The sequence below is a fragment of the Betaproteobacteria bacterium genome (assembly GCA_016194905.1).
Taxonomy (GTDB): Bacteria; Pseudomonadota; Gammaproteobacteria; order Burkholderiales; family JACQAP01; genus JACQAP01.
The window spans coordinates 114,989-170,608 of the sequence record JACQAP010000029.1 but is presented as its reverse complement, the minus strand read 5'-3'; the positions used below and the strand labels follow the sequence as shown (position 1 = coordinate 170,608).

Below are 55,620 nucleotides of genomic sequence, written 5' to 3'. Positions count from 1 at the left end.
CCACAACGGCATCGCACCGGCGTAGTGCTCGATCAGAATACCGATAAAACGCTCCATTGACCCCAGAATCGCCCGGTGCAGCATAACCGGTAGCCGCCGACTGTTGTCCTCAGCGATATATTCGGCCCCGAGCCGGTCCGGCAGCGCGAAATCCAGTTGCAACGTCCCGCATTGCCAGACGCGGCCGATCGAATCCTTCAGCGAAAACTCGATTTTCGGGCCGTAAAACGCGCCTTCACTCGGATTTAGGTCCCATTTAAGACCTTTTGCGTCAAGCGCGGCCTTCAGTGCATCCTCCGCCCTGTCCCAAGTTTCCTCCGCTCCGATGCGCTTGATGGGACGCGTGGATAGCTTGATCAGGATCTCGGTGAATCCAAAGTCGGCATAGACTTTCTGCAGCAGTTCGATGAACGCCGACGCTTCGCCCTGCACCTGGCCTTCGGTGCAGAAAATATGGGCGTCGTCCTGGGTGAAGCCGCGCACCCGCATGATTCCATGCAAGGCCCCGGAGGGCTCATTCCGATGGCAGGCGCCAAACTCCGCCAGGCGCAACGGCAGATCTCGATAGCTCTTCAGGCCCTGGTTGAAAATCTGCACATGGCCAGGACAGTTCATCGGTTTGACCGCGTAGTCGCGCTTTTCCGATTCGGTGGTGAACATCAGTTCACGGTAGTTTTCCCAGTGCCCCGAGCGCTCCCACAGGGAGCGGTCCATGATTTGCGGGGTACGCACTTCCTGGTAGCCGTGATGGGAAAGCGTCCGGCGCATGTACTGCTCGACTTGCTGCCAGATCGCCCAGCCTTTCGGATGCCAGAACACCATCCCAGGCGCCTCCTCCTGGGTATGGAACAGGTCGAGCTGCTTGCCGAGCTTGCGATGATCGCGCTTTTCCGCCTCTTCCAGGCGGAACAGGTAAGCGTCGAGATCTTCCCGCTTCGCCCACGCAGTACCATAGATCCGCTGCAGCATTTCGTTCTTCGAATCGCCGCGCCAATAGGCCCCCGCGACCTTCAGCAGTTTGAATACCTTGAGCTTGCCAGTGGAAGGCACATGCGGGCCACGGCACAGGTCAGTGAAGTTATCCTGGGTGTATAGCGAAATGGATTCGTTGCCGGGAATCGCGCCGATGATCTGCGCCTTGTAGTTCTCACCCTGGCCCTTGAAGAATTCCACTGCCTTGTTGCGATCCCAGACTTGGCGCTCGACCTTGATATCGCGTTTGGCGATTTCCGCCATGCGCTTTTCGATTGCGGCAAGGTCCTCGGGTGTGAACGGGCGTTTGTAGGAAAAATCGTAGTAGAACCCGTCCTCGATCACCGGGCCGATGGTGACTTGGGCGTCCGGATAGAGCTCCTTGACGGCATGCGCCAGCAGGTGCGCGGTTGAATGCCGCAGGATATCGACGCCTTCGGCATCCTTTTCGGTCACCACCGCCAAGTCGGCGTCATGATCGATCACAAAAGAGGTATCGACCAGCTTGCCGTCGACTCGTCCGGCTAGCGCGGCACGCGCCAATCCTGCACCAATCGACGCGGCGACTTCCGCGACGGTAACCGGCTTGTCGAACGCTCTAAGCGATCCGTCAGGCAATCGAATGGATGGCATTTTTCGAAGATCCAAAATAAAAAAGTGCGGAGAACCGCACTTTTTTGCTACCAGACTGAAAAGGGGTTCAGAAGCGATGCATTGAATCCGGCATGCAAGTTCGGAAACCCATTTCTATCCTTGGGGAAGCTGGTAGGCGCGATTGGACTCGAACCAACGACCCCCACCATGTCAAGGTGATGCTCTAACCAGCTGAGCTACGCGCCTGTCGGAAGGCGGATTCTAAACGAAACACCGCAGGCGTTCAAACATCACTTCCTGCGCGCCGACTCCACCCCGGAAATATCCCGCACCGAAGCCAAAAGGCGTGTCAGTTGCGGCAATCCCTCGACTTCCAGCGTAAACGCCATCTTCGCATTCAGGTCCTGACTGTAAGACGTGCTGGAGGCGACCCGCACTTTTTCGCGTGTGAAGATGTCGAGGATGTCCCGCATCAGCGCGGGATGGCCGCCCGCGATGATTTCTATATCGACCGGAAACTTCGACACGCCAGTCTTTCCCCAATCGGCGGCGATTAATCTTTCCTGCGGCAAGCGCGCGACGTTGCGGCAGTCCGCGCGATGCACCGTAACGCCGCGACCGCGGGTGACGAAACCGACGATCCTGTCGGGCGGCGCCGGTTTGCAGCAACGTGCCAGCACGGTGAGGAGCTTGTCCACGCCGACTATCAGAATACCGCTCGGTGCGGCGTTGGAGCGCGAGTGTGCTGGGTGTACAGGCAACTTGTCTTCCGGAATCTCCTCACCCAGTACCGCCGATTGCAACCGCCGAGGCGTAACTTCCCCGCGGCCAAGCGCGGCGAACAGCTCATTCACGTCACCAAACTCCAACCGCAAAGCCAGCTCTTCAAGGTTCTGTCCGGTCTTGCCGAGCCGTTGCAGATCCTTGTCGAGCGCTGCACGCCCGTGGGCTATGGCTTCATCGAGCTGCTGACTGTTGAACCACTGCCGCACTTTTGCGCGTGCGCGGTTGCTCTTGATATAGCCCAGGGCGGGATTCAGCCAGTCCCGCGAAGGTCCGCCTTCCTTGGCCGCAATAATTTCCACTCGCTGTCCATTGGACAGCGCGTAGGTCAGCGGCACGATCTGGCCATTGACCTTTGCGCCACGGCAGTGATGGCCAAGCTCCGAGTGCAGGTGATAGGCAAAATCGACGGGCGTAGAGCCGCGCGGCAGATCGACCACCCGCCCCTGCGGCGTTACTACGTAGACCATGTCCTGGAACAGGTCGGTCTTGAAGTATTCCGCCAGTTCGCTCGCGTCGGCCAGTTCGTTTTTCCATTCGAGCACGTTGCGCAGCCAGGAAATCTTGTCGTCCAGGCCCGGATCGCCCTTGACCGCCTCCTTGTATCGCCAGTGCGCGGCCACGCCGAGTTCGGCGTGCTGGTGCATCTCGTGAGTACGCACCTGGACCTCCAGCACCCTGCTATCCGGTCCGACGACCGCGGTGTGCAGCGAGCGATAGTCGTTGGCTTTCGGCCGCGCGATATAGTCGTCGAATTCACGCGGAATCGGCGTCCACAGGTTGTGCACGATGCCGAGCACCGCATAGCAGTCCTTGACGTCCTCGACCATCACACGCACTGCACGTACATCGAAGAGACCGTCCAGCCCCACTCCTTTCCCCTGCATCTTTCGCCAGATGCTGTAAATGTGCTTCGGCCGACCGCTTACCGCTGCTTCGATGCCGGCCGCCTCGAGTTCAATGCGCAGAACGCGGATGGCCTCGCCGATGTAGGTTTCGCGATCCTTGCGTTTCTCGTCCAACTGGCGGGCCAGATTTTTGTAGGTTTCGGGCTCTAGGCAGCGGAATGCCAGGTCTTCCAGTTCCCACTTCAGCTGCCAGACACCGAGCCGGTTGGCCAGCGGCGAAAACAGCTCCAGCGTTTCCCGCGCGGCGTCTTCGCGTGCATCGGCATCTTCTTTCGATGCCAGTTCGCGCAGCCATTGCACCTGGTCGGCGAGCTTGATCAGCACCACGCGCACATCCTGCGCCATCGCCAGCAGCATCTTGCGCAGCGCTTCGAGCTGCGATGCGCGATCGTTCGTTTTCGCGCCGGCGACATTCTTGCTGCGCAGAGCCTGGATCTGCGCCATGCTCGCCACTCCATCCACGAGCGAAACCACTGCAGGACCGAAAGCTGCATGCAGTGCGTCGCGCTCACTACGTGTCGCGATCGGCGCGCCGAGCAGCAGCATCGCGGCAATCGCCTCGCCGCCCACGCGCAGGCTGCCGAGAATTCCCGATGCGGCGCGAGCATGATCTATCCACGGTTGCCCGGCGCGGTGTTTGCGGCCCGGATAATATTGCCAAGCCCAGGCATCTGCGCGGATGACGAGGTCGCGCTCGGCTTGCGGCAGCCGCGCGGTCAGCGCCTCCAGCCACTGGTCTGAAGTGATATCCCGATTGATGTCGGTGAGTTTGACCATCTCGTATCAGGGCGGTATCAACGACCAGCCCAGTATTTTCTGTTGACTTCCCGCCATCCCTGTACCTCGATGCCGGCCGGATTCATGCCGATAAGCAACGCGCCGGAGAAATCGGTGCGCAGCGTTCGGCTGCCGGCTTGGCGATAGCGCGCGTTGACCGCCGGGTGCGGGTGTCCGAACCGGTTGCGATATCCAACCGAGAAAACCGTGAGACTGGGCGCGACCGCCTGCACGAATTCGGGTGTCGAGGACGTACGGCTGCCGTGATGGGGCGCAATCAATACGTCGGCTCGCAGATTTCCGGAAAATTGCAGCATCCGGAATTCCGACCGTTTCTCGATATCGCCGGGTAGCAAGATACTGCCGTAAGGGGAAACGACCCTCAAAACGCAACTGCGATCATTGTCCTTCGCACCGGAATCATTATAGTCGGCAGGCTGCGGATGCAGAAACTCGAAGGACACGCCATCCCACTGCCAGCCCTCTCCCGTGCCGCAGAGCCGGCTGCTCGTTGCCGCCATCCTGATCGCGTGATCCTGCGGTAACGATGATGCGAGCCACGCGACGGGCATTGCCTGCAAAACCGACAAGGCACCGCCGCTGTGGTCACTGTCGTCATGGCTGACGATCATTCCATCCAGCCTGCCCACACCTGCGGCGCGCAGATAAGGCACGACGATGCGACCACCGGCATCGATCTGTTCCGTGAAGGCCGGACCGGTGTCATAGAGCAGCGCATGCTCGCGCGTTCGCACCACCACCGCCAGCCCCTGCCCGACATCGAGCACCGTTACTCGCAATTCGCCCGGTGCAAGCTTTGCCGGCAACCACAAGAACAACGGCAATATCATCGCCGCCCCCACCCAGCGGGCGGGAAAACCTTTGGGCAACAGCATCCAGAGAGCACCTGCAATGCCGATCGGCACGGCCCATGCGGGCGGCGCGTGCTGCTGCCACACGGCATCCGGCAAATCACTGAGTGCCTGAAGTAAGAGCATGCAGAACGCCATGATCAGATGCGCGGCATGGGCGATCCAATCCAGTGGAAGTACTGAGGCTGCCAGCGCAAGCGGCACGACGATCAGACTGACCAGCGGAATCGCAAAGGCGTTGGCAAGTGGAGACACCAGTGATACCTGCTGGAACATGGTGAGCAGAAACGGCACAAATGCCAGCGTGACCGCCCATTGGGTTTGCGCCCATGCGCGAAACCAGCCGGGACTGCCGATTCGCGACCCTCCCGCAAGCACGATAACCGCGACCGCACCAAAGGAGAGCCAGAAGCCGGGAGAAATCACCGCCATTGGATCGAGTACCACGACTAGCGCTGCAGCCGCCGCGAGAACGGCCGCGGGCCTCGCCGCCCAGCCTGACCAAAGCGCAACCGCGACGACTGCCAGCATGTAGACCGTTCGTTGTGCGGGTACGGCAAATCCCGACAATGCGGCGTAGGCCAACGCGACGACCAGGCCGCAGACGGTGGCTGCCCGGATTGCCGGAAGGTTCAGGACCAGCGTTTCGGATCTACGCCACATTCGGAGAACCAACAGCAATACCAAGCTTGCAACCATCGTGATATGCAGGCCGGAGATACTCATCAGGTGGTTGACGCCGGTGCGTGTGAACACCCGCCACTGATCAGGCGGAATGGCTTGCTGGTCACCGATCGCAAGCGCCACGATCACGCCTGCATAGGGCCTGTCTCCCAGCGCATCGAGCAGGTGCTTGCGGGCCGCCTCGCGCGATCTTTCCAGCAGATAACCGGGACGCCAGACCAGCGACCCGATCAGATGCGGCGCCGGCTGCCCCCGGATGTATCCGACCGCGCGGATGCCACGTTCCAGCATCCACGCTTCGAAGTCGAATCCATCGGGATTGGCGTTTCCGTGGGGTCTATGCAGACGTACCATCAGGCGCCAGCGCTGGCCGGCATGCAGATCGGGCGGCGACTCGCCGTCATTCGCATACCACATCAGGGAAATTCGGGAAGGAATCCGCGCATTCAGCGTGTAAGCGCGTTCCACATCGAACAGAAACCGCACGCCGCGATCGTTCGGCTGTACCATTTCCGCGACGACGCCCGAGATCTCGACGTCGCGCCCTTCCCAGATTTCGGGAAGGTCGTCTGCGAGTTTCCAATGACCGACGGCAGCCGCCCAGAAAAAGCCTGCAGCCGCAAAGGCGACGATGGCAACCGCACGCGAGAGCGCTCTGATGGCAGCGCCAGACTGACGCGCGAGAACGATCCATAACACGGCCAACGGAACCAATGCCGTCGCGCCGGTCAAATCCGGCAGGACGGCCTGCTGCTGGAGCAGCCAGGCTCCCGCAACCAGGGCTAACAGATAAAGGCTCGTCACGATCTACCGAGAGTAATATTCGTCACACCCATGCCGCGCAAGCTTTTCCGCAAATACCTGCCGACTCACCAGAGCATCCGCGAGAATCGTTACCTTCGTTTCTTCGGCGCAGCCCTGCAACACCACGATCTCTGGCATCTTCACCGCAGATCGGTCGCTGGCGGGGTGGCGATCGGCATGTTCTGCGGACTGGTGCCCGGACCGCTGCAAATGCTGTCCGCCGCCCTGTGTGCCATCGTATTCCGCGTAAATCTGCCGGTGGCCGCGATCGTGACCTGGTATACCAATCCGGTCACGATTCTTCCGCTGTACTACGTCGCGTACAAGCTGGGGTTGTTCGTCACCGGTTCCCATTCCGCCGCGCCCCCGCAACTTGATTTGCAACTTTTCGATCTGCCGATCATGGAGTGGATTCCCGCGGTAGCGCATTGGTTTGCATCGATGGGCAAACCCTTTGCGGCGGGCCTGGTTCTGCTCGCGCTGATTCTTGCGGTCGCCGGCTATCTGCTGGTGATCGCCGCCTGGCGCGTGCACGTCGTGCTGTCGTGGCGCAAACGCCGGCGTTCGCGCGCGCCGCCCACGCAGAGGTAAGCGGCAATGCGCGCGCAATTGCGCAGCCGGATTGGCGTATACTCGGAGCGCCTCAATTCTCCCCACGCTTGACGTTCCGGCTCGGCAGCTGACCGCAATCCTGTTGAATCATGACGCCATCGTACTGGAACGACGCCACTCGCGAACTAACGGGCCGCGACCCCGTGCTGAGGGTGCTCATCCGCAACTACGAAGGCCCTTACCTGCAAAACCGCAGCGACGCCTTCACGACGCTCGCGCGCTCGATCGTAGGCCAGCAGATTTCAGTATCGGCAGCAGAGAGCGTCTGGCAGAAGCTGCTCGAATCGGTCGGCGCGCTCGGCCCCGCCGCCATCGTGCGCATGGATCCGTCGAAGCTGCGCGCCTGCGGCCTTTCCAGCAAGAAATCGACTTACCTGATCGACCTGGCCGAACATTTTCTGGACGGGTCGCTCGACACGACCGGTTGGAACGATCACGACGACGAGCAATTGATTGCCGAACTCACGCGCGTCAAAGGCGTCGGCCGCTGGACCGCCGAAATGTTTCTGATTTTTTTCATGATGAGGCCCGACATCCTGCCGGTGGACGACATCGGCTTGCAGCGTGCAATGAGCCTGCATTACAACAGCGGCAAACCACTGTCCAAGCTCAAGATCCGGCAGATTGCCGGCGAGTGGCAGCCGTGGCGAACAGTGGCTACCTGGTACCTGTGGCGATCGCTCGATCCGATCCCGGTCGAATACTAAATAGGGGACTCAGGGCGCAGAACTTAGGACTCAGATGAAAACAATGACAGCAGTTTGCTTGAACCCGAGTCCTAAGGCCCGCGTACCCCTCAAGGGGGTATTGAAGTGAATCCCGAGTCCTGCATTAGCTTTCCATCCTCCAAGCGCAGCGTGCGCTGCATCCGTGCCGCGATCGTCGGATCGTGGGTCACCACGACGAAGCTTGTGGAAAGCTCGCGATTGAGTTCAAGCATGAGGTCGAGCACGCCCTCGGCGGTATGGCGATCGAGGTTTCCGGTCGGTTCGTCCGCGAGCACGCATGCCGGTTCGGTCACCAGCGCCCGCGCCAATGCCGCACGCTGACGTTCGCCGCCTGACAGTTCGCCCGGCGTATGGCTCGCTCGCCCGCTCAATCCTACCCGCTCAAGCACACGGCGCGCTCGCTGAGTAGCCCCATCAGCCGTCATACGCCGGATCAACAGCGGCATCGCAACGTTTTCCAGCGCGGTGAACTCCGGCAGCAGATGATGGAATTGGTACACAAAGCCCAGACCGTGGTTGCGCCACCGGCCTTTTTCCTTTTCACCGAGTTCGTTCAGCCGGCGTCCCATGAGCAGGATCTCGCCGGACGAAGCAGCCTCGAGCCCCCCCAGCAGGTGCAGCAGAGTGCTCTTGCCCGAACCTGATGCGCCGACGATGGCCACCGTTTCGCCGCGCCGCACTTCGATGTCGACGCCGGTCAGCACCGGGACGGCGTAGTCGCCCTGCCGGAATATCTTCTGCAGATTGCGGCAGGAAACTACGACGTTCGTGCTCATCTCATTCATATCTCAGCGCTTCGGCCGGATTCACGCGGGCGGCTCGCAGGCTCGGATAGAGAGTGGCCGCAAGACTCAGGGCAAAGGAAGTCAACGCGATGACAGTGACGTCCTGCAGATGAAGATCAGACGGAAGGTCGCTGATGTAGTACACATCCTTTGCCAGGAACTGCACACCGATCAGGCGCTCGATGGCCGGTACCACCACATCCACGTTCAATGCAATCAGCACGCCACCAAATACGCCGACAAGCGTGCCGATCACACCGATCAAGGCGCCCTGGATAATGAAAATCCTCATGATCTCGCCGGGCGCCGCACCCAGGGTGCGCAGAATAGCGATGTCGGCACGTTTGTCGGTTACCGCCATGACCAGCGTCGAAACGATGTTGAACGCCGCGACAGCCACGATCAGCAACAGGATGATGAACATCACCCGCTTCTCGATCTGCACCGCCCGGAAAAAATTCGCATGACTGCGGGTCCAGTCGGCGACGTAGACATCCGCGTCAAGCGTATATGTAAGTTCCCGCGCGACGCGCGGCGCTGCAAACAGATCCTTCAGCTTCAGGCGCACGCCCGAAACCTTGTCTTCCATGCGATAGAGTTTCTGGGCGTCCTCGAGATGAATCAGCGCCAGCCCGGCATCGTATTCGTACATGCCGACTTCGAAGATGCCGACAACGTCGAATTGCTTGAGCCGCGGCATGATCCCGGCCGGCGTCACCTGTCCCTGCGGCGCGATTACCACGATCTTGTCGCCGACGCGCGCGCCGATGCTCAGCGCCAGTTCGCTGCCCAGCACGATGCCGAACTTGCCGGGTTGCAGCGCGCCCAGGCTGCCGGATTTCATATGCATCCCGATATCGGCGACCTTGTCCTCGTCCACGGGCACTATGCCGCGCACGATGCTGCCTTGAACCGTCTGGCGGTTGGAGATCAGCCCTTGTGCCATGACGTAAGGCGCCGCCGCGACCACTTCCTTGTTCCTGGCGGTCTGCGCCGCCACTCGCTGCCAGTCCATGAGGCCGCCCGCCATGCCGGTAATCTGCACATGCGAAGCCACTCCAAGAATGCGTGCGCGCAGCTCTTTCTGGAAGCCGTTCATGACCGAAAGCACCACGATCAGCGCGGCGACGCCCAAGGCTATGCCGAGCATCGAAGTGATGGAAATAAAGGAGATGAAATGATTGCGCCGCTTGGCGCGCGTATAGCGCAGCCCGACAAACAATTCATACGGCGTCAGCATGGATGGATGATTTACGGCGTGGGTTTTCCGGCAGCGACGCGCAGTCTGCCATATTCCGCCACGGATAAGTAAGCTGGCTGAGTACGAATGCAATGTTCCGCAGGGGTTTCCACAGGTGGCGGGAAACCCGCATGCTAAACTCACAGCCGATTTTCGCCCCGACTCCGTGCATACCGTTACCCTGTTCATCCCCGCCCTGTTCTGGCCTCACGCCAGCGCGGACCACGATTCGCCGATTGTTCCTGCGCTACAGACTTTGATCGGTCGCAGCGACGTCAGCGAATCCGGTTGCAACGACGAACAGGCCTGGCTGTGCCAGCAATTCGGGGTGCCGCGGCAGGCCGACTGGCCGACTGCGCCGATAGCATTGTTTGGTGCCGGCATGCCTCCGGGAGAGGACTTCTGGCTGAGCGCCGATCCGGTGCATCTTCAGGTGAATCGCAACCAGCTGATTCTGCTGGCCCCTGAATCGCTGTCGATCACCGACGCCGAGGCGGTTTCGCTCTGCGCAGCGCTCAATCGGCACTTTGCCGCCGATGGCTTGAACTTTCTGGCTCCTCAGCCGCATCGCTGGTACCTGAAGACGGCGCGACCATCGCGTATCCACACCAGCAGCCTGTCGCGGGCAGTCGGCCACGATGTCGACCGCATGTTGCCGGAAGGCGAAGATCGGCTGGCCTGGCACCGGATATTCAACGAAGTCCAGATGCTGCTGCACGCGCATCCGGTCAACGAGGAACGCGAACAGCGTGCCGCCCTGCCGATCAACAGCCTCTGGTTCTCCGGCGGCGGGACGCTCCCAGGAGCCCGTACATCCTTCCAAGCCGTGATGGGCAGCAGCGTGCTAGCGCGTGGATTGTCGAAACTGGCGAGTATCCCGTTTACTGCAACCGAACAAGGCATCGATGCGATCGCCGCGGATGATGTTCTGATCGAACTGCGCGACGCGGCAACGGCGTCGATGCACCTCGATCCCGCTGCCTGGAAGGAAGCACTCGAAAATCTGGAGCAGCGCTGGTTCGCGCCGCTGGCAGAGCAGCTGAAAAAAGGACGTATTCGCCACCTTGTCATTGCAACCGTCGGCGACGGCCGCAGCCACCGGTGGACCGTGAGCCGTATGAACCTGTGGCGTTGGTGGAGACCCGCGGGTTCGCTCAGTACCCCACTGCATCGACCGTGATGAATCCCACCCGCATCGTCGAGCGCGAGGTGCCGCCGGCAGCCCTTGAAAAACTGCACGCGAGCGGCCTGCACCCCGTTTTGGCAAAAATCTACGCCGCCCGCGGCGTACTCGAAGCGACGCAGCTCGACACTTCACTAACCCGATTGCTGTCGTCCGACCATCTGCTCAATTGCGGGGCGATGGCGAATTTGCTGGCCGACGCGATCACCGCCGAAAAACGCCTTCTCATCGTTGCCGACTACGACGCAGATGGCGCCACGGCCTGCGCAATCGGCATGCTGGGTCTGCGGAGTTTCGGCGCGAAAGTCGAATATCTGGTGCCGAATCGTTTCGAATACGGCTACGGCCTCACACCGGAAATCGTGAAACTGGCGGCCGGCCGGAAACCGGATTTTCTGATCACGGTGGACAACGGTATCGCCAGCGTGGAAGGCGTCGAGGAGGCCGCCAGGCTCGGCATCCAGGTGCTGATCACCGATCATCATCTTCCAGGTGCGCAACTGCCGGCCGCGGCCTGCATCGTCAATCCCAATCAGCACGGCTGCGCCTTTCGGAGCAAACACCTGGCCGGGGTCGGCGTGATGTTCTATGTGCTCGTCGCCTTGCGCGCCGAATTGCGCCGGCGCGACTGGTTCAGCCAGCGCAAGGAGCCCAACCTTGCGGAATTGCTTGACCTGGTCGCGCTCGGCACCGTCGCCGACGTGGTGCGCCTCGACGACAACAATCGCATCCTGGTTGACCAGGGATTGCGGCGCATCCGTGCCGGTCGCGGGCGAGCCGGCATTGATGCGCTGTTCCGCGTCGTCGGACGCGACCCATCGCGCGTATCCACCTATGATCTTGGCTTCGTGGTCGGACCGAGGCTGAACGCGGCCGGGCGGCTCACCGACATGTCCGTCGGCATTGAGTGCCTGTTGACGCAGAACCCGATCCGGGCCGCGGAACTGGCGAAACAACTCGATTCGCTCAACCGCGAACGCCGCGACATCGAGGCCGGCATGCAGGAAACAGCATTGGCACTGATGGACAAGATCGACGTTGCGGACACCTTCAGCCTGAGCCTTTATGACGAGTCCTGGCATCAGGGCGTCATCGGCATTCTCGCCGCGCGCCTGCGCGAGCGCTTTCACCGCCCCGCCATCGCTTTTGCGCCCGCCGACGGCGGCGAGGCGAAGGGTTCGGGCCGGTCCATTCCCGGACTGCATTTGCGCGACGCGCTGGACCTTGTTACCAAGCGGCATCCCGGCCTGATTCTGCGCTTCGGCGGCCATGCGGCGGCCGCCGGACTGACCATACGAAGCAGCGATGTAGCCGCGTTCGCGGCAGCCTTCGAGGAAGTCGTGCGCGATCTGGTCGGTCCTGTCGATCTGGAACGCCTGATCGAGACCGACGGCAGCCTGGTCGCTGCAGACATCAACCTGGGTTTCGCCGAGGCGCTGGAGAGCGGGATCTGGGGACAGGGATTTATGGCGCCGGCGTTTTGCGACGTGTATGAAATCGCCGATCAGCGCGTCGTCGGCGGCCGGCACCTGAAGCTGCGGCTGCGTGCGTCGGATTCGGCGCGAACTTTCGACGGCATCCTGTTCGGACACGATGACCCGCTGCCACCGCGCATCCGCGCGGTTTACCGCGTTCAGGTCAACGAGTTCAACGCCACGCGATCGGTGCAGTTGCTCGTCCAGCATTGGCAGCCCGCCGTCTGAGTTTGGTCACGGAAGACGCGGTCTGCCGCGCGACATCGGTTAGAATGGTGCGCTTTCAGGATCGGAATTCACATGGAAGCGGAACGACTCAACGCCCTCGCCAACCAGCTCGACAACCTCGATTCCCGCACCAAAGAGCTGCGGAGGTATCTTTGACTTCGAAGGCAAACGCAACCGCCTGATCGAAGTCGTCCAGCTCGCCGAAGATCCCGCGATCTGGAACGATGCCAAGCGGGCCCAGGACCTGGGCCGTGAACGCAAGCAACTGGAATCCGTCGTCGCCACGCTGGAAAAGCTCGATCAGGGGTTGCGCGATGCGCGCGACCTGTTTGCGATGGCGCGCGCCGAGAATGACGATGCCGCGCTGAACGCGATTGGTGAAGACATTGCCGACCTGGAAAAAATCGTGGCGGGGATGGAATTCCGCCGCATGTTCTCCAACCCGATGGACCCGAACAACTGCTTCCTCGACATCCAGTCCGGTTCCGGCGGAACCGAAGCACAGGACTGGGCGTCGATGCTCGAACGCATGTACCTGAAGTTCTGCGACCGCCGCGGTTTCCAGGTTGAGGTACTCGAAGAATCCCCCGGTGATGTGGCAGGGCTCAAGAGTGCGGCGCTCAAGGTCACCGGCGACTACGCTTTCGGGACACTGCGCACCGAAAGCGGCGTGCACCGGCTGGTGCGCAAATCGCCTTTCGATTCGAACGCAAGACGCCACACCTCATTCGCCAGCGTATTTGTCTATCCCGAGGTCGACGATACGATCGAGATCGCCATCAATCCCGCGGACCTGCGCGTCGATACCTTCCGCGCCAGCGGCGCTGGCGGGCAACATATCAACAAAACGGACTCTGCGATCCGTATCACGCACATGCCGAGCGGCATCGTCGTGCAGTGCCAGAGCGACCGTTCCCAGCACCGCAATCGCGCGGAAGCCATGGCCATGCTCAAGGCCCGTCTTTATGAGCTGGAGATGCGCAAGCGCAACGAAGAAAAACAGGCCATGGAAGATTCCAAGACCGACATCGCCTGGGGACACCAGATCCGCTCTTACGTGCTCGACCAGTCGCGCATCAAGGATCTGCGCACCAACGTGGAAAAAGGCGACACCCAGTCCGTCCTCGACGGCGACCTCGACGATTTCATCAATGCCTCCCTCAAACAGGGCGTGTGACCATGGCTGACGACAACGGAAAAAAACCTCCGACAGAATCACCTGACGAGAATCAGATCATCGCGGAGCGGCGGGCCAAGCTGCGTGAACTGCGTGCCCTCGGCAACGCATTTCCGAGCGACTTCCGCCGTACCCACCTTGCCGCCGATCTGCATCGGGACTACGACGCAAAGTCCAACGAGGAACTCGAGCCGGCCGCGATCAGAGTTGCGGTCGCCGGCCGCATGATGCTCAAGCGCGTGATGGGCAAGGCCAGTTTTGCGGCCCTGCAGGACATATCCGGCCGCATCCAGCTTTACATAAGCGACGACGTGACCGGAGAAGGCACGCACACCGCCTTCAAGCATTGGGACCTGGGCGACATCCTCGGCGCCGAGGGCACGCTGTTCAAGACCAGGACGGGCGAGCTTTCGGTCAAAGTCACCGGCCTGCGCCTGCTCTCGAAGTCCCTGCGCCCATTGCCTGAGAAATTCCACGGACTCGCCGACCAGGAACAGAAATACCGTCAGCGTTATCTGGACCTGATCACCAATCCTGAATCGCAACGGGTATTCAAGGCGCGCTCCGGAATCATCCAGGCCATCCGCGAGTTTTTTGTCGAGCGCGGTTACCTCGAAGTTGAAACGCCAATGATGCAACCGATACCCGGCGGCGCGGCGGCGCGGCCCTTCGTGACGCATCACAACGCGCTCGACATGCAGCTTTACTTGCGCATCGCGCCCGAGCTTTATCTGAAACGTCTGGTGGTAGGCGGGATCGAAAAGGTGTTCGAGATCAACCGCAATTTCCGCAATGAAGGCATGTCGACCCGGCACAATCCAGAGTTCACCATGCTGGAATTCTACGAGGCGTATCAAGATTACCATTACCTGATGAATCTCACCGAAGAACTGCTGCGTGGGCTTGCCCAAAAGGTGAACGGCGGTACGACGCTGAACTACCAGGGTGAAACCATCGATCTGGGCAAACCTTTCGACCGTCTGACCATGGCCGAGGCCATCGCCAAGTACAACCCCGGGTATTCGTTGCAAGAGCTGTCGAAGATCGAAACCCTGCGCGGCGCGCTGGAGAATTTCAAGGTCGAGGTCTTCCCCACCGACGGGTTTGGCCTTCTGCAACTCAAGCTGTTCGAGCAAACCACCGAGGACAAACTGATCCAGCCGACTTTTATCGTCGCCCATCCGACCGACGTTTCGCCGCTGGCGCGCAGCAACGACAAGAATCCGGCGGTGACCGACCGCTTCGAACTGTTCATCACCGGCCGCGAACTGGCCAATGGTTTCTCGGAGTTGAACGATCCGGAAGACCAGGCTGCGCGGTTCCAGCAGCAGGTGGAGGCCAAGGAAGCCGGGGACGAGGAAGCGATGTACTACGACGCCGATTATGTCCGGGCGCTGGAATACGGGTTACCCCCCACGGCGGGCGAAGGCATCGGGATCGACCGTCTGGTCATGCTGTTCACCGACAGCCCCAGCATCCGCGACGTGATCCTGTTTCCGCAAATGCGCCCTGAATAGATAAGATCAACACCCAACGCAAAAGCGCAAAGGACGCGAAGAGCGCAAAGGAAAACAAGTGACAAGGGAGAAAACAGAAACTGCGGTACTTTCGCTCACGGTAACTATAGGCACCGGCCGTAAGCGAACATCAATCCCACCGTTTTTTGAATTCCCTTTCTTCGCATTTCTTTGCGTCCTTCGCGCCTTTGCGTTGAGATTTTCACGCCTTAGCTGACGAGCTATGACCGAACCCCATCCCCCCATCCTCTGGCAGCCGTCCAGGGAACGCATCGCCCGCTCCAACATCAGCGCGTTCATCAAGCTGGTCAACAAGCGCTGGCAGGCCGGTGTCGCCGATTCAAGTGCATTGTATGAATGGTCGGTAAGCCAGCCTGAGCAGTTCTGGACCTCAGTATGGGATTTTTGCGGCGTGATCGCCGAGAGCCGTGGCGAACGCGTGCTGCTCGATGGCGACAAGATGCCGGGCGCGCAATGGTTCCCCGACGCGAAGCTGAATCTCGCGGAGAACCTGCTGCGCCGGCGTGACGATGAGACAGCCATGGTGTTCTGGGGTGAGGACAAGGTCCGCCGCCGCATGAGCTTCGCGGAAGTTTACGACGCCGTATCCCGCACGGCGCAGGCCATGTCAGCGGCCGGCGTCAAGCAAGACGATCGCATTGCGGCCTTCATGCCGAACATGCCCGAGACCATCATCTTCATGCTTGCGGCAGCCAGCCTCGGTGCAATCTGGTCGTCCTGCTCACCTGATTTCGGCGTACAAGGCGTACTCGACCGCTTCGGCCAAATCGAACCGGTGATGCTGTTCGCGGTAGAGGGTTATCACTACAACGGCAAGGTAATCGACACCTTGCCGCGCATTGCGCAAATCGCGAAGAATCTGCCGTCGTTGAAGCGTACCGTGATTGTTTCCTATACGCGCGAGCGTCCCGACATCTCCACGATTCAGAAGGCCGTGCATCTGGGCGATTTCGTCGGCCGCCATGTCGGCGGGACCATCGAGTTCAAGCGGCTGCCGTTCAACCACCCGCTCACTATCCTGTATTCCTCCGGCACCACCGGCGTGCCGAAGTGCATCGTGCACGGTGCCGGCGGCACGCTGCTGCAACACCTCAAGGAGCACCAACTCCATACCGACCTGAAACGCGGCGACCGCCTGTTCTACTTCACCACCTGCGGCTGGATGATGTGGAACTGGCTGGCTTCAGGCCTCGCGACTGGCGCAACATTGTTGCTGTACGACGGTTCGCCGTTCTACCCCGGTCCGCGCGTGCTGTTCGATTTTGCCGACGAAGAGCGCATGACCGTGTTCGGGACGTCGGCCAGATACATCGACGCGCTGAACAAGGCCGGCGCCAGGCCGGTCGAAACCCATGCACTGTCTTCGTTGAAAACCCTGACTTCGACCGGTTCGCCGCTGGTTCCGGAGAGCTTCGACTACGTCTACCGCGCGATCAAGAAGGATTTGTTGCTGTCTTCCATCTCGGGCGGCACGGACATCGTTTCCTGCTTCGTGCTCGGCAATCCGGCCCTGCCCGTGTACCGCGGCGAAATCCAGTGCCGCGGTTTCGGTTTGGACGTTCGGGTTTTCGACGACGACGGCAAGCCGGTTGTCGGCGTCAAAGGCGAGCTCGTCTGCACATCGCCGTTTCCGTCCATGCCGATCTATTTCTGGAACGACGCCAGTGGAGCCAAGTATCACGCAGCCTATTTCGATCGCTTCCCCGGTGTCTGGTGCCACGGTGACTACATGGAGCTCACGTCCCGCGGCACCGCCGTCATATACGGACGCTCGGACGCTACCCTCAACCCGGGCGGCGTGCGCATCGGAACTGCGGAGATCTATCGCCAGGTCGAGTGCCTCGAGGAAGTCGTGGAAAGCCTGGTGATCGGCCAGGACTGGGACAACGACGTCCGCGTGGTGCTGTTCGTGCGGTTGCGCAAAGGGCTGGGGCTCGACGACAGCCTGTCCAGGAAGATCAAGGATCAGATTCGCAGCAATACCACAACACGTCACGTGCCCGCCAAGATCGTTCAGGTGGCCGACATCCCGCGCACCAAGAGCGGCAAGATCGTCGAACTGGCGGTACGCAACGTGGTGCATGGCAATCCGGTCAGGAACATCGAAGCGCTCGCCAATCCGGAAGCGCTGGAGCACTTCAAGGACATCGCCGAACTGCAGACCTGAGCGTGGACGGCGTCGGCCTGCCTGTCACTTTCCCTTTTCCCCTTTCGTCCTTATACCCCGCCCCGGTACTTGACGATACCCCTACCGGGTACTAGAGTGGAAACATGGATCCAGTTACTCCGGTCACCGTGAACCTGGCGATCGACGGCATGACCTGTGCCGCCTGCGCCAGCCGCATCGAAAAAGCATTGGCCAGGCTGCCGGGCGTCGATGCCGCGGTGAACCTCGCAACCGAACGCGCCCGCGTCCGCTTTGCGCCGGACATCACCGATATCCCCACGCTGATGGAAACCGTGCACAAGGCCGGCTATGGCGCGCGCGAATTGGCCGTTACATCGCGCGAGGCCGAGAAATCCCGTCGTATCGAAAATTACCGGCGGGAGTTGCAATGGTTCTGGTTTTCGGCGGCCCTGACGCTGCCGCTGCTGCTGCAGATGGGCGCCATGTTCGCGGGCTCCCATGAGGATTATTTGCCACGCTGGTGGCAATGGCTGCTCGCCACCCCTGTGCAATTCTGGATCGGCAGACGCTTCTACCTGGGCTCCTGGAACGCTCTGCGCGGCGGCGCTGCAAACATGGATGTCCTGGTCGCGCTCGGCACCAGCATGGCCTACCTGTATAGCACAGTAGTGACCATGTTCGGTCTGCATCACCATCACGTCTACTTCGAAGCCAGCGCGGCCATCATCACCCTTGTCCTCATGGGCAAACTGCTGGAAGCGCGGGCCAAGAGCAGAACATCCGGCGCCATCGAAAAACTTCTCCAGTTACAACCGAAGCAGGTGAGAATCGAACGCAACGGTCAGATCCCGGATGTGGATCTGGCCTCGGTCGTGGCTGGCGACATTGTCATCGTGCGCCCCGGCGAGCGCATCGCCGTCGACGGCGACGTCGTCGACGGCGCATCCAGCGTCGACGAGAGCATGCTGACCGGTGAGAGTATGCCGCTCGCCAAGCGCGTCGGCGATCGGGTCTACGCGGCGACGCAGAATCAAAGTGGTGTTCTGAAAATTCGCGCCACCGGCGTCGGCTCAAGCACCCAACTTGCAGATATCGTCCGGCTGGTCGAGGAAGCCCAGGGTAGCAAGGCGCCGATACAGCGGCTTGCCGACCGCATTTCCGGGATCTTTGTCCCCGTCGTTCTGGCAACCAGTCTGGTTACCCTGCTCGGATGGTGGATGGCAGCGGGAGATTTCACGCAAGCGCTGGTCAACGCGGTGGCGGTGCTGGTGATCGCCTGCCCGTGCGCATTAGGCCTGGCAACGCCGACCGCCATCGCGGTCGGGACGGGCCGGGGCGCGCAGTCGGGAATTCTGGTGCGCAGTGCGGACGCGCTCGAACGCGCGGAAAAGATCGGCGTGCTGGTCGTGGACAAGACCGGAACGCTTACACTTGGTCAGCCCGTCGTTACCCAAATCCTCCCTGCGGCGGGATGCGATGAAGCCGAAGTGCTGCGGCTTGCCGCCTCTCTGGAGCAGCATTCCGAGCATCCACTGGCACTGGCCGTGCTGGCGCGCAGTCGGGACGCCGGCATTGCCCTGCTGAGCGTAACCGAATTCGAAGCGACGCCCGGATCGGGTGTGCGCGCACAAATCGGCGGACGGCGGTTTTTGCTCGGTTCCCCGCGCTTTGTGGCAGATCAAGCCATCGCCCTCGATGAAGACGCCGTGCATCGCCTCGCGGGCTCCGGGGCAACCGTAATAGCGCTGGCAGATGAGCAACGTATGTTGGGGATGATCAGCATCGCCGACGAAGTTTATCCGGGCTCCGCTGCAGCCATCGCACAACTGAAGGCGTTGGGTATCGAAGTCATCATGCTGACCGGCGACAACATGGCCACCGCAGCCGCCGTTGCTGCGACATTGGACATCGACCGGTTTCGCGCGGAGGTATTGCCCGGCGACAAAGCGGCGGAAGTCGGCCGGCTCAAGCAAACCGGACGCGTCGTGGCAATGGCCGGAGACGGCATCAACGACGCACTGGCGCTGGCGGCGGCCGACGTCAGTTTTGCCATCGGTGCGGGATCGGACATCGCAATCGAATCGGCAGACGTCACACTGATGCGAAACGACATGATGAGCATCGTCGATGCGATCCGCCTGTCCCGGGCGACGCTCGGGAAAATCCGCCAGAATCTGTTTTTCGCATTTTTTTACAACGTTTTGGGCATTCCACTCGCCGCGCTCGGCATGCTCAACCCGGTGATCGCCGGCGCGGCCATGGCGCTGTCTTCGGTGTCGGTGGTCGCCAACTCGCTACTGTTGAAGAAATGGAAATCCCTCAAATCGTGAATAAGGAAAAACCATGGAAACGACCGTGCTGAAAGTCGACGGCATGAGCTGCGGTGGCTGTGTACGCAGCGTGACGAATGTGCTGAAGGCGCTGCCCGGCGTGGCAGACGCGGAGGTATCGCTGGAAAAAGCAGAGGCGAAAGTGACTTTCGACCCTGCACGGGCAAATCCGGCCGCACTTCGAAAAGCCATCGAGGATGCCGGCTATGAAGCGCACTAAGGAGCACGCTACTCATGCCGTGCACCGCGCCGACAAGCCGAAGTTGCTCAAGCGGCTGAACCGGGTGGAAGGACAAGTGCGCGGCATCGCCAGGATGATCGAGGAGGATCGTTACTGCGTCGACGTGCTCACGCAGGTTGCCGCAGTCCGATCGGCGCTGGATGCCATGGCACTGCAAATGCTGCGCGACCACACGCACGGCTGCGTGCAAGGCGCAATCCGTTCCGGCCGGGGCGAAGCCGCCATCGACGAACTGCTGGTTGTCGTGGAAAAATTCGCTCGTTAGGGCAATGCCGCCGAGCGCAAGAAAGTCGAGCGCCTGAAGTACGAGTTCGTTTCCACGGTCAGTCACGAACTGCAAAACCGCCTTCAGGGGATTACCAGAACTTCCACCAACTGCCGCGCTCCCCAAGCTTCACTTTCGTATTGGGGAAATTGGCTGCCAATGTGCGATTGGCATCATCCCGCAATTCCTTCAGCCCCATCTGATCGTAGGCTCTCACCAGCACGGAAAGGGCGCGTTCAATGGCGGGTGCGCGGGGATAGTTGGTCAGGGCGAACTGGGCGCGGTTCACCGCTGCGACGTATGCCCCCCTGCGCAGATAATATTCGGCAACATTCACCTCGGCTGAGGCCAGCGCGTTGACCAGGTAATTCATGCGCGCGTGCGCATCGGGAGCATAGCGGCTCTGCGGAAAGCGCGTGACCAGTTCACGGAACGCATCGAACGCGTCCTGGGCCGCTCGTGGATCCCGTTCGGTCATGTCCTTGACGGTCAGGTAACCCAGTATCCCCAAGTCGTCGTTGAAATTGATCCGGCCCTTCAGGTAATAGGCGTAGTCGACGTTCGGATGGTCCGGATGCATCTTGATAAAGCGGTCGCAGGCCGCCAGCGCCTGGGCATTTTCGTTATCTTTCCAGTAGGCGTAAGCGCTCTCGATCTGCGCCATCTGCGCATAACGGCCATAGGGATAGCGCGACTCCAGCTTTTCGTAGTAGCCGATCGCCTTCTGATAGTTCTTGCTCTCGAGTTCTTCGCGCGCAGCGCTGTATAGGCGCTCCGGGCCCCAGTCCTTGGTTTCATCGAAGTTGGTGGCGCACCCTGCGACCAGCAGGAGTGCGAGAATCGCTAAACTACGTCTCATGTCGGAATCCACAAAAAGTTTGCCGGATTATATAGAAATCCCCTCGTCAGACCGGGATCGTCGTCTCGCCGTTCCCGCCGATTGCGCCGGATTGCGGCTCGATCAGGCCCTGGCCCGTCTGCTTCCCGAGTATTCGCGCAACCGCTTGCAGGAATGGATGCGCAGTGGACACATCACCGTGAACGGGGGCTCGGCATCGGCCAAGGCCAAGGTGTGGGGCGGCGAGACGGTCGTCGTTGCGCCCCAGGCCCTGCCCTCCACCACCCAACATGCCCCGGAAGAGATTCCGCTGGCTGTGGTATTCGAGGACACGGACCTCCTCGTGATCGACAAGCCGGCCGGCCTGGTGGTCCACCCCGGCAGCGGAAACTGGAGCGGCACCCTCCTCAATGCACTCTTGCGCCACACGCCGGCGCTGGCCGGTGTGCCGAGAGCAGGCATCGTGCATCGTCTCGACAAGGATACCAGCGGGCTTCTCGTCGTCGCCAAGACCATTCCGGCCCAGGTCGATCTGGTGCGCCAATTGCAAGCGCGCTCGGTGACACGCGACTACGTTGCCGTCGTGCACGGGCTCGTGGTATGCGATGGCGTGGTGGAAGCGCCCATAGGCCGCCATCCGGCGCGCCGTACCCGTATGGCGGTCATCGCCAGGGGAAAACCGGCCAAGACACATTATTTTCCGATGGAGAATGGCGCAGGCTGGACGCGATTGCGCTGTCGGCTGGAAACCGGGCGAACGCATCAGATTCGGGTGCATCTGAGTTCAATCGGCCATCCCCTGATCGGCGATCCGGTGTACGGCATCAGTCAACGCAAGAGCGCGTTGCCGGCGGCGGCGCTGGAGTTCCCCAGGCAGGCCTTGCACGCGGCCAGACTGGCGTTGATTCATCCGGTTACCGGGGAAGAGCTGTCATGGGAGTCGGTGCTGCCAGCCGATATTTCCGGCCTCATCGATCTGTTGAAAAATGCCCACCCGGCCTGAAGACTGGATCATTCCCGACTGGCCGGTGCCGGAACGCGTTCATGCGCTGATCACCAGTCGCAACGGCGGGAGCAGCACCGGGCCTTACGCGAGCATGAACCTCGGCTTTCGCGTGGACGACGATCGCCACGCCGTCGAGGCCAACCGCCGGTTGCTGAAGCACTTCCTGCCCACCGAGCCGAGATGGCTGGAGCAGGTACACGGTACAACCGTCGTCAAGGCGGAAACGGTCACCCATCCCGTACTGGCGGATGCGTCGGTTACGAAAAACCCGGGCTGTGTCAGCGTGGTCATGGTCGCGGATTGCCTGCCGATCCTGTTTGCGGACCGCACCGGAAGTGTCGTCGCGGCGGCCCATGCGGGCTGGCGCGGCCTTGCCGCCGGCGTCATCGAAAACACCGTACACGCGTTCGACGCGCCCCCACAGAACCTGTTCGCTTACCTTGGCCCGGCCATCGGGCCCGCCGCGTTCGAAGTCGGCAACGAGGTGCGCGATGCATTTATTGCAGCCGACCAGGCAGCGGGCCTCGCATTTCGCTCCCATAGACCGGGCAAATGGCTCGCCGATCTGTTTGTGCTTGCACGGCAGCGGCTCGCCAGATCTGGCGTGCGGAACGTGTACGGCGGCGGACTCTGCACGTATTCCGACCCGGCGCGCTTCTTCTCCCACCGGCGCGACAGGGTGTCGGGCAGGATGGCCGCGCTTATCTGGATCGAGGACTGATCGGCGCACTTGACAGGCCCGCTATACTGCATAGTTGGCCTCACATACCCAGTCCGCATGTCCACTCTTGCCTGGATCATCGTCTCCACGGTCGTCGGCGCGTTGCTGAGCGTAGTCAGCGCCGCTGCGCTCGCCCTGCGGGCCTCCGCAAACCAGGTGCCGATGCTGATCAGCTATGCCATCGGCGCGCTGTTGGGCGCGGTTTTCCTGGAGATCCTGCCGCACGCCTTCGAACAAACGGGCAGCGCGCACAGCCTCGCTGCCGTGATCTTGGGCGGCATCCTGTTTTTCTTCGTGCTGGAAAAACTGGTGCTCTGGCGGCATTGCCATGCGGAGCAATGCGAAGCCCACGATCACCACGCCGATCCGAACGATCACGGCCGCAGCGGCATGATGATCATGGTGGGCGACACCATTCACAATTTCGTCGATGGCATCCTGATCGCGGCGGCCTTCATCGCCGATACCGGATTGGGCATCGTGACGGCGCTGGCGATCATCGCCCACGAGATACCTCAGGAAGTCGGCGATTTCGTGATCCTGCTGCACTCCGGCTTCAGCAAGGCCAAAGCGTTTGCGTTCAACCTGATTTCGAGCGGTGCTACGCTGGTCGGCGGACTGCTCGCCTATTTTGCCTTGCGCTCGTTGCAGGGGTGGGTGCCGACGCTGCTGGGGTTGGCGGCCGCGAGCATGCTCTATGTCTCCGTGGCCGACCTGATTCCCGGCCTGCACCGGCGCCCGGAGCTGCGCGCCACTCTGGAGCAGGTCGTATTGATCTCGCTGGGAATCGGTTCAATCGTGCTGGTCCGGTTTTTCGTCGGCGGCGTGGCCTGAGGCGGCCCTGCGTCGGCGCTGGGGCGTGCCCAGTATCCAAAGGAACAGTCCGAGCGGGAGAATGCCGTAGCAAAGCAAGGTCATTGCACCTGACATGAAATCCGGCTCGGTCACCGCCATCATGATGACGATGTAGAGCCATCCAATCGCTACGATGTACATGGGGTGCCGGCTTGACTCGCGGGGATCGGCAGTCAAGAATTCTAACTGCTTCGCCATCCGGCGCGCCTGCGCTTCCAGCGGCCCAATGACTCCCCCCCCGACCAACTCCACCGGTGCCGTCTTGCAGGAAATCAGCCGCGCCAGTGCAGGCATCGTCGAAAAATTCCTGCGCCAGCTCCCTTCCGCCGGCACCGGTGACGTGGCGGCCCTCATGCGGGTTTTCGCGACCGCCGACGGCCGGCAGCTCGAAAAACTGCGCTCGCTCGAAGAGACGTTCTATCGGGATCATTTTGCATTGTGGGGGCAACTGAGCGCACCGAGCGAGGACGGAGCGACCGCTGCCGCACAAAGCGACAGCCGTTTCGAAGCGCCCGAGTGGCGGTTGCCCTTCTTCCAATACATGCAGCAGGCGTATCTGCTAAACGCACGTTTCCTGCTGAACCTTGGTGATCTGGCAGAACTGGAGCCGCACGCCAAACGGCGGCTGCAATTCCAGCTGCGCCAACTGGCCGACGCAATGTCGCCGAATAACTATGCGGCAACCAATCCCGAAGTCATCAAACTGGCGGCCGAAACCAGCGGCGAGAGCCTGGCGCAAGGCATGAAACTGCTCGCGGGCGATGTCGCCCGCGGACGTATTTCGATGACGGACGAGCAGGCTTTCGAAGTCGGCCGCAACCTCGCCATCACGCCCGGTTCGGTGGTCTTCGAGAACGAAGTGATGCAGTTGATCCAGTACGCTCCGGCAACCGCGAAAGTCTATGAATACCCGTTGCTGATTGTGCCGCCGTTCATCAACAAGTACTACATCCTCGACCTGCAGCCGGAAAACTCCTTCGTTCGCTTCTGTGTCGAACAGAGTTTCAGCACTTTCATCGTTTCCTGGCGAAACATCCCTCCTGAACTGGGACAACTGGGATGGGACGATTACATCCAGAAAGGCGTGTTCGCGCCGTTCGAGGCAATCAAGGCGATCAGCGGCGCCGACAAGGTCAATGCGCTTGGCTTCTGCGTGGGCGGCACCCTGCTCTCATGCGCGCTCGCGGCGATGGCCGCGAGAAATGACAACCTCGTTTCCTCGTTGACGCTGCTGGCGACCATGCTGGATTTTTCCGAAACCGGAGACATCAGCGTTTACATCGATCGCGATTTTGTCGAACGCAGCGAGCAGGATTTTCGGGAACCGGGCTTGATGCCGGGAAGCAGGCTCGCAAGCACATTCGCGACGCTGCGCGCCAACGATCTGGTCTGGCATTTCGTCATCAACAACTATCTCAAGGGCAGACAACCGCGGGCCTTCGACCTGCTCTACTGGAATGCGGACGGCAGCAATCTGCCGGGACGGCTCTACGCCTACTATCTGCGTAACATGTACTTTGAGAATAGTCTGAGAATTCCCGGTAGACTCGAAGCGGGCGGTGTGCCGCTGGACCTCGGCGCAATCACCGCCCCCGCCTACATTGTCGCAACGCGAGAAGATCACATCGTTCCGTGGAAATCCGCCTATGCGAGCGTCGGACTGCTGGGTGGGCGCACCGAATTCGTGCTCGGTGCAAGCGGTCATGTGGCGGGTATCGTGAACCCCGCTTCGAAAAACCGCCGCCACTTCTGGCTCAATCCATCTGCTAATGCAGATGCAGACGCATGGCTCGCTGACGCAACGCAGCAAGCCGGCAGTTGGTGGAAGCATTGGGCGGCTTGGTTGAGCAGCCGATCGGGAATACAGGGACCTGCGGCGGCGGATCCTGGAAATCAGCAATACCCGGTACTCGAAGTGGCGCCGGGTCGGTATGTGAAAGAGAAGTCGGCGTAGCAATAACCGGCAGGGCCATAAAAACGACATCGAGGAGGAAGGCGATCATGGCAAAAAGAATCGTTCTGGTAACCGGGGGCATGGGCGGTCTGGGTGAATCCATCTGCACGAAGATGGCCGACCAGGGTTATGTGGTCGTCACCACGTATTCGCCGGGAAATAAAACGGCTGGCGAGTGGCTGGCCGGAATGAAGAAGCGCGGATATGATTTTCGCGGCTATGCGGCAGACGTATCCGACTTCGACTCATGCACAGCCTGCGTGCAAAAGGTGCGGTCCGAGGTCGGCGCGGTCGACGTACTGGTCAACAACGCCGGCATCACACGCGACATGACGTTCAAGAAAATGACCAAGGCCGACTGGGATGCCGTCATCCGGGCCAATCTCGACAGCGTCTTCAACATGACCAAGCAAGTGCTCGATGGCATGGTCGAGCGCGTGTGGGGCCGCGTCATCAATGTGTCGTCGGTTAATGGCCAGAAAGGCGCCTTCGGCCAGACCAACTATTCAGCCGCCAAGGCCGGCATGCACGGATTCACCAAGGCACTGGCTTACGAAGTGGCGCGCAAAGGCGTAACGGTCAACACAATCTCGCCAGGCTACATCGGAACCAAGATGGTGACCGCCATTCCACAGGACATCCTGGACACGAAAATTCTGCCGCAGATCCCACTGAATCGACTGGGCCTGCCTGCGGAAGTGGCCGGGCTGATTATTTACCTGGCCTCGGATGAAGCCGCATTCGTCACGGGCGCCAATATTTCAATCAACGGCGGCCAGCACATGTCGTGAAAGGCAGGGCCGAGGGCCGAGGAGCGGGGGACGAACGTCCAGGACTTGTTTCAAATCCAGCTTTTTCTTGTCCCTTACCCCCACTTCCCGGTCCTCGCCGTGCCGTTTCATGTCATCCGACTGACCTTTTGTGCACTGAATCAGGGCAAAAAAAACCCCGGCGAGATACCGCCGGGGTTGAACCTTTACCAAAGGAAGACCTTTAGATAAAGGGGGAGGAGCCTTGCAATCGTTACTTCGCGGTACTCTTCACGGCCTTTGCCGTCGCCGCTGCGGCCGCCCGCACATTGGCATCCGCGTATCCGGCCGTCTGTCTGACAGCCTTCGAAATTCCTTCAATAACCGTCTTGGCATTCGCCATCGCCGCTTTCGCGGCGGCTGCCGTGGCTTCCGGCTGCGGGATCGAAGAGGATTTCAACACTTCATCGACCCATTCCAAGACTTCCTGATTGGTACTAAGCAATGTCTGTTCCAGGAGATCACCCAATTCGCTGGAGGCCTGTCTGCCGATTTCGTAAACATTTCTGGAGTAACCCGACAATTTGTCCGCCCCGGCTCGGAATTGTCCGGTCCATGCGGACAAGCCCGCCATATCGGTCGCCTTGGGAAGCGCATGGATGTTTACCATACCTTCCTGGAGTAACAACCTGGTCGCCTCGAGATTCAGCTTGATCAGCATTTCCCAAGCGTTAAACCCGATCTGAAACGCCCGGATCGCCGTCTCAGCCTGTTTCTTGTTCAACGCGACAAATTTTTCGGCGGCTTGACTCATATCGTAACCTCATATTCTGTATACATTAAACAATCCTGTATCGATTGATTCTCAAGCAACATGCTGCGTTGCAGCAGATCAATAGTAGGCATCGCAAAAATTCGTGTCAAATATTTCTTTCGCAATGCATAAACTTTAGGAAAACCTAATTTTCATATGGTTATAATGCCGTTCTAGCGCGCTGCCGCAGACTTATCCCCAAGCTCACCATCGACGAATGCAGGGTAACTTTCCGGACTGCACAAAAAATGACTGAAGAATTCCGCCTGATAAAGAAATATCCGAATCGCCGTCTGTACGACACGGCAACGAGCAGCTACATCACGCTCGCCGACGTGAAGCAACTCGTACTCGATCAGGTGATTTTCAAAGTGGTCGATGCGAAGAGCGAGGAAGACCTCACCCGCAGCATCCTTCTGCAAATCATTCTCGAGGAAGAAAGTGCGGGAGCGCCAATGTTCTCGTCGGACATGCTTTCGCAGATCATCCGTTTCTATGGCAACGCGATGCAGGGAATGATGGGCAGCTATCTGGACAAGAATATCCAGACCTTCGTCGAAATTCAACGCCGGCTGCAGGAACAAAGCGTGCCGAAGTTCGGCGACAATCCCATGCTGAACGCCGAGGCATGGAGCCAGTTCGTAAAAATGCAGGGGCCGACGATCCAGGGCCTGATGTCGAGCTATCTCGAGCAGAGCGCCAACACCTTCCTCGACATGCAGCAACAGCTTCAGAAGCAGGCGCGCTCGATTTTCGGCAATTTCCCGTTCGGAACCAATTTCGCGGGCGCAGCCGGCGAGGGCAAGTCGGACGCGCCGTCTTCCGATTCTGAAGCATTCAAGCAGCCGCAGAAAAAAACCGCCTCCTGAAAACGGACAGCAGAATTCGCGCGGCGCGGAGCTTTAGTTTCCGCGCCGTTTTTCATCCGATCACCGCATGCCTGCCACCAAAGCAATGTCCCGCAACAAACAAGCCGCGCAGCCGAAAGTCGGGTTCGTTTCGCTCGGCTGTCCGAAGGCTCTCGTGGATTCGGAGCGCATTCTCACGCAGCTTCGCGCCGAGGGCTATCTCATCTCCGGCAGCTATCAGGATGCGGATCTGGTCGTGGTCAATACCTGCGGCTTCATCGACGCAGCGGTGGAAGAATCGCTCGATGCTATCGGCGAAGCGCTCGCCGAGAACGGCAAGGTTATCGTCACCGGCTGTCTCGGTGCCAAGGGCGACATGGTCAGGCAGGCGCACCCGCAAGTTCTCGCTGTCACGGGACCGCAAGCCACCGACCAGGTCATGCGCGCCGTGCACGATCACCTGCCGAAGCCGCACGATCCTTTTTCGGATCTTGTGCCGCCGCAAGGCATCAAGCTCACGCCCAAACACTTTGCCTATCTGAAGATCTCCGAAGGGTGCAACCATCGCTGCACGTTCTGCATCATTCCTTCCATGCGCGGCGACCTCGTCAGCCGTCCGGTCGGCGAGGTAATGCAGGAAGCCGAGAACCTGGTCAAGGCCGGCGTCAGGGAATTGCTGGTGATCTCTCAGGACACCAGCGCCTACGGTGTGGACATCAAGTATCGCACCGGCTTCTGGGGTGGCAGGCCGTTGAAAACCCGCATGACCGAACTGACGCAGGCTCTCGGCGAACTCGGCGTATGGGTGCGCTTGCACTACGTCTACCCTTACCCGCACGTCGACGAGATCCTGCCGCTGATGGCCGAAGGCAAAGTCCTGCCTTATCTCGACGTTCCGTTCCAACACGCCAGCCCGCGCATTCTCAAATTGATGAAACGCCCTGCGAACGCGGAGAACAATTTGGAGCGCATTCGCGCCTGGCGCGAAATCTGTCCCGATCTCACCATCCGCAGTACGTTTATCGCCGGCTTCCCGGGGGAAAGCGAGGCGGAATTCTCCGCGTTGCTGGAATTTCTCGAAGAAGCGCAACTCGATCGCGTGGGTTGTTTCGCCTATTCTCCGGTGGAAGGCGCATCGGCCAATGCCTTGCCCGATGCACTGCCGGACGAAGTCAGGGAAGAACGCCGCGCTCGCTTCATGGCCGTGCAGGAAAAAATCAGCGCCCAGCGACTGAAACGCAGAGTGGGCATGACGCTTACAGTGCTGGTGGACGAAGCCACCGGGAATCAGGCCGTCGGCCGCTCCAGCGCTGATGCACCGGAAATCGATGGCGTCGTGCATATCAGCAAGGCGAAGAATGCCAATGCCGGCGATTTCGTCCAAGTGCGCATTACCCGCTCGGATGCGCACGACCTCCACGGCGACCTGGTTTCCTGATCGATGCTGGAGCGGCTGAAGACCTGGGCGGCCGCCCTCAAGCGCGAAGCGCTCGTCCTCTGGTTCGGCTCGCGAGATCCGCGCACGCCGTGGTATGCAAAATGGCTGGCGGCATTCATCGTCGCCTACGCACTCTCGCCGATCGACCTGATTCCCGATTTCATCCCGATCGTCGGTTACCTCGACGAAATCATCCTGCTGCCGGGCGCGATCTGGCTGGTATTGAAGCTGTTGCCCCGGGAAGTGCTGCTGGATTCCCGCGCCAGAGCGCAGGCCTGGCTGGAAGCGCATCGACCGAAGCCGCGCAACTGGATTGCCGCCGCGGCAATCGTGCTGCTGTGGATCCTGGCTTTGTGGGCGCTGTGGGCATGGCTGATTCATCCACGCCTTTCGCTTACCTGAAGACGAGTCAGGCCGCCGCGCCGGCAATCCGCCGGTAGAACTCCAGGACTTCGACCGCATCGCGCGTGCGGCGCATCGGCGGCAGGCTGCGCCAGATGCGCTTGCCGTAATGTTTGGTGATCAGCCGCGGATCGCAGATCATGAGCACGCCGCGATCGTTCTCGTCGCGGATCAGGCGGCCGGCGCCCTGCTTGAGCGTGATCACCGCCTGCGGCAACTGATACTCCATGAACGCATTGCGGCCCTCCGCGTTGATCGTTTCGATGCGTGCCGCCAGTACCGGGTCGTCCGGCGGCGCGAATGGCAGGCGGTCGATGATCACCAGCGACAACGCTTCGCCGCGCACGTCAACACCCTCCCAGAACGACTGGCTGCCCAGCAGCACTGCATTGCCCAGCTTGCGGAAGCGTTCCAGCAGCTCCGTGCGCGATCCCTCTCCCTGCATGAGCAACGGATAATCCATGCCCATCTTCTTCATCCCGGTTTCCATCAACTCGCGCGCTTCACGCATGGCTCTCAAGCTGGTGAACAGAAAGAAGGTGCGGCCTTCGGCCGCTTCGATCACAGGTAGCGCGGCATCGACGGCTTTGCGCGTATAACCCTCCGAGTTCGGCTCCGGCAGCCCCTCGGGGACGTAGAGCACAGCCTGATTCGCGTAATCGAACGGGCTTTCCCAGAACGCGGTGGCGGCGTCCGCCAATCCCATCTCGCGCTGATAGTGCGAGAAATTGCCTTGCACCGACAGCGTTGCCGAAGTGAAAATCCAGGCGCGCGGATTGCCGCTGATCTGGCGGTGGAAAATATCCGCAATCGACAGCGGCGTCGCATTCAGGTGAACCGAGCCGCCGAAGATCTCGATCCAGCGCACCCACGCCCTGTCCTCCTCTTCCTCCCAGCGCGCGAGCGCGTTGACGAGTTCCATCCCCCGTGTCCAGCAGTTGTGCAATCCCTCCGAGCGATCGGCCTGCGACTCCAGCAACGCCGTCAGATCGGTCAATCGTGTCAAGGCCACATCGAACGCAGCCATGAAAGCCGAATTATCCTGCATTGCGGAGTAAGGCTGCCGGCCGGATTCTTCGCGGAATTGCAGCCGCAGATCGCGCGCCGATTTTTCCAGCGCGGCCGACGCCTCCGGCAACGCGGCATTGTCTTTCGCGGAGATCGCCGTCTCGATGCGAGTGTCGCGAGCCAGTTCGATGAGCTGGCTGCTGGACACACTCTCGCCGAAGAACAGGCTGGCGGTTTCGGGCAACTGGTGGGCCTCATCGAAGATCACCGCATTGCATGCCGGCAGCAGTTCCGCCACACCCTCGTCGCGCAACACGACGTCGGCGAAGAACAGGTGATGGTTGACCACCACCACATCCGCCTCCATCGCCTGTTTACGCGCTTCCATGACAAAGCAGTCCTTGTAATTCGGACAATCGCCGCCCAGGCAATTCTCGCGGGTCGACGTCACCTGCGGCCACACGGTCGCGTCCTCCGGCACTTCGGCCAGCCCGCTGCGATCGCCGGTCCTGCTGGTCTTTGCGTAGGACTCGATGCGCGCCAGATAGACCACGTCGTCGCGGTTCAGGAAGCGGCCGTCGTTCTTGGCGCGTTCCAGGTGGTAATGGCAGACGTAATTGGCGCGGCCTTTGAGCAGCGCCACGGTAACCGGGACCTGCAGTGCATTGCGCACCATCGGAATATCACGATTGTAGAGCTGGTCCTGCAGCGTCTTCGTGCCGGTGGAGACGATCACCTTGCCACCCTTGGACAGGGCCGGAACCAGGTAGGCGAAGGTCTTTCCGGTTCCAGTGCCGGCCTCGGCGATGAGCAATCCGTTACTCTCGATTGCCTGCGCGACCGCCCGTGCCATTTCCACTTGCTGCGGACGCAGACGGTAGCCGGGAATCGCGTTGGCGAGCGGGCCGGAATCGGCGAAGAACTGCTGCAGGTCTGTACTCAAGATAACGTACATCTTAACGCGAGCCACGCATCCGGTGGTCGGGGTGAAGGACGGACTGCTGTCACCGCGCAAAGCGATGAAAGTGACATACTTGCAGCAGACCCGTTTGATCGCCCAGTTGTCGACGATACCGCGTGAATAGGCAAACAAGATCAGTTTCAGCAGTACTTCAAGCCGCTAGGCCGGCGCGCCGGTCGCGTCATTGCAGAACCGCTCGTCCAAACCGGACAGATCCAGTTCGTGATCGAGCAGATGATTCAACGCGTACTCGAACGTGACGTCGAATCCGCCACGCTTCAGCTCTCGCACCACGAGCAGGGCTCGCAGCGGCTTCCCCATGACCTACGGCTTCCCCGTAACCGGCGCAGTCTCGTTCAGAATGAGCCAGTACAAGCCGAGCTGCCGCACCGCCTCGATGAATTGGACGAAGTCGACGGGCTTTCGCACGTAGCTGCTGGCTCCGAGGCTGTAGCTACGGATGAGATCCTGCTCCTCGACCGAGGAGGTCAAGACGACGACGGGAAGAAGCTTCGTGAACTCGTCGGAGCGCAGGGCCTTGAGAACCTCGAGGCCGTCGACCTTCGGAAGCTTGAGGTCGAGAAGGATGATCTGCGGCATGGCCGTCCGGTCCCGGTTCGCGTGAGCGCCTCGAGCGAACAGGTAGTCGAGCGCCTCAACGCCATCACGTGCCACGACGATCGGGTTCATGACGTTGCTTTTCTTGAGCGCGCGAAGCGTCAGTGCCTCGTCCTTCGGATTGTCCTCTACCAGCAAGATGACCCTATCGTTGCTCATGCCACGCGATCCTTTTCGTAAAGGGTGAAGAAGAAAGTTGCTCCACGGTTGATTTCTCCTTGAGCCCAGACTTGGCCTCCGTGTCGGCTGACGACGCGTTGTACCGTCGCCAGCCCCACGCCGGTCCCCTCGAACTCGGTGGCAGCGTGGAGGCGCTGGAACACGCCGAAGAGTTTGTTCACGAAAGCCATGTCGAAGCCCGCGCCGTTATCGCGCACGAAGTACACGCGATGACCGTCGTTCGAGGTGGCGCCGAACTCGATGCGTGCCTCATCGCGCCTCCCGGTGAATTTCCAGGCGTTCCCGAAAAGATTGTCGAGCACCACCGTGAGCAGCCGAGGATCGCCTTCGCCCCCCCAGCCCTTCCTGAATCACAACGTCCACACGGCGATCGGGCTGGCTCCTCTGGAGGCGCGTGATCGCTGCTCGAGCGAGTGCACTCAGGTCTACCCCCTCGCGGTGCAACTCGCTGCGTGTGACCCGTGAGAGGGCGAGCAAGTCATCGATGAGTTGCGCCATTTGCTGGGCGGACTCACGGATGAAGGAGAAATACTTCTTGCCGTCCGCGTCGAGCTTGTCGGCATAGTCCTCGAGCAGAGCCTGGCTAAAGCCGTCGATGCTTCGGAGAGGGGCGCGAAGGTCGTGAGCAACCGAGTAGCTGAAGGACTCGAGTTCGCGGGTTGCCGCTTCCGCCGCGTCCTTCGCGCGGGCCAGGGCTTCCTGAGTGCGCTTGGTCTCGGTGACGTCGCGCGCGATCGCGTACATGGTGCCCGAGGTATCCGGGGCGCTGCTCCACGAGAGCCAACGGTACGAGCCGTCCTTGCAGCGATAGCGATTCTCGAAGTGGATCGTGGGCACATTCTTGGCGAGCTTTTCGACTTCGGCCAGCGTCGCTGCCGTGTCGTCAGGATGGACGAAATCCAAGAACGGTCGGGAGAGCAACTCCTCGCTGCTGTAGCCTAGAGCGTCGAACGCGGGGCTGACGCGCCTGAAGTACCCGTCCACGCCCGCGATGCACATCATGTCGAGCGAGAGCGTGAAAAAGCGTTCGAACACTTCGCGTTGGCGCGCAAGCTCAACGTGCGTCCGAACGCGGGCGAGAAGCTCGCGCGCGGCGAATGGCTTGACGAGGTAGTCGTCGGCGCCCGCCTCCAACCCTTCGATAGTCGACTCTTCGCCCGCCCGCGCGGACAAGAGGATGACGGGGACGTCGCGCAGGGTCGGATCAGCGCGCAACCCTCGCAAGAGGCCGAAACCGTCGAGGCGCGGCATCATCACGTCGCTAAGGACGAGAGCGGGCTTACGGAGGCGCGCCGCCTCCAGGGCGGCGAGCCCATCGACGGCCGTCTCCACTGCATAGTGCTCACCCAAGAGGTTGACGATGTAGTCGCGCAGGTCCGCGTTGTCGTCGACCACGAGGATGCGCACGTCCGCCCGCGCGGCGCTCGGGGTTAGTGTCGCTGCAGAAAGCCAGACTGCGTCGAGCTTTGAACCACTGGACCAGCGCAGCGCCTCTTCGACGAAGGGCATCGCGCCCTTCGCGGTCCACGCGGTGGATCGCTTCGCGACGATACGCTCAGGCGGCAGGTGGGCAAACCCTCGTGGGATTGAAACAGTGAACGTCGTGCCCTCGCTGGGCCTGCTCGCAACCTGAACGGTGCCTCCGTGGAGCCGCACCATATCGTGCACGAGCGCGAGCCCGATCCCCGACCCCTCGTGCGTGCGCGACCTGGCCCCGTGAACCCGGTGGAACCGCTCGAAGAGGTGGGGCAGTTCCTTTTCTGGGATGCCCGTGCCGGTATCCCGAACCTTGAACTCGGCGTGATCGCCGCACCAACGAACCGAAACGCCGATCGAGCCCTCGAACGTGAACTTGAGCGCGTTCGACAACAGGTTGAGCACGATCTTCTCCCACATGTCCTGGTCGACGTGGATTGGCTCCGGCAGCGATTCGCAGGCGACCTCGAACGTCAGGCCGGTGCCCTCGATGGCCGAACGGAAGGCGCTGGCAAGGTAAGTGGTCATCGCGGCGAGATCGCTAGGCTCGTAAGACGCCTGCACACGGCCGGACTCGATGCGCGAGAAATCGAGGAGCGAGTTGACCAGCTTCATCAGCCGAAACGTGTTTCTACGGACCATCTGCAGAGGCTCGCCGGAGAGCGCTTGCTCGGGTGAGGACAGTGCATCCTCCGTCGGGCCGAGTATGAGCGTCAGAGGCGTCCGAAATTCGTGGCTGACGTTGGAGAAGAACGCAGTCTTGGCTCGGTCGAGCTGGGCCATTGCTTCGACCCGCTTCTTCTCGTCTTCGTAGGCTCGCGCCACGCCGATAACGGTTGCAAGCTGTGCGGCGACAAGATCCACGAAATCTCGATAGTGAGTATCAAAAGTAAGACGCGGACTGATTCCTGAAATCAGAACTCCGACCACGCTGTGCTGATCCGCAGAGGCAATGGGAGAGGCGACGGCGAGGTTCGCAGCTTCCGGCCAGGGCCCACCAGGCAAGGAACCGAGACGCGAAATCAGGCCTTCAATCGCGATGGGCTCTCGTTGGCTGATGACCCGAGAGATTTCCGGGATGATTCCGCCGCCACTGGTTCCGAGGCCGATCTCAGGAGGAAATGCCGCGTGACCTTCGGGTAATCCGGTTGATCCTGAAAGAACCAGCCTATGTGGCTCGAGCGCATCGACGAGATAGATCAGGCAGAAAGGAAGATCACCCGTGTTCTGACCCAACACGTCGGTGGCAAGCTCGATGGCATCTTCCAGTGTTCTTGCATGGACCGTCTGCTTGGAAAGCTCGTGTAGGGCGCGCGCCCGCCGCTCGCCCAGCACCGTATCTGTCACGTCCGTGACAATTTGCAGGATTCCGGCAATCGCGTCCTGGTCATCACGAAGCGGGCTGAAGGAAAAGGTGAAGTACGATTCTTCCGTGAATCCGCGTCGGGTCAGAGGGATGAGCGCCTTGCTGACTTCAACCCGCTCTGCGTTTCTCAGGACCCTTTGCATCCAAGGATCAATGGTTGAATAGGCTTCCGGCCAACATTCGCGGAACGTCGCGCCCAGATACTGCTGATGGCGCGGCCCCATGATGACTGAATAGCCATCGTTGTAGATTTGAGTTTGATCCGTTCCCCAGAAGATAATGGCGGGAGTCGGCAGTTCCTGGATCGTGCTCAGATAGTTTCGCAGGCTCCGCGGCCAAGAATTGATCGGACCCAGAGAAGTTGCACTCCAGTCCTTGCCACGAATGAGCTGGCCGGTCTCTCCCCCAGCCGAAAACTCATGAAAGGAAACGCCGGGAACGTTGTCCTCGCCCCGCTCCGACGGCTCGTTGCGCTCGCTCATTCGCTTCCTCCCACGCGACAATAAACGACGCCTCGGCGTCCCTGCTCCGCTTCAGACAGGGCCTCAGAACTGCGGCTCATCAGGCAAATGGCTTGCGTCACATTCCTCCTCGCCTAAAGCGCATTAGGTCCGATATGCGATCGCTATAGAACTGTTGCATGAGAACTGTTGCATGGCAACAAACCTCTGGATACCGCGAACTGACTGGTGAGATTTTCCCTTAACTGATGCGAAAGAACGCTGGATGTTCTTCAAAGACAAGAGGCCAGGACGTAGCACTCTTGGGAGATTTCCCGATGGACTCGTCCCATTTCGCAGGTTCGCGGCTCGCAAAATAGAAATTTACCTGAGATATTGCTCTTGTCATATGCGAGCTGCAAGATCGTGGCATCGAGAATTTGTGGCAGTCGATGCCAGGACGGCCCGCTACAGGACGATAGAAACAATCCTAAGTTTCTCCCCGTCGTTGTCTCTGAGCAACTCTTACCGGACAGCTTCGAGCATGCCCTGAATTGCCTGCTCGATCATGAATTGGATCTGTCCCGTTTGGATGAGCGGTTCTGCAACGATGTCATGGCCGTCGGGCTCCGGGCTCCTGCAGAATTGCATTGGTCTTCACCCGCTGCGCGCTTCGCGTGTGCAAATCTCCTCAGGCCTGCTGGGGCTGCTGTTCCACGCCTCGGGCGTGGAGCGCCCGGTGCGTAACGAGATCTACAAGGATCGGCCTGCGGAACGCTGCTACGACGCGCTCGACTGGATCGTTTCGGCACCCGACTGCGTGCGCGGTTTTCGCTGATCGGCGCCGCGCGAGTTGTGTGTCGAGGCCGCTACTCCAACTGCTGTTGCATGCGCGCCGCTGGCGATGGAGGCAGCGGCGCCACGCTGCGGCGGTACTCGCCCGGCGAAGCCCCGGTCAATTTCTTGAACGCCCGATGGAATGCGCTCGGCTCGGCAAAGCCGAGTCCGAGCGCGATATCCATGACGCTTCGCTCGGAGTGACTCAAGTAGGTGATGGCTACGTCGCGGCGCAGCTGATCCTTGATGGACTGGTACGACTCTCCTTCTTCGTGGAGTCTGCGCCGCAAGGTGGCAGAGGTCGTACGCAACTCGCGCGCCAGGATTTCAAAGTCCGGCAGCTCGTGAGGCAGCGTCTGACGCAAACGTCGACGGATCCTGGCGGTCAGGCTGTTGGTGTTCTTGTATTTCACCAGGATGTTCTCCGGAATGATGCGCAGAAACTCTTTCACGCTCTGCTCATCCTGTATGACGAGCTGATCCAGATATCCGGTGTCGAATGTGATTGACGTATTCGGCTGACCGAAGCTCAGATTCGTGCTGTACATGATCCGGTATTCTGCACTCTGCGCCGGCTCCGGATACGCGAACTCTGCCAGGAGAAATCGAAGCCGACTTCCAACCGAACACGATCGTCGACTTTTGTACCGGACGCATTGCGAACGTCACCGTGCAGGTATAAATCGAATCAACTGGCAGGTTTACTCATGGGCGGGCGCCCGTATCGCGTGCGCTCTGGCCATTTTTTTCGCCTACTGCGGCGCGCGTGGGATTATTGGTCAAAGACCAAGAGAGCGTTAACTCGTGGTTTGAATTCCGGATACGCGGCCAGGACGCCCGCGTCTGACGAAAGGAATAGAGCAGTCAGCCGCCGTTCATCATGTCGGTGAAACTGCGCAGCTCCCTGGCGACACTTGCGCTGGCCTTCTCTTCCATGGCGCTGTAGCGGCGCAGCACTTCCTTGCCGAACTCGGTCACGGCGGCGCCACCGCCCGCCTTGCCGCCGGTCAGGGTGACCACCACCGGTGATTTGAAAGCCTGATTCATGGTGTCCACCAGCAGCCACGCGCGGCGATACGACATTTCCATCTGCCGCGCGGCGGCCGAGATCGATCCGGTCTCGTTGATCGCCCGCAACAGGTCGGCCTTGCCCGGCCCCATCGCGATCGCCTTGCGGAACATGATGCGGATCTGCGGCCTGAGGTCCTGCTTCGACGACTTCCTGGAGGGAGGAGTCTTTGCCATGCGTGGGGCCTTCAGGACCAGCGATCGGCGGCGGCATCATCCGCCGTGCGTGCATCAACCCAGCGCCCACCTTCCGGTGTGTTTTCTTTCTTCCAGAACGGGGCGCGCGTCTTGAGGTAATCCATCAGGAATTCGCAAGCCTGGAAGGCCTCGCCGCGATGCGCGCTCCCCACCACCACCAGCACGATCTGGTCGGTGGGCTTGAGCGTGCCGACGCGATGCACGACCAGGGCATCATAGATATCCCAGCGCGCCTTCGCCTCCCCGACAATTTTTTCCAGCGCCTTTTCGGTCATGCCGGGATAGTGTTCGAGCGTCATCTCGTCGACGTCCGCACCTTCGTTCAGGTCGCGTACCACGCCGACGAAACTCGCAATGGCACCGATCTTCGGATTGCCGTGCCGCATGGCGGCCATTTCCGCGCCAACGTCGAAATCCCCGAACTGTACGCGTACCGTCACACTAGCCTCCGGTGACCGGCGGAAAGAAAGCCACTTCGTCGCCGTTGCCGACCGGCGTATCGGCTGCGGCCATATCCTGATTGACGGCAATACGGACCGGTTTGCCCGGTGCCAGTTCGCGTTCCCACGCCTCTCCGCGGCTGCGCAGCCAGGCCGTCAGGCCCGCGACATCCTGCACATTGCCAGGCAATTCGACCTGCTCGCGCTCGCGGCCGAAAACCTCGCGCAGCCGGGCGAAATAAAGCACTTCTACGGTGGCGATCCGGGAATCGTTGGGTGTCATGGCCTCAATTATCGCCGACTTGCAGGGTCAATGCAGCCATCGTATTTACGCCAGCTCCAGGTGCTTGAGCATGAACCGGGTAATCCCAGTGTGGTCTTCCAGGCCGAAAGTCGGCAGCGCAGTGGGGATTCTGGCGTCGGTCGCCAGCGCTACGATATGGGTATCGTCGGGGAACAGCAGTGGCGTGGCGGCGGCCAGCCGGTGGATCTCGATTTTGGGAATGGCCTGCTTCTTGAAACCTTCCACGAGGACCAGATCGCACGGCGTAAGCCGCTCGAGTAACGCCGGCAACTCGGGTTCGGATTCGTTCCTCAACTCATGCATCAGCGCCCAGCGCACGCCCGAACTTACCAAGACTTCCGTCGCCCCGGCTTGCCGGTGGCGGTACGAATCCTTCCCCGGCCGGTCGACGTCGAAAGCATGGTGAGCGTGCTTGATCACCGAAACCTTCAACCCGCGCGCGACCAGCAGTGGAACGAGGTTCTCGATCAACGTGGTCTTGCCACTTCCCGAGTACGCTGCGAAGCCGAAGATTTTCAAGAGATGCGCAACTTCTTGTGGATACGCGATGGGATTTAAATGGTTATTCTGTCGTCAGAAGGAATTATAGAGACCGGAGACCACCCATGCGCATTAGCGCTGTAAAGGCCTTCCTTGGTTCGCTGACGGCAGCAATGCTGGCGGCCACGCCCGCGCTTGCCCATCACGGCTGGAGCGGATACGACAACAGCAAGCCGGTCACGCTGGCCTGATGTTCGCTTCCGATCTCGTCTGCGACGTAAACGCGCACCCTGTTGGTCCAAAGCTCTACCCCGCCCTCATCCAGCGATGCAATGCTGTTGCCATTGCAGCGCCGATGAATTGCGCCGCAATGAATGCCGGCGCATCCGCAGGGCGAATGCCGGAGAAGGTGTCTGTCAACGAGCGCGCAAGGGTCACCGCCGGGTTGGCGAATGACGTCGATGCGGTAAACCAGTAAGCCGCCGTGATATAAGCGGCAACCGCCGCGGGAATCGCCTCCGGTTTCCAACGCGCGCAATTCAGTATCGCGGTAATCAGCCCGAAGGTGGCCACGGCTTCGCTGAACACCTGCGACGGTCCGCTGCGCATATGCTGAGAAGCAAAAAAAGCCGGCAACCCGAACATCCAATGTGCAACCACGACGCCGGCGAGCGCAGCCACAATCTGAATCAGTACATACGGACCAACCTGCCGCCACGGCAACTTGCCGAGCCAAGCCTCGGCGAGCGTCACCACCGGATTGAAATGCGCGCCGGAGATGCTGCCCATGGCCGAAATCAGTGCGTACAAGACTGCCCCGGTCGCCAGCGCGTTGGCCAGCAGCGCCATGCCGGCATTGCCTCCCGATAACCGTTCGCCCATGATTCCCGAGCCGACGACCGTAGCGAGCAGCAGCGCGGTCCCGACAAACTCCGCCGCCAGCTTCCTGGACAGGGCGGGCATCAGGACTTCCCGATATCTTCCAGGTTCTTTTTCAGGGACAGCCGATCGAGTTTATCGATAGGCAGGCTGACGAAGGTACGAATGCGATGGGACAACTGCGCATAAGCAAGCGCGAAGATCCGTTGTTTCTCGGCATTCGTTCCGCTGTGCTTCGCCGGATCGTCCACGCCCCAGTGCGCCGTCATCGGATGTCCCGGCCAGATCGGGCAGATTTCCCCGGCGGCATCGGAACAAACCGTGAACACGAAGTCCATTGCGGGCGCTCCCGGCCGGGCAAGCTCATCCCAGGACTTGCTGCGATAACCCTCGGTCGCCAGTCCGGCCTTCGCGATCTGCTCCAGCGCGAAGGGATTGATCTTTCCGGCGGGATGGCTGCCGGCGCTGAACGCGCGGAAGCAGCCCTGGCCAACACTGTTCAGGATCGCCTCTGCCATCACACTGCGCGCCGAGTTTCCCGTGCATAGGAACAATACGTTGTAGACCCTGGGCCGCATGGTTTCATCCGTCCAGTTTCGGAACGCAGCAAGCCGCGGCCTTGACCGGGATGCGGCTCAAGCTGGTTCGCGTGTCCTCGCCGAAGACGGGAATATGGGATAGCGTATGAAAGGTCTCCCAAGCGACCCCTTGCGGATCCTGGACCCAATGCTTGTTGGACGCGGCGTAACAACAAGCCGCATTCGCCTGCTCGACAACCGGACGGTCGGCTTCGGACAGCCGATTCCGCATTTCAAGCAGTTCCTCGTCGCTCTCGACCTGAATCCCCAGGTGATTTACGCCGGAAGCGTCTCCGCGTCTCGAGATGGCGAAGTTGACGCGCGGATCGTCAAGCATCCATTTGGCGTAGTCGTCTTTTGTGACGGCGGGCTGGGCACCGAACAGCGAACTATAGAAGCGGATGCTGTTCTCGAGGTCGGCGACCGCAACGTGAACATGAAAGCGTTTCATGCTGTTTTTCTCCTTGGAGTTTTGATCGGGGCGGGACCGACGCCGCACTCTTTTCCACTGCAGCAATTTTCGGTCAGGTAGCCGACGAGGTCGTTCATGGCGGAATAGTTGGCCGAGTAGTAAATGAATCGGCCGGACTGCCTTGCAGTGACCAGACCCGCCTGGCTCAGCTCCTTCACATGGAAGGAAAACGTCGCGTTGGGCAGGTCGAGCTTTTCGGCAATGGCACTGGCCGATAAACCCTCCGGCCCCTGCTGGACAAGTAACCTGTAGATCCCGATCCGGGTCTCCTGGGCGAGTGCCGCCAGCGCTTTGATGGCTTCATTGGTTTTCATATTTCCAGTATTATGGAAACATAAAAGGACTGTCAAGCCCCTCGTCGTTGCGAGTTCCAGGCTATTTATCGGTGGCAGGAGCTGGCGATCACGCCAAATGAAGCGACAACAACCGCAGTAGTGGCCCTGAAACCTCTGGCGGCCGCCTCGCCAGCGTTATTCACAATCGAATATAATGCTCTCCGAGGCGCAACGGCAGCGCCCGAGTCGACAAGAAAAGCCGTAAATGCTCGAAATGCCACGATGACGAAACCGCATACCACTGCGATAGCTTGGAACAAAGCCGGGCCGGACGAACCGCTGCTCGCGGATACGCGCGGGCGGCCTTTGCGCGACCTGCGAATCTCCGTAACGGACCGCTGCAACTTCCGCTGCACCTACTGCATGCCGAAGGAAGTGTACGGCCGCGACTTCCAGTTCCTCGAGCGTTCGCAGTTGCTGAGCTTCGACGAAATCCACCGGCTGGTGAAAGTATTTCGTGGTCACGGCATCGAGAAAGTTCGTATCACCGGCGGCGAACCGCTCGTGCGCCGGCAACTGGAGAAGCTGATCGCGATGCTCGCGCAGGAACCCGGCCTGGACCTGACATTGACCACCAACGGTTCGCTCCTGAAACAGAAAGCGCAGGCACTGAAGGACGCGGGGTTGAACCGCGTGACGGTCAGCCTGGACTCTCTCGACGACGCCGTATTCCGGGCGATGAACGACGTCGATTTCCCGGTGGCCAAGGTGCTCGAAGGAATCGAGGAAGCCGATCGGGTGGGCCTGAAACCGCTCAAGGTCAACATGGTGGTGAAACGCGGCACCAACGATCAAAGCGTCGTTGACATGGCGCGCTTCTTCAAGGGCAGCGGCCACATCCTGCGTTTCATCGAATTCATGGACGTCGGCCACACCAATGGCTGGAAAATGGAACACGTGGTGCCATCGCGCGAACTGGCATCGCGCATCAACGCCGAGCTTCCGATCGAGCCCGTCGATCCGAACTACGTCGGCGAAGTTGCCGAGCGTTGGCGCTACAGGGATGGGTCCGGCGAAGTCGGTTTCATCTCCTCGGTGACGCAGGCGTTCTGCAAGGACTGTACGCGTGCGCGCCTGTCCGCGGAGGGTTCGCTGTATACCTGTCTGTTTGCCACCGAAGGAACCGATCTGCGCGACCTCATCCGCGGCGATGCCAGCGACGAAGAACTCTCTGCAGCCATTGCCAGGGTCTGGCGCGCACGCACCGACCGCTATTCCGAAATACGCACGGCCGATACGGTGAAACTGCGCAAAGTGGAAATGTCTTACATCGGGGGTTGATACCGCTCCGCGCCGTGACTGGTGATTGGTAACTGGTGATGAGTCCGGAATAAAAGAAATGCGAAGCTCGAATCCCCCCCATCCCAAACACTTACATTTGAGCTCAAGACCTTGAAAAAAGCCGACCTCGAAAAAAGCAAAGGCAAGAAAATCGACCGGCAGATGAACCAGTCCGCCACGCCCGGCCGTTTCAGCCAAGGCGCGGCCGTCGTGGTGGATCGGCGCGAGCAGCGCAAACGCGATCAGGCTCTCGGCCTGGTGCCGTTCGCGATCAAGCTGGACGGCGATCTGGTAAAACAACTTCATGCGCTGGTGCAGGAACGCGAGACCAGCCTGAACGAACTGGTGGCCGAACTGCTGAAGCGAGGCCTGAAAGCCAAGTAACAGATCAAATTCCTGCCCTCTGTGGCTAAACCTGTTTTTGACTTTTCCCTGTAACTGCCATGTCTTCCGCCACGACACTTTACGATCTGACCACGACTTCCGACTACGACCCGAATTCCATGCCGGTCGAAAAAGCGCGCGAACACATTCGCGCTTTTCTTTCGCCCGTCACCGCGGTCGAGCGTCTGAACATTCGTGCCGCGCTCGGGCGCGTGCTGGCGGAAGACGTGATTTCGCCTGTGAACGTGCCCCAGCATGACAACTCGGCCATGGACGGTTTCGCGGTGCGTTTTGCCGATCTGAAAGCCGATGGAGAAACCACGCTCAAGATCATCGGCGCGTCCTTCGCCGGCAAACCATTCGAAGGCACGGCTGGCCCCGGACAGGCTGTCCGCATCATGACGGGCGCAGTGATCCCTTTCGGTGCCGACACGGTGATCCAGCAGGAACGCGCCAAAGCCTCCGGCGAACAAGTTGCCGTGATACCTGTGCCGAAGAAAGGAACGAACACCCGCAGCGCGGGAGAAGACCTGCGCGCAGGCGAAGCCGCGCTGAAACGCGGCCAGCCGGTGCGGCCCGCCGAGATCGGCATGATGGCTTCGCTCGGCATCGGCGAAGTCGCGGTATATCGCAAGCTGCGCGTGGCGTTCTTTTCAACCGGCGACGAACTGGTTGCTGTCGGAACGCCGCTCGGGCCCGGCCAGATCTACGACAGCAACCGCTACACCCTCTACGGCCTGCTGCTACGGCTGGGTTGCGAAGTGCTGGACATGGGCGTGATCCGCGACACCCCTGAGGACGTCGAGCGCGCGTTCAAGGAAGCGGCTCGGGCAGCCGATGTGGTGATCACGAGCGGCGGCGTCTCCGTCGGAGAAGCGGACTACGTCAAGCAGATCCTCGATCGCCTCGGCGAAGTGCTGTTCTGGAAGATTGCGATGAAACCCGGCCGGCCGCTGGCTTACGGCAAGATCGGCAACGCGCATTTCTTCGGCCTGCCGGGCAATCCGGTCGCGGTCATGGTGACGTTCTATCAGTTCGTGCGCGACGCCCTGCTCCATTTGCAGGGACAGACCCGGGTCACACCGCTGCCGACCCAGAAAGTCGTCTGCACCTCGCCGATCAAGAAGGCACCCGGCCGCACCGAGTTCCAGCGCGGCATCCTGTCGCGCGACGCGAACGGTCAGTGGAGCGTGCGCAGCACCGGCGACCAGGGTTCCGGAATTCTCTCGTCGATGAGCCAGGCCAATTGCTTCATCATCCTGCCCACCGATCAGGGCAACGTCGCGGCCGGCACCACCGTGGACGTGCAATTGCTCGAAGGGCTGATCTGATCGTTTTCCGTCGGGCTTGGCTCACCTGACGTTGATTTCGACTCGCCGGTTCTTCGGTTCCGCCACTCCGTCGGCAGTAAGCACCAGCGGCTCCCGCTTGCCCCGCCCAGCCACCGTGATGCTGTCTTCCGGAATACCACGCCGGACCAGTTCAGCACGCACGCGTTCGGCGCGCTGCAGCGACAGTTTGTCGTTGTATTGTCCTGCACCGACCGCATCGGTGTGACCGATGACCAGGATTTCCGGCGCGGGCCGCATCGCCAAGTCGGCGAAAATCTTCTCGATCTCCTCGTCGGACTCAAGCGTCAGCTCGTCTTTGCCTTCGAGAAAATACAGCAGGAATTTGGCGGGCTCACCCGGGAACGCGGCCAGCACATCCGCGAAATCCTGCTTCGCAAGCTCCGCATCGTAAGTCGACTCCGTCACCATGCCCGGGCCCTCGACCAGTGCGGTCGCATAGGCCTTGTTGAGTAGAACGACGACACCATCCGTGCGCACGACCACGCCACCGATCGAACCGTCTTTCTTCGGCAGGATGGTGACCTGGTCGCGTGCCGTCTTTCTCTGAGACGGAGGTGGCGGTGACGGCGGTGGCGGTTCCGGCGCAATCACCTTTCGCGGCTCGGGCGGTGGCAGTGGGGCATCGCTGTACTGCACCGCCTCCCGCTCGGGTTCGGGCTGGGGCGGAGATGGCCATAGCCAGGAACATCCGGACATCAGAACCACCAGCGCTGCCCCGAGACTGCAGCGCAGCAAATGCCACGCACCGGAACTGCGAAGTCTGGCGTACAAAAAACAGACCGTTATGGAATGCCACGGGTTCATGGCTTCCCTCCTCATTGTTATCGTCGGTTTTTATCGCCGCGTGATATTGATTATAGTTACGCCGCACGCACGCTTCGTGCAGTTGTCAGAGATAACACAACACCCGGCGCCCGGCAAATTCAGCATTCCGAACGGGCCCGGCCAGGAGAACGTGGAGATTCTGGAGGAGCATCGAATTATGGGACATATCGACAAACCTGATACGCAGTGGCAAAGCGATCTGACGCCGGAGCAATACCAGGTGTTGCGCGAAGAGGGCACCGAACGGCGTTTCACCAGCCCGCTGAATACCGAATATCGCAAAGGCGCGTTCGTCTGCGCAGGTTGCGGGCAACCATTGTTCAAATCCGAAATGAAGTACGACAGCAAGACCGGATGGCCGAGTTTTTTCACCGCCATTCCCGGTGCGCTGGAAACCAAGGTGGATCGCAAGCTGTTTACGGAACGCACCGAGTATCACTGCGCGCAATGCGGCGGTCACCAAGGCCATGTGTTCGAGGACGGACCTGATCCGACCGGGTTGCGCTATTGCAACAACGGCGTCGCCCTGAAATTCATGCCGGAATAGGAATAGCACCGCCGCCCGGCGTGGCATGCCTCCCTCACGACTGAAGATCATCGTGCTCGGCAGAACCTTGCGCGGCTGGACCACCGTGCGATCGCCTTCGACAAAAAACGTCTTGACCGGAAACGTGCGCACTTCCTTGTTCGAAAATGACTCTGACGGCTACGTATTCACCCGGCCACGAAAGCAGACTTTGTCATTGGCATCCAACCCGATGACCATCCAGGATCCGATTCCCACTTTCCACAAGAGAAAGTACACCGCGCCGGTTTTCTTTATTTCCTCGCAATCCCGGTAGGGCGCTGCGCCTTCGCGGCAAAACGGCAGCGTCTTGTCTTCTTTACGGGGCGGAGTTCCAACCATCGCGATAGCTTCGGCCCGTGACATCCCGATGTTCACCTGGCTGAACATATCTCTGGGCCATAAGAACAGCCATGCAAGACCTGCCACGCTGATCGCCAGAATGGCCGTTTCAATGCGTCCCCAGCCCCGCTGCATGGCTCCGCGCTTCTGGTTGGCCATGTTACTCATCCACTCTCGCAATCGAACATCTCACGCCATACTGTCAAAGCCGGCGATAACCCGTCGGTCTGCGCCAACTGCCTGAGCGCCACTCGGCGCGCAAGTCGCTGCGCGCGGGAATAGGACGACACATCTCGCGCCGGCTCGGCAGCGCGCACCGCGGCGAAGGTATCCGACTTGGCTTTGCTGCACGCCGGGTCGCCGTGTACGGCGAGCAAAGACTGAAACGTCTCGTGTCCGCTCGCATCGAAAGGTACCCGCTTTCCATGTCCGTCGTGAATCGCACTTGCCGGAAAAATCTCCACGCTCGGCACCACGCCCTCGGGCAGCGGCACATTCGCCGAATGCGTACGCCGGTGCCTGAGCAGATCCGGCAATACATGAGTGTGAGGTCCGTCGGGCGTTCTGCCGTCGGACTTCGGAATCGGCGTGCGCACCTCGACACGTCCCAACCGGGACATGAATACTCGCGCCGGACTCATGGCGGGAATCTCGCGCAGCAATTCCGTCGCCAGCACCGGCCGACCGCCGCGCGCAGGGTACGCAGTATCGCGGCATCCGAGGTGCGCACGCAGATGTCGCAATGCGACGCGCCGATGCCGAGATCGAACAGGACCGCTTCGCGATCTTCTTCCTGCAACGCCCCGGCATCGGGGCCGAGTTCAGTCACCGTCGTGCGCCCGCTCATCGCGCCGGCGGTCGCGGGAAGGCACAGCTCGATACCGTGCATCCATCCGTCTCCCGCCGAAGGCCGCTCCCACGCGATCGTCCGGACTGCGGGATCGAATTGCAATCGGATGCCTCCTCGCGCCGTCACCGCACCGTGGGTGGACAACGCAACCGGCTCGTCGGCATCGCGGTGAAACTCCGCGATCGCGCCGAATGTGCCGATGGCCCAACTCGTCCGCGGATCGGTGAGATGGCGGCTGATGAGATCGACGGGACTCACTGGTGGATTCACTTCAGGACCTAAGCCGCTGCGGCGCTCAACCTCCGGTGCGAACTGTGTCATATAGAATAGTTCCATAAGCATCCTGGGTACCCGACAAAGATACCTCGATAAACTAAAGAAATGGCAGATTGTTGCGAAAACAAAGCGTGCGCGATGGAAACCCTCGGGAAGCGGCAAGGCACGACCCTCAGGACGGTGCTTGCCATCAATGCGGTGATGTTTGCCGTGGAACTGGCCGCCGGCGTTATTTCGGGGTCTGCCGCCTTGCTGTCGGATTCGCTCGACAATCTCGGCGATGCACTCACTTACGGATTGAGCCTGTATGCCGTGTCGGGGGGCGCACGAACAAAAGCCAGGGTTGCGCTTTTCAAAGGCGCTTTGATCTTCATCGCAGGGATCAGCGTAAGGACGCCTCATTGGCCCGCGGTCTTGCAGACTAAGAAGTGTTGATGCCAGATCCCGCCGCAACCGTATCTAGGCGACGCTCAAATCGAAAACAATCACCGCCTTCAACTGAAAAATAAGGAACTTTGGCGCCACTTTCGGGTTCGGAGGATTGGAACAACTAAATGTTGTGGCATATACTGAGAATATGAATCGCTGGAGATCCATTCTGTCTGTGCTGATCGCGCTGTGGCTCCCGTTGCAGGGCTACGCTGCGGTTGCGATGCCGTTCTGCCAGCACAGCATGACAGTGGCGTCGGCCCATCCTGGGCATGCCGATCATTCCCAGCATCATCATGACGTTCATTCGGATATAACTCGCGGCGATGCTCAAAGTAGTACTCCCTACTCCGGTGATGCCCACACTCCGCAAATCGCCGCAATGGGCGAGGCGAGCGGCCTGGCTTGCAACGACTGCGGCGCATGTCATCTGGCATGCGCGCCTGCAATCGTCGCGCTTGTGTCCATGCCCCTGTTGACCATAGACTCTGTTCCTGAATCGGCTCTCGCCGATTCCCCGCACTTCTTCTATCCCGAACAACCCCAGCGTCCTCCTCGGTCCGCGCTTCTCTGAGCGCGGCTTGAAACTTTGACCGACCGGCACGTCTGCCGGAGCGGTTCTTTCCTCCCGCGATAAACACTGGCCGTTTCCGTACAGCCCTGACGCGACACTCCGTGTCACGGCATCCGATCCCCCTTGTCGGGAACGGAGCGCCGGACCGCGAACAGATTGAGGATTTCGATAAAGCCGAGGATTTCTATGAAACCCAGGTCACGCAAACCATTCGGCGTGCTGGCAGCGACCCTGCTACTGCCAGCCTGCGCCACGGTGTCCACGCCCGGCTATCCAAGACAGCACCCGGCTAACCCCGACGCAATCCAAGTCCCCGCGCCGACTGCATCGAGCGCGCTAGACAGCTATCGACCGGCGCCAGCCAGGAAAGACCTGTCCGGGCAGCCTTCCGCACCCGCAGACCCCTCCAGCCACGCCCGACATGGCAGTTCCGCGCAAGAGCCTGCCGATGAGTCCAAGGAGGACAACGATGACCAGCACTGAATTCAGACTGGTGCCCTGCATCAGGACGGTCATCGCCTTCGTGCTCGGTGCATTCGTGCTCGGCGGTTGCGCGACGGTACAGCGCGAGGCTCGCTTCCCGGAAGTGCAAAGCGCGGTTGCGGACCATCTCGGCCAGAAGGTCGAGTGGAATCGCGACGGCAAGGGCGATGAGCGGGCGCAAAAAGCCTTGCGCACGTTGCTGCGGCGGGAACTCTCCGCCGAAGCTGCGGTGCAAGTCGCTCTGCTCAACAATCGCAGGCTGCAGGCGAAATTCGAAAATCTGGGTGTTGCCCAGGCGGACCTGGTCGAAGCCGGTTTGTTGGACAACCCGATGCTCGGCGTTGGTGCACTAATCCAGGACGCCGGCACAGAGATCGACCTGGACATCGTGCAAAACTTCCTGGGTATTTTCACGCTGTCGGCACGCAAGAAGATCGGACGGGCGGCGGCCGAACGCGTGACGCTGGAAGTCTCCGGTGACGTGCTCGATCTCGCGGCGCAAGTGCAGTCCCAATACTACCGTGTGGTTGGCGACGCCGAGACGTTCGGGCTGGCGCGCCAGGTCGTCACTTCCACAGAGGCCGCTGCCGAAATCGCGCAACGACAATATGCCGCCGGTAACCTGAGCAAGCGCGAGCAAAGTCTGCAGCAGGCCTTCTACGCGCAAAATCTCCTGGAAGTCGCGCAGGTCGAGGCGCAACTCCATGTGGACCGGGAGAAGCTGACGCGACTGATGGGTTTGTGGGGCGCCGACACCGGCTGGAAATTCCCCAATCGCCTGCCGGAAGTCCCCGCAACGCTGCCAACGCTGGACCAGATTGAAAAGCTGGCGATCTCCCGACGCATGGATCTGGCCGCCGCGAAAAAAGAAGCGGAGGGGCTGACGCATGCGGTCAACCTCGCGCGCGACTTCCGCTGGCTGGGACCACTCGGGATCGGCGTGCAATTCAAACGCGACACCGACGGGGAAAAGTCCTACGGCCCCAAGATCGAACTGGGGTTGCCGATTTTCAATCAAGGCCAGACCCGGATCGCGCGGATCGAGTCCGAACGCAAGCGGGCCGAGGAACAAGTCGCTGCACTGGCGGTGGACATTCGTTCCGAAGCGCGCGAAAACCGCGGTCGAGTCATGGCAACGGCGCATACAGCGAAGCATTACCAGACCGTGCTGCTGCCGCTGCAGCAGACCATCGTGGCCGAGACGCTCAAGTTCTACAACGGCATGTTGATCGGCGTCTATGACCTGCTCCTCGCCTCGCAGAGCCAGATCCAAACCGGACGCCAGTACATCGCCGCGAACCGCGATTTCTGGCTTGCCTGGACCGAACTCGAACGGGTGGTCGGCGGGCGGATCAGGCTGCCGACAGTCGCAGGCGCGGCTGAACCCCCATCCGCATCGCCAACTGAACCTAGCACGGACGCCCCTGCGGACAACGCTCACCAACATGGAGACAGGCAATCATGACGACTCGTCGCGACATTCTCAGAGGCGGAGCGGCACTGCTGGCCGGCGGAGCGGTATCCGCAACCTTTCGCAAGGCCAATGCCGCCGAGAAATCGGCGGCCGCAACCAAACCACCGGCCCCCATGCCGCCGGGCGGCCATTACACACCGGTGGTCACGCTCAACGGCAGCACGCTGCCGTGGAAAATGGAAAACGGCGTCAAGGTCTTTCATCTGATCGCGGAGCCGGTAAAGCGCGAATTCGCACCAGGCATGGTCGTGAACTGCTGGGGTTACAACGGTTCCACACCGGGTCCGACGCTCGAAGCCGTGGAAGGCGACCGCGTGCGCATCCTGGTCACCAACAAATTGGCCGAGCACACCACGATTCATTGGCACGGCATATTCCTGCCCAACGGCATGGACGGAGTCGGCGGCCTCACCCAACCTCACATTCAACCGGGCGAAACCTACGTCTACGAATTCACGCTGCGGCAGAACGGCACTTTCATGTATCACCCGCATGCAGACGAGATGGTGCAGATGGCGCTGGGCATGATGGGGCTGTTCATCGTGCACCCGACGACACCCGAGAATCCGAGGATAGACCGCGACTACGGAATCATCCTGCACAACTTCGACGTCAAGCCCGGCACTGCGCGGCCGGACGCATCGGTAATGACCGAGTTCAACATGTGGACGTTCAACAGCCGAGTCTTCCCCGGCATCGATCCGATGGTCGCGCGAGTGGGCGAACGGGTGCGCATCCGGGTCGCCAACTTATCGATGCACGAACATCCCATCCACATCCACGGCACCGCATTTGAGGTTACCGGCACCGACTCGGGCTGGATTCCCCATACCGCCCGCTACCGGGAAACCACCATGCTGGTCCCGGTCGGCAACATCCGCGTCGGCGAGTTCATCGCGGATGCCCCCGGCGACTGGGCCTTCCACTGCCATAAATCGCACCACACCATGAATGCCATGGGCCACGGCGTTCCCAACATGGTGGGAGTCAAGCACGACGATCTCGCCGACAAGATCGGTGACCTGGTGCCGGGCTACATGGCGATGGGACAGAACGGCATGGCCGAGATGACCGACATGGTGGAAATGGGCATGCCGCTGCCGGAGAACACCCTGCCGATGATGATGGGCGCAGGTCCGTTCGGGCCGGTGGAGATGGGTGGGATGTTTACGGTGGTGAAGATACGCGAGGACCTTGCTCCCGGCGACTACGGCGACCCTGGTTGGTACAAGCACCCCGAGGGCACGATCGCCTGGAAGTTGGAAGACGGCGTCCCGCCCGCGACCCCGAACGAGTCCGCCAGACACAAAGGTCACTCACGTTAACGGTTCCATGCAGGACACGCCGTCGGTCAATGCACCAAGACCAATGGCGTTTAATTAACTTTGACAACCCGGATGGAGAACCACATGAAATCAGTTTTTCTTGCTACTTCACTTGCATTGAGCATGACCGCCTTTGCGGCACTGGCGGCAGACCAGCACGGCGTGCACGGCGATGGTCCCAAGGCGGAAGCGAACACGGGGGCAGCCCACGCGGGCCACGGCAAAATCAATTCCGTTAACTTGGAATCTGGGACGGTCAACCTGACCCACGATCCGATCGAGAGCCTCAAATGGCCGAAGATGACCATGGATTTCAGGGCGCGCGATCCGGCGATATTGAAAGACCTCAAACCCGGCACCCAGGTCGACTTCGAACTCATGAAGATGGGTGATGGTTACCACATCATGAAGATCTCGCCGTCCGCCAACTGAACCGGCCGGACTTCCGTTATGCACGATGTATCTTTCCGAAGAATCGGGGGCTAGCGATGAAATCCTTTATAACAGCGTTGCTCATTGCGGGTGTATTGGTTGCATCGGCATTTGTTTTTGTCTATGCCGGGATTTTCAACGTCGCGGCGGATGCACCGCATTCCGCTTTCACATACACGATCATGGAAACCGTTCGTTCCCGTTCGATCGCGGTACGAACCAAGGATGTTCAACCGCCTCCACTTGACGATGCAAAATTAATTGAAACGGGTGCCGAGCACTACGCGGCCATGTGCGGCGGCTGCCATCTCGAGCCAGGCAAAAAAGATTCCGAGATTCGCGCCGGACTCTATCCGCAGCCGCCCGATCTGACCAAGCACCTCCACGCAAGTCCCGCACAAGAATTTTGGGTGATCAAACATGGCATCAAGATGTCCGGGATGCCGGCTTGGGGCCTGACCCACGATGATGCAAGCATCTGGGGCCTGGTCGCGTTCCTGCAGAAATTGCCTGACCTCACCCCGGCCCAGTATCAGGCCCTTGCCAAGATTGAAGAAGAATCTCACCACCAGCATTCGCACGATCACCATGACCACACCGGCGCTTCGAAGAACTCTCATCACACGGAGGGCACCCAGAAAGGGGAGCATCACCACCACGAGCAATAGGACCAGACTGCGAATTGCACCGGCAGGTAGTGCATCACCATGTTCAGTATTGGTCTGAAGACTCAGAAGGAGAAGAAATATGGTCGAGAGGGCGCAGGCGTCGCGTTCTCGCTCGCAGGACCTCGCCAACCGCACCGCATCGTGGCTGACTTATATCGCGCTCGGGCAAGCGACGAACTTCCGCAACATCACCGGCCAGGGCGCGGTCGCGAAAGTCGGCGGACGTGGTCCTGGTGAGAAGCCATCCTCAGGACGTTGCCGAAATTCTCCGGCTGTCGCGTGCCACCTACGGCAAGATGGTGCAGAACCTGCTCTGGGCCACCGGCCACAACACGATCGCCATCCCGCTCGCCGCCGGAGTCACCGCAAACTTTGGCTTCCTGATGTCGCCGGCACTCGGCGCCGTGTTCATGTCGGCCAGTACCATCATCGTCGCTATCAACGCACAACTGCTAGAGCGGACGGCGGCTTCATGAGGGCTTGAGTCCGGGTTGGGTTTCCTCACCCAGGAGCCATAGGACGCCGCCGGAAAACAGCATGGCAACGGCGACGAACCAGAAGCCGCTTTCAATAGAACCGGTAAAACTCGCCACCAATCCCATACCCAGTGCACCGACACCGTACCCGATATCGCGCCAGAAGCGGTAAATCCCGATGGCGGAGCCGCGCCAGTTCGGATGAGCGATGTCCGCGACCGCGGCGCTCAGATTCGGATATAGGAGCGCCATCCCGAAGCCGCTCAGCCCGGCACACAGCGCCCACCACAACACGTCATCGAAACCGAGCATCAGACCCACGCCGGCCCCGCAAAGCCACATGCCCCAGACATTGAGCCTGTGCCGGCCCACACGGTCGGAGAGTTTCCCGGTGAAAAGCTGCGCGCCGCCCCACACGAATGCGTAGGCGCCAACCACCCAGCCGATACCGCTGATGCCGACACCATGGCGGTAAAGGAAGACCGGGAAGAACACCCATACCAGCGCATCGACGAACTTCTCGACCAGACCAGCCTGGCTCAGCGCCATCAATCGTTTGTCACGCCATGACATGAGGGTAAAGACTTCCCAGGTCGAAGGCTCGTTCGAGATATTTCTTGGATACCGTGGCAGGTGTTTGGGCGGGTTCGTCAAATGTCTTGCTGCCTCGGCGCTCGCCCAAGGTCGCGTATCCTTGACCCACACGATCGTGAGCACAGTGGCGAGCACAATAACGGTTAGCCCGAAGACGGCAACTCCATTGCGGGCGCCGAATTCACTGGCAAGATAACCGGTAATGATCCCCGCGCCGGCAACTCCGACGTAACCGGAGAACTCGTTTAGACCGATGGTGAGTCCGCGCTGTTCAGGCCGGGTGATATCGAGCTTCGCAGTCTGGGTCATCGACCAGGTGAGCCCCTGGTTGACGCCGAGCAGAACCGTCGCCGCCACGATCCAATTCCAGCTTGGTCCCCACAGCAGCATCAGCGGAATCGGTAACGCAACGAGCCAGCCGAGCAGCAGCACCCGCTTGCGCCCGATGCGCTCGGAGAGCCGGCCGGCAACGAAATTCATCACGCCTTTCACGAAACCGAACGCGACCACAAACGCGCTGAGCAACATGAAGGAGTTGCGGGGTACACCGAACTCGCTCTCCGCGAGTGCCGGCACAACCGTGCGCATCATGCCGATTGTGAAGCCCACCAGCAGCACTTGCAGCAACTGATGAGCGAACTGGTCGAGGTTATGGCGGATGCCGTGCTGGAGTTCGCCGGCGTGAGACATGACTGGCTGGTTCGTGAGCGTCTTCAGCCGGCAATGTTGGCCGCGACAATCTGGTCCATGTTGGCGGGACGGACCGGAATCTCGCGCACCACGTACTCGATGAATTTTTCCCGGTCGTTGATGGACAGGGCTGGATTCCAGCGCTTCTCGAAGCCCAGAGTCGAGGACGGTTTGCCCGAGAGCCCGGCGCCACAAACGCTTCCCGCCTGATGGCCGGGAAAGATCTCCAACGTGTCGGGCAGCCGCAGAATCCTTTTCTGCAGAGTATCGAAGAGGATGCCGGCCATTTCGCGCTCCCGTCCCGCGAGGTCCGGCCTGCCAACCGCGCCCACGAACAGCGTGTCTCCGGTCAGAACAAACCAAGGCTCATCACCGCGGCGTTTGTCCGTGACCACAAGCGACATGCCATCCGGCGTATGGCCCGGGGTGTGCATGACCTTGACTATCGTATTGCCGGCTTCGATGGTCTGGCCGTCACGCAGCGGCGTGAAGGAAAATTTCACGAAACCCTGGATGCTTTCGTGCAGGCAGTAGGCCGCGCCGGTCATCGCTGCCAGCTTGCGGCCACCCGAATAGTGATCGGCGTGGATATGCGTGTCGATCACATGGGTGATTTCGGCCTTGGCCTTGCTTGCCTGCTCCACGAACCAGTCCTCATCTCCGGCCACCACATCGACCGCTACGGCCTTCCCCAGTGTCCCGCAACCGAAGAAGTAGGAAAGTGAAGACTCTTTGGTGGCGAGTTGCTTGAAGAACATTTCTTTCTCCTACCCGTAGGGCGGGTCATTAAAAATGAACACTGCTATCAGCATGTCCTCCCCGAGCATGCTACTGCTCGATCGGCAACCCGCGCGCCCTCCATTCGGCCACGCCGTCGTCCAGCTTGAAGGCTTGAAAGCCACGCTTCTGCAGAAGCAGCACTGCATCCTTTGCCATCATGCAGAACGGGCCGCGGCAGTAAGCCACCACCGGCTTGTTCTTCGGCAATTCGTCCAGCCGCCTTTTGAGTTC

Annotated in this window: 57 protein-coding genes, 1 tRNA gene and 2 pseudogenes (2 of these 60 only partly in view); 29 read left to right on the top strand and 31 right to left on the bottom strand. The window is 60.6% G+C overall.

All coding sequences use genetic code 11. The features are described from left to right. From thrS to HY067_20275, 4 genes are all read right to left on the bottom strand, one after another. Positions 1-1,605, bottom strand: the 5' portion of a protein-coding gene (thrS, locus tag HY067_20290; GenBank protein MBI3530292.1) for a threonine--tRNA ligase. 312 nt of this gene lie to the left of the window's left edge; the window shows 1,605 of its 1,917 coding nt (coding positions 1-1,605); the start codon lies at positions 1,603-1,605; its stop codon lies off the left edge, out of view. Positions 1,606-1,735: 130 nt separating this feature from the next. Further along, a tRNA-Val gene (locus HY067_20285) sits at positions 1,736-1,812 on the bottom strand. Positions 1,813-1,856: 44 nt separating this feature from the next. Further along, positions 1,857-4,034: a bifunctional (p)ppGpp synthetase/guanosine-3',5'-bis(diphosphate) 3'-pyrophosphohydrolase gene (locus HY067_20280; protein MBI3530291.1), complete on the bottom strand. Its 2,178-nt coding sequence runs from the start codon at positions 4,032-4,034 to the stop codon at positions 1,857-1,859. Positions 4,035-4,051: 17 nt separating this feature from the next. Then, a complete protein-coding gene (locus tag HY067_20275; protein ID MBI3530290.1) occupies positions 4,052-6,394 on the bottom strand; it encodes a DNA internalization-related competence protein ComEC/Rec2 in 2,343 nt (780 codons plus the stop codon). A 30-nt stretch (positions 6,395-6,424) separates the two neighbouring features. Here HY067_20275 and HY067_20270 point away from each other — a divergent pair, with 30 nt between their 5' ends. Next, positions 6,425-6,985: a DUF2062 domain-containing protein gene (locus HY067_20270; GenBank protein ID MBI3530289.1), complete on the top strand. Its 561-nt coding sequence runs from the start codon at positions 6,425-6,427 to the stop codon at positions 6,983-6,985. Between the two features lie 110 nt (positions 6,986-7,095). After that, the gene (locus tag HY067_20265) at positions 7,096-7,713 is read left to right on the top strand and encodes a DNA-3-methyladenine glycosylase 2 family protein (GenBank protein ID MBI3530288.1); all 618 of its coding nucleotides are present in this window, start codon (positions 7,096-7,098) and stop codon (positions 7,711-7,713) included. An 89-nt stretch (positions 7,714-7,802) separates the two neighbouring features. On the opposite strand, the gene lolD is transcribed toward HY067_20265, so the two are convergent. Further along, entirely contained in the window at positions 7,803-8,519 is a 717-nt protein-coding gene (lolD, locus tag HY067_20260; GenBank protein MBI3530287.1) for a lipoprotein-releasing ABC transporter ATP-binding protein LolD, read from the bottom strand. After that, complete coding sequence (locus tag HY067_20255; GenBank protein ID MBI3530286.1) at positions 8,512-9,759, bottom strand: lipoprotein-releasing ABC transporter permease subunit; 1,248 nt, start codon at positions 9,757-9,759, stop codon at positions 8,512-8,514. The genes lolD and HY067_20255 overlap by 8 nt, the downstream gene beginning before the upstream one ends. Positions 9,760-9,925: 166 nt before the next feature. On the opposite strand from HY067_20255, the gene HY067_20250 reads away from it, so the two are divergent. The 8 genes from HY067_20250 to HY067_20215 all read left to right on the top strand — a co-directional run bounded on the left by HY067_20250 (position 9,926) and on the right by HY067_20215 (position 20,324). Next, positions 9,926-10,939, top strand: a complete 1,014-nt coding sequence (locus HY067_20250) for a hypothetical protein (protein MBI3530285.1) — start codon at positions 9,926-9,928, stop codon at positions 10,937-10,939. Beyond that, positions 10,939-12,645 carry a single-stranded-DNA-specific exonuclease RecJ gene (gene recJ / locus HY067_20245; GenBank protein ID MBI3530284.1) on the top strand — a complete coding sequence of 569 codons (1,707 nt, stop codon included), beginning with the start codon at positions 10,939-10,941 and terminating at the stop codon, positions 12,643-12,645. The genes HY067_20250 and recJ overlap by 1 nt, the downstream gene beginning before the upstream one ends. A gap of 72 nt (positions 12,646-12,717) precedes the next feature. Then, positions 12,718-13,822, top strand: a protein-coding gene (gene prfB / locus HY067_20240; GenBank protein ID MBI3530283.1) for a peptide chain release factor 2 whose coding sequence is annotated in 2 segments (ribosomal slippage) — positions 12,718-12,798 and positions 12,800-13,822 — 1,104 coding nt in all. Because the reading frame shifts where the segments join, the coding sequence is not laid out codon by codon here. A 2-nt stretch (positions 13,823-13,824) separates the two neighbouring features. Further along, positions 13,825-15,339, top strand: a complete 1,515-nt coding sequence (gene lysS / locus HY067_20235; protein MBI3530282.1) for a lysine--tRNA ligase — start codon at positions 13,825-13,827, stop codon at positions 15,337-15,339. Positions 15,340-15,562: 223 nt separating this feature from the next. Beyond that, positions 15,563-17,527 (top strand): acetoacetate--CoA ligase, encoded by a 1,965-nt coding sequence (locus tag HY067_20230; GenBank protein ID MBI3530281.1) that lies wholly within the window; start codon positions 15,563-15,565, stop codon positions 17,525-17,527. 104 nt (positions 17,528-17,631) lie between these two features. Then, positions 17,632-19,818, top strand: coding sequence for a copper-translocating P-type ATPase (locus tag HY067_20225; GenBank protein ID MBI3530280.1), 2,187 nt, complete (start codon positions 17,632-17,634; stop codon positions 19,816-19,818). A 13-nt stretch (positions 19,819-19,831) separates the two neighbouring features. Next, a complete protein-coding gene (locus HY067_20220; GenBank protein MBI3530279.1) occupies positions 19,832-20,038 on the top strand; it encodes a heavy-metal-associated domain-containing protein in 207 nt (68 codons plus the stop codon). Then, positions 20,025-20,324 carry a metal-sensitive transcriptional regulator gene (locus HY067_20215; GenBank protein MBI3530278.1) on the top strand — a complete coding sequence of 100 codons (300 nt, stop codon included), beginning with the start codon at positions 20,025-20,027 and terminating at the stop codon, positions 20,322-20,324. The genes HY067_20220 and HY067_20215 overlap by 14 nt, the downstream gene beginning before the upstream one ends. A 91-nt stretch (positions 20,325-20,415) precedes the next feature. Here HY067_20215 and HY067_20210 read toward each other — a convergent pair whose 3' ends face one another. Further along, positions 20,416-21,183 carry an outer membrane protein assembly factor BamD gene (locus HY067_20210; protein MBI3530277.1) on the bottom strand — a complete coding sequence of 256 codons (768 nt, stop codon included), beginning with the start codon at positions 21,181-21,183 and terminating at the stop codon, positions 20,416-20,418. Here HY067_20210 and rluD point away from each other — a divergent pair. The 3 genes from rluD to HY067_20195 are packed head-to-tail and all read left to right on the top strand — an operon-like array spanning position 21,182 to position 23,723. Continuing rightward, a complete protein-coding gene (gene rluD, locus HY067_20205; protein ID MBI3530276.1) occupies positions 21,182-22,165 on the top strand; it encodes a 23S rRNA pseudouridine(1911/1915/1917) synthase RluD in 984 nt (327 codons plus the stop codon). The genes HY067_20210 and rluD overlap by 2 nt on opposite strands. Further along, positions 22,149-22,889, top strand: coding sequence for a peptidoglycan editing factor PgeF (gene pgeF, locus HY067_20200; GenBank protein ID MBI3530275.1), 741 nt, complete (start codon positions 22,149-22,151; stop codon positions 22,887-22,889). Before rluD ends, pgeF begins: the two co-directional genes overlap by 17 nt. A 57-nt stretch (positions 22,890-22,946) precedes the next feature. Further along, positions 22,947-23,723 (top strand): ZIP family metal transporter, encoded by a 777-nt coding sequence (locus tag HY067_20195; GenBank protein ID MBI3530274.1) that lies wholly within the window; start codon positions 22,947-22,949, stop codon positions 23,721-23,723. On the opposite strand, the gene HY067_20190 is transcribed toward HY067_20195, so the two are convergent. Continuing rightward, positions 23,682-23,885, bottom strand: coding sequence for a hypothetical protein (locus HY067_20190; GenBank protein ID MBI3530273.1), 204 nt, complete (start codon positions 23,883-23,885; stop codon positions 23,682-23,684). The two genes, HY067_20195 and HY067_20190, sit on opposite strands and share 42 nt — an antisense overlap. A gap of 211 nt (positions 23,886-24,096) precedes the next feature. On the opposite strand from HY067_20190, the gene phaC reads away from it, so the two are divergent. Both phaC and phbB read left to right on the top strand, forming a co-directional pair. Continuing rightward, on the top strand, positions 24,097-25,698 hold the full coding sequence (gene phaC, locus HY067_20185) for a class I poly(R)-hydroxyalkanoic acid synthase (GenBank protein ID MBI3530272.1): 1,602 nt from the start codon (positions 24,097-24,099) through the stop codon (positions 25,696-25,698). Positions 25,699-25,745: 47 nt separating this feature from the next. After that, positions 25,746-26,489, top strand: a complete 744-nt coding sequence (gene phbB / locus HY067_20180) for an acetoacetyl-CoA reductase (GenBank protein MBI3530271.1) — start codon at positions 25,746-25,748, stop codon at positions 26,487-26,489. Between the two features lie 232 nt (positions 26,490-26,721). Here phbB and HY067_20175 read toward each other — a convergent pair whose 3' ends face one another. Then, positions 26,722-27,261, bottom strand: coding sequence for a phasin family protein (locus HY067_20175; GenBank protein MBI3530270.1), 540 nt, complete (start codon positions 27,259-27,261; stop codon positions 26,722-26,724). 248 nt (positions 27,262-27,509) lie between these two features. Between HY067_20175 and phaR the strand changes: the two genes are divergently transcribed. From phaR to HY067_20160, 3 genes are all read left to right on the top strand, one after another. Then, positions 27,510-28,130 carry a polyhydroxyalkanoate synthesis repressor PhaR gene (gene phaR / locus HY067_20170; protein ID MBI3530269.1) on the top strand — a complete coding sequence of 207 codons (621 nt, stop codon included), beginning with the start codon at positions 27,510-27,512 and terminating at the stop codon, positions 28,128-28,130. An 85-nt stretch (positions 28,131-28,215) separates the two neighbouring features. Then, positions 28,216-29,547: a 30S ribosomal protein S12 methylthiotransferase RimO gene (gene rimO / locus HY067_20165; protein ID MBI3530268.1), complete on the top strand. Its 1,332-nt coding sequence runs from the start codon at positions 28,216-28,218 to the stop codon at positions 29,545-29,547. A 3-nt stretch (positions 29,548-29,550) separates the two neighbouring features. Further along, on the top strand, positions 29,551-29,949 hold the full coding sequence (locus HY067_20160; GenBank protein MBI3530267.1) for a DUF1232 domain-containing protein: 399 nt from the start codon (positions 29,551-29,553) through the stop codon (positions 29,947-29,949). A gap of 7 nt (positions 29,950-29,956) precedes the next feature. On the opposite strand, the gene HY067_20155 is transcribed toward HY067_20160, so the two are convergent. From HY067_20155 to HY067_20135, 5 genes are all read right to left on the bottom strand, one after another. Next, a complete protein-coding gene (locus HY067_20155) occupies positions 29,957-31,912 on the bottom strand; it encodes an ATP-dependent DNA helicase (protein ID MBI3530266.1) in 1,956 nt (651 codons plus the stop codon). A gap of 165 nt (positions 31,913-32,077) precedes the next feature. Further along, positions 32,078-32,239 (bottom strand): hypothetical protein, encoded by a 162-nt coding sequence (locus tag HY067_20150; GenBank protein ID MBI3530265.1) that lies wholly within the window; start codon positions 32,237-32,239, stop codon positions 32,078-32,080. Positions 32,240-32,242: 3 nt separating this feature from the next. Then, positions 32,243-32,695 carry a response regulator gene (locus HY067_20145; protein MBI3530264.1) on the bottom strand — a complete coding sequence of 151 codons (453 nt, stop codon included), beginning with the start codon at positions 32,693-32,695 and terminating at the stop codon, positions 32,243-32,245. Beyond that, positions 32,692-33,018 (bottom strand): ATP-binding protein, encoded by a 327-nt coding sequence (locus HY067_20140; protein ID MBI3530263.1) that lies wholly within the window; start codon positions 33,016-33,018, stop codon positions 32,692-32,694. The genes HY067_20145 and HY067_20140 overlap by 4 nt, the downstream gene beginning before the upstream one ends. Further along, positions 32,966-36,040 (bottom strand): response regulator, encoded by a 3,075-nt coding sequence (locus HY067_20135; protein MBI3530262.1) that lies wholly within the window; start codon positions 36,038-36,040, stop codon positions 32,966-32,968. Before HY067_20135 ends, HY067_20140 begins: the two co-directional genes overlap by 53 nt. A 568-nt stretch (positions 36,041-36,608) precedes the next feature. Here HY067_20135 and HY067_20130 point away from each other — a divergent pair. Continuing rightward, positions 36,609-36,836: a hypothetical protein gene (locus tag HY067_20130; protein ID MBI3530261.1), complete on the top strand. Its 228-nt coding sequence runs from the start codon at positions 36,609-36,611 to the stop codon at positions 36,834-36,836. Between the two features lie 31 nt (positions 36,837-36,867). Here the strand turns inward: HY067_20130 and HY067_20125 are convergent. The 9 genes and pseudogenes from HY067_20125 to HY067_20085 form a co-directional block, all read right to left on the bottom strand. Continuing rightward, positions 36,868-37,431: pseudogene (locus tag HY067_20125) on the bottom strand (helix-turn-helix domain-containing protein). Between the two features lie 268 nt (positions 37,432-37,699). Further along, on the bottom strand, positions 37,700-38,080 hold the full coding sequence (locus tag HY067_20120) for a LysR family transcriptional regulator (GenBank protein MBI3530260.1): 381 nt from the start codon (positions 38,078-38,080) through the stop codon (positions 37,700-37,702). Between the two features lie 11 nt (positions 38,081-38,091). Further along, complete coding sequence (moaE, locus tag HY067_20115) at positions 38,092-38,541, bottom strand: molybdopterin synthase catalytic subunit MoaE (protein MBI3530259.1); 450 nt, start codon at positions 38,539-38,541, stop codon at positions 38,092-38,094. Position 38,542: 1 nt separating this feature from the next. Continuing rightward, entirely contained in the window at positions 38,543-38,824 is a 282-nt protein-coding gene (moaD, locus tag HY067_20110) for a molybdopterin converting factor subunit 1 (GenBank protein MBI3530258.1), read from the bottom strand. Between the two features lie 45 nt (positions 38,825-38,869). Continuing rightward, complete coding sequence (gene mobB / locus HY067_20105; GenBank protein MBI3530257.1) at positions 38,870-39,364, bottom strand: molybdopterin-guanine dinucleotide biosynthesis protein B; 495 nt, start codon at positions 39,362-39,364, stop codon at positions 38,870-38,872. A 267-nt stretch (positions 39,365-39,631) separates the two neighbouring features. Next, entirely contained in the window at positions 39,632-40,288 is a 657-nt protein-coding gene (locus HY067_20100; protein MBI3530256.1) for an aquaporin family protein, read from the bottom strand. Beyond that, positions 40,288-40,782 carry an arsenate reductase ArsC gene (locus tag HY067_20095; protein ID MBI3530255.1) on the bottom strand — a complete coding sequence of 165 codons (495 nt, stop codon included), beginning with the start codon at positions 40,780-40,782 and terminating at the stop codon, positions 40,288-40,290. The genes HY067_20100 and HY067_20095 overlap by 1 nt, the downstream gene beginning before the upstream one ends. Positions 40,783-40,786: 4 nt before the next feature. Further along, a complete protein-coding gene (locus tag HY067_20090; protein ID MBI3530254.1) occupies positions 40,787-41,233 on the bottom strand; it encodes a VOC family protein in 447 nt (148 codons plus the stop codon). Further along, complete coding sequence (locus HY067_20085; GenBank protein ID MBI3530253.1) at positions 41,230-41,568, bottom strand: helix-turn-helix transcriptional regulator; 339 nt, start codon at positions 41,566-41,568, stop codon at positions 41,230-41,232. The genes HY067_20090 and HY067_20085 overlap by 4 nt, the downstream gene beginning before the upstream one ends. Before the next feature lie 243 nt (positions 41,569-41,811). Here HY067_20085 and moaA point away from each other — a divergent pair, with 243 nt between their 5' ends. The 3 genes from moaA to HY067_20070 all read left to right on the top strand — a co-directional run bounded on the left by moaA (position 41,812) and on the right by HY067_20070 (position 44,585). Next, entirely contained in the window at positions 41,812-42,870 is a 1,059-nt protein-coding gene (gene moaA, locus HY067_20080; protein MBI3530252.1) for a GTP 3',8-cyclase MoaA, read from the top strand. Positions 42,871-42,981: 111 nt separating this feature from the next. Beyond that, complete coding sequence (locus HY067_20075) at positions 42,982-43,254, top strand: hypothetical protein (protein MBI3530251.1); 273 nt, start codon at positions 42,982-42,984, stop codon at positions 43,252-43,254. A 59-nt stretch (positions 43,255-43,313) separates the two neighbouring features. Beyond that, a complete protein-coding gene (locus tag HY067_20070; GenBank protein ID MBI3530250.1) occupies positions 43,314-44,585 on the top strand; it encodes a molybdopterin molybdotransferase MoeA in 1,272 nt (423 codons plus the stop codon). A gap of 21 nt (positions 44,586-44,606) precedes the next feature. Here HY067_20070 and HY067_20065 read toward each other — a convergent pair whose 3' ends face one another. After that, entirely contained in the window at positions 44,607-45,410 is an 804-nt protein-coding gene (locus HY067_20065; protein MBI3530249.1) for an OmpA family protein, read from the bottom strand. Between HY067_20065 and msrB the strand changes: the two genes are divergently transcribed. Then, positions 45,409-45,978 (top strand): peptide-methionine (R)-S-oxide reductase MsrB, encoded by a 570-nt coding sequence (gene msrB, locus HY067_20060; GenBank protein MBI3530248.1) that lies wholly within the window; start codon positions 45,409-45,411, stop codon positions 45,976-45,978. The genes HY067_20065 and msrB overlap by 2 nt on opposite strands. A 159-nt stretch (positions 45,979-46,137) precedes the next feature. Here the strand turns inward: msrB and HY067_20055 are convergent, their stop codons facing one another. The 3 genes from HY067_20055 to HY067_20045 are packed head-to-tail and all read right to left on the bottom strand — an operon-like array spanning position 46,138 to position 47,509. Next, the gene (locus tag HY067_20055) at positions 46,138-46,497 is read right to left on the bottom strand and encodes a hypothetical protein (protein MBI3530247.1); all 360 of its coding nucleotides are present in this window, start codon (positions 46,495-46,497) and stop codon (positions 46,138-46,140) included. Between the two features lie 5 nt (positions 46,498-46,502). Then, complete coding sequence (locus HY067_20050) at positions 46,503-46,979, bottom strand: hypothetical protein (GenBank protein MBI3530246.1); 477 nt, start codon at positions 46,977-46,979, stop codon at positions 46,503-46,505. Beyond that, a complete protein-coding gene (locus HY067_20045; protein ID MBI3530245.1) occupies positions 46,976-47,509 on the bottom strand; it encodes a hypothetical protein in 534 nt (177 codons plus the stop codon). The genes HY067_20050 and HY067_20045 overlap by 4 nt, the downstream gene beginning before the upstream one ends. A gap of 60 nt (positions 47,510-47,569) precedes the next feature. On the opposite strand from HY067_20045, the gene HY067_20040 reads away from it, so the two are divergent. Next, the gene (locus HY067_20040; GenBank protein ID MBI3530244.1) at positions 47,570-47,899 is read left to right on the top strand and encodes a cation transporter; all 330 of its coding nucleotides are present in this window, start codon (positions 47,570-47,572) and stop codon (positions 47,897-47,899) included. A 672-nt stretch (positions 47,900-48,571) separates the two neighbouring features. Here HY067_20040 and HY067_20035 read toward each other — a convergent pair. After that, the gene (locus tag HY067_20035) at positions 48,572-48,730 is read right to left on the bottom strand and encodes a hypothetical protein (GenBank protein ID MBI3530243.1); all 159 of its coding nucleotides are present in this window, start codon (positions 48,728-48,730) and stop codon (positions 48,572-48,574) included. Positions 48,731-48,936: 206 nt separating this feature from the next. On the opposite strand from HY067_20035, the gene HY067_20030 reads away from it, so the two are divergent. The 5 genes and pseudogenes from HY067_20030 to HY067_20010 all read left to right on the top strand — a co-directional run bounded on the left by HY067_20030 (position 48,937) and on the right by HY067_20010 (position 53,325). After that, the gene (locus tag HY067_20030; protein MBI3530242.1) at positions 48,937-50,415 is read left to right on the top strand and encodes a TolC family protein; all 1,479 of its coding nucleotides are present in this window, start codon (positions 48,937-48,939) and stop codon (positions 50,413-50,415) included. Continuing rightward, positions 50,412-51,749: a copper oxidase gene (locus HY067_20025; GenBank protein MBI3530241.1), complete on the top strand. Its 1,338-nt coding sequence runs from the start codon at positions 50,412-50,414 to the stop codon at positions 51,747-51,749. The genes HY067_20030 and HY067_20025 overlap by 4 nt, the downstream gene beginning before the upstream one ends. Positions 51,750-51,821: 72 nt before the next feature. Beyond that, complete coding sequence (locus tag HY067_20020; protein ID MBI3530240.1) at positions 51,822-52,181, top strand: copper-binding protein; 360 nt, start codon at positions 51,822-51,824, stop codon at positions 52,179-52,181. A gap of 56 nt (positions 52,182-52,237) precedes the next feature. Then, positions 52,238-52,849: a cytochrome c gene (locus HY067_20015; protein ID MBI3530239.1), complete on the top strand. Its 612-nt coding sequence runs from the start codon at positions 52,238-52,240 to the stop codon at positions 52,847-52,849. A gap of 212 nt (positions 52,850-53,061) precedes the next feature. Beyond that, positions 53,062-53,325, top strand: a pseudogene (locus HY067_20010) (heavy metal translocating P-type ATPase). On the opposite strand, the gene HY067_20005 reads toward HY067_20010, so the two are convergent. The 3 genes from HY067_20005 to HY067_19995 form a co-directional block, all read right to left on the bottom strand. Continuing rightward, a complete protein-coding gene (locus HY067_20005; GenBank protein ID MBI3530238.1) occupies positions 53,320-54,609 on the bottom strand; it encodes an MFS transporter in 1,290 nt (429 codons plus the stop codon). The pseudogene HY067_20010 and the gene HY067_20005 sit on opposite strands and share 6 nt — an antisense overlap. 23 nt (positions 54,610-54,632) lie before the next feature. Beyond that, positions 54,633-55,367, bottom strand: a complete 735-nt coding sequence (locus HY067_20000) for an MBL fold metallo-hydrolase (GenBank protein MBI3530237.1) — start codon at positions 55,365-55,367, stop codon at positions 54,633-54,635. A 70-nt stretch (positions 55,368-55,437) separates the two neighbouring features. Continuing rightward, positions 55,438-55,620, bottom strand: the 3' portion of a protein-coding gene (locus HY067_19995; protein ID MBI3530236.1) for a metalloregulator ArsR/SmtB family transcription factor. Its footprint extends 471 nt past the window's final position; the window shows 183 of its 654 coding nt (coding positions 472-654); its start codon lies off the right edge, out of view; it ends in the stop codon at positions 55,438-55,440.

What these genes read in the sequence shown, in the direction of transcription:
- pgeF (MBI3530275.1), top strand. Translation starts at nt 22,149, where the DNA reads ATGCCCACCCGGCCTGAAGACTGGATCATTCCCGACTGGCCGGTGCCG.
- HY067_20160 (MBI3530267.1), top strand. Translation starts at nt 29,551, where the DNA reads ATGCTGGAGCGGCTGAAGACCTGGGCGGCCGCCCTCAAGCGCGAAGCG.
- HY067_20220 (MBI3530279.1), top strand. Translation starts at nt 19,832, where the DNA reads ATGGAAACGACCGTGCTGAAAGTCGACGGCATGAGCTGCGGTGGCTGT.
- HY067_20150 (MBI3530265.1), bottom strand. Translation starts at nt 32,239, where the DNA reads ATGGGGAAGCCGCTGCGAGCCCTGCTCGTGGTGCGAGAGCTGAAGCGT.
- lolD (MBI3530287.1), bottom strand. Translation starts at nt 8,519, where the DNA reads ATGAATGAGATGAGCACGAACGTCGTAGTTTCCTGCCGCAATCTGCAG.
- HY067_20005 (MBI3530238.1), bottom strand. Translation starts at nt 54,609, where the DNA reads ATGTCTCACGCCGGCGAACTCCAGCACGGCATCCGCCATAACCTCGAC.
- rimO (MBI3530268.1), top strand. Translation starts at nt 28,216, where the DNA reads ATGTCCCGCAACAAACAAGCCGCGCAGCCGAAAGTCGGGTTCGTTTCG.
- HY067_20040 (MBI3530244.1), top strand. Translation starts at nt 47,570, where the DNA reads ATGGCAGATTGTTGCGAAAACAAAGCGTGCGCGATGGAAACCCTCGGG.
- HY067_20230 (MBI3530281.1), top strand. Translation starts at nt 15,563, where the DNA reads ATGACCGAACCCCATCCCCCCATCCTCTGGCAGCCGTCCAGGGAACGC.
- HY067_20175 (MBI3530270.1), bottom strand. Translation starts at nt 27,261, where the DNA reads ATGAGTCAAGCCGCCGAAAAATTTGTCGCGTTGAACAAGAAACAGGCT.
- HY067_20020 (MBI3530240.1), top strand. Translation starts at nt 51,822, where the DNA reads ATGGAGAACCACATGAAATCAGTTTTTCTTGCTACTTCACTTGCATTG.
- moaA (MBI3530252.1), top strand. Translation starts at nt 41,812, where the DNA reads ATGACGAAACCGCATACCACTGCGATAGCTTGGAACAAAGCCGGGCCG.
- rluD (MBI3530276.1), top strand. Translation starts at nt 21,182, where the DNA reads ATGTCGGAATCCACAAAAAGTTTGCCGGATTATATAGAAATCCCCTCG.
- HY067_20145 (MBI3530264.1), bottom strand. Translation starts at nt 32,695, where the DNA reads ATGAGCAACGATAGGGTCATCTTGCTGGTAGAGGACAATCCGAAGGAC.
- HY067_20255 (MBI3530286.1), bottom strand. Translation starts at nt 9,759, where the DNA reads ATGCTGACGCCGTATGAATTGTTTGTCGGGCTGCGCTATACGCGCGCC.
- HY067_20265 (MBI3530288.1), top strand. Translation starts at nt 7,096, where the DNA reads ATGACGCCATCGTACTGGAACGACGCCACTCGCGAACTAACGGGCCGC.
- HY067_20225 (MBI3530280.1), top strand. Translation starts at nt 17,632, where the DNA reads ATGGATCCAGTTACTCCGGTCACCGTGAACCTGGCGATCGACGGCATG.
- HY067_20270 (MBI3530289.1), top strand. Translation starts at nt 6,425, where the DNA reads ATGCCGCGCAAGCTTTTCCGCAAATACCTGCCGACTCACCAGAGCATC.
- phaC (MBI3530272.1), top strand. Translation starts at nt 24,097, where the DNA reads ATGCGGGTTTTCGCGACCGCCGACGGCCGGCAGCTCGAAAAACTGCGC.
- HY067_20055 (MBI3530247.1), bottom strand. Translation starts at nt 46,497, where the DNA reads ATGGCCAACCAGAAGCGCGGAGCCATGCAGCGGGGCTGGGGACGCATT.
- HY067_20065 (MBI3530249.1), bottom strand. Translation starts at nt 45,410, where the DNA reads ATGAACCCGTGGCATTCCATAACGGTCTGTTTTTTGTACGCCAGACTT.
- HY067_20135 (MBI3530262.1), bottom strand. Translation starts at nt 36,040, where the DNA reads ATGAGCGAGCGCAACGAGCCGTCGGAGCGGGGCGAGGACAACGTTCCC.
- HY067_20095 (MBI3530255.1), bottom strand. Translation starts at nt 40,782, where the DNA reads ATGCGGCCCAGGGTCTACAACGTATTGTTCCTATGCACGGGAAACTCG.
- HY067_20100 (MBI3530256.1), bottom strand. Translation starts at nt 40,288, where the DNA reads ATGCCCGCCCTGTCCAGGAAGCTGGCGGCGGAGTTTGTCGGGACCGCG.
- HY067_20210 (MBI3530277.1), bottom strand. Translation starts at nt 21,183, where the DNA reads ATGAGACGTAGTTTAGCGATTCTCGCACTCCTGCTGGTCGCAGGGTGC.
- HY067_20190 (MBI3530273.1), bottom strand. Translation starts at nt 23,885, where the DNA reads ATGTACATCGTAGCGATTGGATGGCTCTACATCGTCATCATGATGGCG.
- HY067_20195 (MBI3530274.1), top strand. Translation starts at nt 22,947, where the DNA reads ATGTCCACTCTTGCCTGGATCATCGTCTCCACGGTCGTCGGCGCGTTG.
- phbB (MBI3530271.1), top strand. Translation starts at nt 25,746, where the DNA reads ATGGCAAAAAGAATCGTTCTGGTAACCGGGGGCATGGGCGGTCTGGGT.
- HY067_20090 (MBI3530254.1), bottom strand. Translation starts at nt 41,233, where the DNA reads ATGAAACGCTTTCATGTTCACGTTGCGGTCGCCGACCTCGAGAACAGC.
- recJ (MBI3530284.1), top strand. Translation starts at nt 10,939, where the DNA reads ATGAATCCCACCCGCATCGTCGAGCGCGAGGTGCCGCCGGCAGCCCTT.
- HY067_20030 (MBI3530242.1), top strand. Translation starts at nt 48,937, where the DNA reads ATGACCAGCACTGAATTCAGACTGGTGCCCTGCATCAGGACGGTCATC.
- HY067_20015 (MBI3530239.1), top strand. Translation starts at nt 52,238, where the DNA reads ATGAAATCCTTTATAACAGCGTTGCTCATTGCGGGTGTATTGGTTGCA.
- HY067_20155 (MBI3530266.1), bottom strand. Translation starts at nt 31,912, where the DNA reads ATGTACGTTATCTTGAGTACAGACCTGCAGCAGTTCTTCGCCGATTCC.
- HY067_20215 (MBI3530278.1), top strand. Translation starts at nt 20,025, where the DNA reads ATGAAGCGCACTAAGGAGCACGCTACTCATGCCGTGCACCGCGCCGAC.
- HY067_20050 (MBI3530246.1), bottom strand. Translation starts at nt 46,979, where the DNA reads ATGAGTCCGGCGCGAGTATTCATGTCCCGGTTGGGACGTGTCGAGGTG.
- moaD (MBI3530258.1), bottom strand. Translation starts at nt 38,824, where the DNA reads ATGACACCCAACGATTCCCGGATCGCCACCGTAGAAGTGCTTTATTTC.
- HY067_20085 (MBI3530253.1), bottom strand. Translation starts at nt 41,568, where the DNA reads ATGAAAACCAATGAAGCCATCAAAGCGCTGGCGGCACTCGCCCAGGAG.
- lysS (MBI3530282.1), top strand. Translation starts at nt 13,825, where the DNA reads ATGGCTGACGACAACGGAAAAAAACCTCCGACAGAATCACCTGACGAG.
- HY067_20000 (MBI3530237.1), bottom strand. Translation starts at nt 55,367, where the DNA reads ATGTTCTTCAAGCAACTCGCCACCAAAGAGTCTTCACTTTCCTACTTC.
- HY067_20025 (MBI3530241.1), top strand. Translation starts at nt 50,412, where the DNA reads ATGACGACTCGTCGCGACATTCTCAGAGGCGGAGCGGCACTGCTGGCC.
- HY067_20130 (MBI3530261.1), top strand. Translation starts at nt 36,609, where the DNA reads ATGTCATGGCCGTCGGGCTCCGGGCTCCTGCAGAATTGCATTGGTCTT.
- phaR (MBI3530269.1), top strand. Translation starts at nt 27,510, where the DNA reads ATGACTGAAGAATTCCGCCTGATAAAGAAATATCCGAATCGCCGTCTG.
- HY067_20120 (MBI3530260.1), bottom strand. Translation starts at nt 38,080, where the DNA reads ATGGCAAAGACTCCTCCCTCCAGGAAGTCGTCGAAGCAGGACCTCAGG.
- HY067_20280 (MBI3530291.1), bottom strand. Translation starts at nt 4,034, where the DNA reads ATGGTCAAACTCACCGACATCAATCGGGATATCACTTCAGACCAGTGG.
- HY067_20045 (MBI3530245.1), bottom strand. Translation starts at nt 47,509, where the DNA reads ATGACACAGTTCGCACCGGAGGTTGAGCGCCGCAGCGGCTTAGGTCCT.
- msrB (MBI3530248.1), top strand. Translation starts at nt 45,409, where the DNA reads ATGGCTTCCCTCCTCATTGTTATCGTCGGTTTTTATCGCCGCGTGATA.
- HY067_20070 (MBI3530250.1), top strand. Translation starts at nt 43,314, where the DNA reads ATGTCTTCCGCCACGACACTTTACGATCTGACCACGACTTCCGACTAC.